This window comes from Pseudomonas sp. Irchel s3f7 (assembly GCF_900187615.1).
Classification (GTDB): domain Bacteria; phylum Pseudomonadota; class Gammaproteobacteria; order Pseudomonadales; family Pseudomonadaceae; genus Aquipseudomonas.
In genome coordinates, this window is record NZ_FYDO01000040.1 from 1 (window position 1) to 45,233 (window position 45,233).

At 58.2% G+C, this 45,233-nt stretch carries 46 protein-coding genes; 22 read left to right on the forward strand and 24 right to left on the reverse strand.

The window, feature by feature from the left end; translation table 11 throughout:
- Nucleotides 1-309 precede the first annotated feature (309 nt).
- The 4 genes from CKW19_RS25975 to CKW19_RS25990 form a co-directional block, all read right to left on the reverse strand.
- On the reverse strand, nt 310-1,200 hold the full coding sequence (locus CKW19_RS25975; RefSeq protein WP_095061072.1) for a pseudouridine synthase: 891 nt from the start codon (nt 1,198-1,200) through the stop codon (nt 310-312).
- 71 nt (nt 1,201-1,271) lie between these two features.
- Complete coding sequence (locus CKW19_RS25980; RefSeq protein ID WP_095061074.1) at nt 1,272-1,589, reverse strand: transcriptional regulator; 318 nt, start codon at nt 1,587-1,589, stop codon at nt 1,272-1,274.
- A gap of 171 nt (nt 1,590-1,760) precedes the next feature.
- Nucleotides 1,761-1,997 (reverse strand): glutaredoxin family protein, encoded by a 237-nt coding sequence (locus CKW19_RS25985; RefSeq protein WP_095061076.1) that lies wholly within the window; start codon nt 1,995-1,997, stop codon nt 1,761-1,763.
- 93 nt (nt 1,998-2,090) lie between these two features.
- Nucleotides 2,091-3,299, reverse strand: a complete 1,209-nt coding sequence (locus CKW19_RS25990) for an ammonium transporter (protein ID WP_095061078.1) — start codon at nt 3,297-3,299, stop codon at nt 2,091-2,093.
- Nucleotides 3,300-3,626: 327 nt separating this feature from the next.
- Here CKW19_RS25990 and CKW19_RS25995 point away from each other — a divergent pair, with 327 nt between their 5' ends.
- The 8 genes from CKW19_RS25995 (at nt 3,627) to CKW19_RS26030 (ending at nt 14,266) form a co-directional block, all read left to right on the forward strand.
- A complete protein-coding gene (locus CKW19_RS25995) occupies nt 3,627-3,941 on the forward strand; it encodes a YqjD family protein (RefSeq protein WP_095061080.1) in 315 nt (104 codons plus the stop codon).
- Between the two features lies 1 nt (nt 3,942).
- Complete coding sequence (locus CKW19_RS26000) at nt 3,943-4,326, forward strand: phage holin family protein (RefSeq protein WP_095061082.1); 384 nt, start codon at nt 3,943-3,945, stop codon at nt 4,324-4,326.
- Nucleotides 4,323-4,667 (forward strand): hypothetical protein, encoded by a 345-nt coding sequence (locus CKW19_RS26005; protein ID WP_095061084.1) that lies wholly within the window; start codon nt 4,323-4,325, stop codon nt 4,665-4,667. Before CKW19_RS26000 ends, CKW19_RS26005 begins: the two co-directional genes overlap by 4 nt.
- A gap of 184 nt (nt 4,668-4,851) precedes the next feature.
- On the forward strand, nt 4,852-6,180 hold the full coding sequence (locus CKW19_RS26010; protein WP_095061086.1) for a deoxyguanosinetriphosphate triphosphohydrolase: 1,329 nt from the start codon (nt 4,852-4,854) through the stop codon (nt 6,178-6,180).
- Nucleotides 6,181-6,359: 179 nt separating this feature from the next.
- On the forward strand, nt 6,360-6,752 hold the full coding sequence (locus CKW19_RS26015) for a response regulator (protein ID WP_095061088.1): 393 nt from the start codon (nt 6,360-6,362) through the stop codon (nt 6,750-6,752).
- A 243-nt stretch (nt 6,753-6,995) separates the two neighbouring features.
- Nucleotides 6,996-7,622 (forward strand): response regulator transcription factor, encoded by a 627-nt coding sequence (locus tag CKW19_RS26020; RefSeq protein ID WP_095061090.1) that lies wholly within the window; start codon nt 6,996-6,998, stop codon nt 7,620-7,622.
- 8 nt (nt 7,623-7,630) lie between these two features.
- On the forward strand, nt 7,631-11,272 hold the full coding sequence (locus tag CKW19_RS26025; protein WP_095061092.1) for a transporter substrate-binding domain-containing protein: 3,642 nt from the start codon (nt 7,631-7,633) through the stop codon (nt 11,270-11,272).
- A gap of 48 nt (nt 11,273-11,320) precedes the next feature.
- Complete coding sequence (locus CKW19_RS26030) at nt 11,321-14,266, forward strand: HD domain-containing phosphohydrolase (RefSeq protein WP_095061094.1); 2,946 nt, start codon at nt 11,321-11,323, stop codon at nt 14,264-14,266.
- Here the strand turns inward: CKW19_RS26030 and CKW19_RS26035 are convergent, their stop codons facing one another.
- The gene (locus tag CKW19_RS26035) at nt 14,267-14,749 is read right to left on the reverse strand and encodes a GAF domain-containing protein (RefSeq protein ID WP_095061096.1); all 483 of its coding nucleotides are present in this window, start codon (nt 14,747-14,749) and stop codon (nt 14,267-14,269) included.
- Nucleotides 14,746-15,636 (reverse strand): ATP-binding protein, encoded by an 891-nt coding sequence (locus CKW19_RS26040; RefSeq protein WP_095061098.1) that lies wholly within the window; start codon nt 15,634-15,636, stop codon nt 14,746-14,748. Before CKW19_RS26040 ends, CKW19_RS26035 begins: the two co-directional genes overlap by 4 nt.
- A 164-nt stretch (nt 15,637-15,800) precedes the next feature.
- Here CKW19_RS26040 and CKW19_RS26045 point away from each other — a divergent pair, with 164 nt between their 5' ends.
- Nucleotides 15,801-18,122 carry a response regulator gene (locus tag CKW19_RS26045; RefSeq protein ID WP_095061154.1) on the forward strand — a complete coding sequence of 774 codons (2,322 nt, stop codon included), beginning with the start codon at nt 15,801-15,803 and terminating at the stop codon, nt 18,120-18,122.
- Here CKW19_RS26045 and CKW19_RS26050 read toward each other — a convergent pair.
- From CKW19_RS26050 to msrB, 3 genes are all read right to left on the reverse strand, one after another.
- Nucleotides 18,106-18,567 carry a MarR family winged helix-turn-helix transcriptional regulator gene (locus tag CKW19_RS26050; protein ID WP_095061100.1) on the reverse strand — a complete coding sequence of 154 codons (462 nt, stop codon included), beginning with the start codon at nt 18,565-18,567 and terminating at the stop codon, nt 18,106-18,108. The two genes, CKW19_RS26045 and CKW19_RS26050, sit on opposite strands and share 17 nt — an antisense overlap.
- Nucleotides 18,564-19,049 (reverse strand): glutathione peroxidase, encoded by a 486-nt coding sequence (locus tag CKW19_RS26055; RefSeq protein WP_095061102.1) that lies wholly within the window; start codon nt 19,047-19,049, stop codon nt 18,564-18,566. The genes CKW19_RS26050 and CKW19_RS26055 overlap by 4 nt, the downstream gene beginning before the upstream one ends.
- A gap of 200 nt (nt 19,050-19,249) precedes the next feature.
- On the reverse strand, nt 19,250-19,645 hold the full coding sequence (gene msrB, locus CKW19_RS26060; protein ID WP_095061103.1) for a peptide-methionine (R)-S-oxide reductase MsrB: 396 nt from the start codon (nt 19,643-19,645) through the stop codon (nt 19,250-19,252).
- A 226-nt stretch (nt 19,646-19,871) separates the two neighbouring features.
- Between msrB and CKW19_RS26065 the strand changes: the two genes are divergently transcribed.
- Both CKW19_RS26065 and htpX read left to right on the forward strand, forming a co-directional pair.
- Complete coding sequence (locus CKW19_RS26065) at nt 19,872-21,083, forward strand: pyridoxal phosphate-dependent aminotransferase (protein ID WP_008030363.1); 1,212 nt, start codon at nt 19,872-19,874, stop codon at nt 21,081-21,083.
- Nucleotides 21,084-21,394: 311 nt separating this feature from the next.
- The gene (gene htpX / locus CKW19_RS26070; protein ID WP_095061105.1) at nt 21,395-22,285 is read left to right on the forward strand and encodes a protease HtpX; all 891 of its coding nucleotides are present in this window, start codon (nt 21,395-21,397) and stop codon (nt 22,283-22,285) included.
- Between the two features lie 182 nt (nt 22,286-22,467).
- Here htpX and CKW19_RS26075 read toward each other — a convergent pair whose 3' ends face one another.
- On the reverse strand, nt 22,468-23,124 hold the full coding sequence (locus tag CKW19_RS26075) for a thiopurine S-methyltransferase (protein WP_095061107.1): 657 nt from the start codon (nt 23,122-23,124) through the stop codon (nt 22,468-22,470).
- Nucleotides 23,125-23,226: 102 nt separating this feature from the next.
- Here CKW19_RS26075 and CKW19_RS26080 point away from each other — a divergent pair, with 102 nt between their 5' ends.
- Nucleotides 23,227-23,994 carry a class III extradiol ring-cleavage dioxygenase gene (locus CKW19_RS26080; protein ID WP_095061109.1) on the forward strand — a complete coding sequence of 256 codons (768 nt, stop codon included), beginning with the start codon at nt 23,227-23,229 and terminating at the stop codon, nt 23,992-23,994.
- A 77-nt stretch (nt 23,995-24,071) separates the two neighbouring features.
- On the opposite strand, the gene CKW19_RS26085 is transcribed toward CKW19_RS26080, so the two are convergent.
- Nucleotides 24,072-25,745 carry a DEAD/DEAH box helicase gene (locus tag CKW19_RS26085; RefSeq protein ID WP_095061111.1) on the reverse strand — a complete coding sequence of 558 codons (1,674 nt, stop codon included), beginning with the start codon at nt 25,743-25,745 and terminating at the stop codon, nt 24,072-24,074.
- 423 nt (nt 25,746-26,168) lie between these two features.
- Between CKW19_RS26085 and CKW19_RS26095 the strand changes: the two genes are divergently transcribed.
- Nucleotides 26,169-26,960: a crotonase/enoyl-CoA hydratase family protein gene (locus tag CKW19_RS26095; protein WP_095061113.1), complete on the forward strand. Its 792-nt coding sequence runs from the start codon at nt 26,169-26,171 to the stop codon at nt 26,958-26,960.
- Nucleotides 26,961-27,015: 55 nt separating this feature from the next.
- Here CKW19_RS26095 and CKW19_RS26100 read toward each other — a convergent pair whose 3' ends face one another.
- The gene (locus tag CKW19_RS26100; RefSeq protein WP_095061115.1) at nt 27,016-27,771 is read right to left on the reverse strand and encodes a spermidine synthase; all 756 of its coding nucleotides are present in this window, start codon (nt 27,769-27,771) and stop codon (nt 27,016-27,018) included.
- A gap of 148 nt (nt 27,772-27,919) precedes the next feature.
- Here CKW19_RS26100 and CKW19_RS26105 point away from each other — a divergent pair, with 148 nt between their 5' ends.
- On the forward strand, nt 27,920-29,266 hold the full coding sequence (locus tag CKW19_RS26105) for a class II 3-deoxy-7-phosphoheptulonate synthase (RefSeq protein WP_095061118.1): 1,347 nt from the start codon (nt 27,920-27,922) through the stop codon (nt 29,264-29,266).
- Nucleotides 29,267-29,353: 87 nt separating this feature from the next.
- Here the strand turns inward: CKW19_RS26105 and CKW19_RS26110 are convergent, their stop codons facing one another.
- A complete protein-coding gene (locus CKW19_RS26110) occupies nt 29,354-30,583 on the reverse strand; it encodes a winged helix-turn-helix domain-containing protein (RefSeq protein WP_095061120.1) in 1,230 nt (409 codons plus the stop codon).
- Nucleotides 30,584-30,647: 64 nt separating this feature from the next.
- Entirely contained in the window at nt 30,648-30,863 is a 216-nt protein-coding gene (locus CKW19_RS26115) for a DUF1127 domain-containing protein (RefSeq protein WP_095061122.1), read from the reverse strand.
- Nucleotides 30,864-30,958: 95 nt separating this feature from the next.
- Here CKW19_RS26115 and CKW19_RS26120 point away from each other — a divergent pair, with 95 nt between their 5' ends.
- Entirely contained in the window at nt 30,959-31,813 is an 855-nt protein-coding gene (locus tag CKW19_RS26120) for a LysR substrate-binding domain-containing protein (RefSeq protein ID WP_095061124.1), read from the forward strand.
- On the opposite strand, the gene CKW19_RS26125 is transcribed toward CKW19_RS26120, so the two are convergent.
- Nucleotides 31,803-32,537, reverse strand: coding sequence for a sulfite exporter TauE/SafE family protein (locus tag CKW19_RS26125; protein ID WP_256580386.1), 735 nt, complete (start codon nt 32,535-32,537; stop codon nt 31,803-31,805). The genes CKW19_RS26120 and CKW19_RS26125 overlap by 11 nt on opposite strands.
- A gap of 186 nt (nt 32,538-32,723) precedes the next feature.
- Here CKW19_RS26125 and CKW19_RS26130 point away from each other — a divergent pair, with 186 nt between their 5' ends.
- A complete protein-coding gene (locus CKW19_RS26130) occupies nt 32,724-33,185 on the forward strand; it encodes a MarR family winged helix-turn-helix transcriptional regulator (protein ID WP_095061128.1) in 462 nt (153 codons plus the stop codon).
- 294 nt (nt 33,186-33,479) lie between these two features.
- Nucleotides 33,480-33,899, forward strand: coding sequence for an organic hydroperoxide resistance protein (locus CKW19_RS26135; RefSeq protein ID WP_095061130.1), 420 nt, complete (start codon nt 33,480-33,482; stop codon nt 33,897-33,899).
- Between the two features lie 86 nt (nt 33,900-33,985).
- Here CKW19_RS26135 and CKW19_RS26140 read toward each other — a convergent pair whose 3' ends face one another.
- Together CKW19_RS26140 and earP are read right to left on the reverse strand one after the other, a co-directional pair.
- A complete protein-coding gene (locus CKW19_RS26140) occupies nt 33,986-34,555 on the reverse strand; it encodes an elongation factor P (protein ID WP_003404205.1) in 570 nt (189 codons plus the stop codon).
- A 48-nt stretch (nt 34,556-34,603) separates the two neighbouring features.
- Nucleotides 34,604-35,746, reverse strand: a complete 1,143-nt coding sequence (gene earP / locus CKW19_RS26145; RefSeq protein ID WP_095061132.1) for an elongation factor P maturation arginine rhamnosyltransferase EarP — start codon at nt 35,744-35,746, stop codon at nt 34,604-34,606.
- 124 nt (nt 35,747-35,870) lie between these two features.
- Between earP and CKW19_RS26150 the strand changes: the two genes are divergently transcribed.
- Nucleotides 35,871-36,278, forward strand: coding sequence for a hypothetical protein (locus CKW19_RS26150; protein WP_095061134.1), 408 nt, complete (start codon nt 35,871-35,873; stop codon nt 36,276-36,278).
- Nucleotides 36,279-36,280: 2 nt separating this feature from the next.
- Complete coding sequence (locus CKW19_RS26155) at nt 36,281-36,763, forward strand: GreA/GreB family elongation factor (RefSeq protein WP_095061136.1); 483 nt, start codon at nt 36,281-36,283, stop codon at nt 36,761-36,763.
- A gap of 6 nt (nt 36,764-36,769) precedes the next feature.
- Here CKW19_RS26155 and cysB read toward each other — a convergent pair whose 3' ends face one another.
- From cysB to CKW19_RS26180, 5 genes are all read right to left on the reverse strand, one after another.
- Nucleotides 36,770-37,744: an HTH-type transcriptional regulator CysB gene (gene cysB, locus CKW19_RS26160; RefSeq protein ID WP_053161674.1), complete on the reverse strand. Its 975-nt coding sequence runs from the start codon at nt 37,742-37,744 to the stop codon at nt 36,770-36,772.
- A gap of 113 nt (nt 37,745-37,857) precedes the next feature.
- Nucleotides 37,858-38,361 (reverse strand): universal stress protein, encoded by a 504-nt coding sequence (locus CKW19_RS26165; RefSeq protein ID WP_095061138.1) that lies wholly within the window; start codon nt 38,359-38,361, stop codon nt 37,858-37,860.
- Nucleotides 38,362-38,456: 95 nt separating this feature from the next.
- A complete protein-coding gene (locus CKW19_RS26170) occupies nt 38,457-39,362 on the reverse strand; it encodes a 5'-nucleotidase (RefSeq protein ID WP_095061140.1) in 906 nt (301 codons plus the stop codon).
- A gap of 25 nt (nt 39,363-39,387) precedes the next feature.
- Nucleotides 39,388-40,341 carry a putative 2-dehydropantoate 2-reductase gene (locus tag CKW19_RS26175; protein ID WP_095061142.1) on the reverse strand — a complete coding sequence of 318 codons (954 nt, stop codon included), beginning with the start codon at nt 40,339-40,341 and terminating at the stop codon, nt 39,388-39,390.
- Nucleotides 40,338-40,724 (reverse strand): co-chaperone YbbN, encoded by a 387-nt coding sequence (locus CKW19_RS26180; protein WP_095061144.1) that lies wholly within the window; start codon nt 40,722-40,724, stop codon nt 40,338-40,340. The genes CKW19_RS26175 and CKW19_RS26180 overlap by 4 nt, the downstream gene beginning before the upstream one ends.
- Here CKW19_RS26180 and CKW19_RS26185 point away from each other — a divergent pair.
- Nucleotides 40,723-41,166, forward strand: a complete 444-nt coding sequence (locus CKW19_RS26185) for a PilZ domain-containing protein (RefSeq protein ID WP_095061146.1) — start codon at nt 40,723-40,725, stop codon at nt 41,164-41,166. The two genes, CKW19_RS26180 and CKW19_RS26185, sit on opposite strands and share 2 nt — an antisense overlap.
- A 128-nt stretch (nt 41,167-41,294) precedes the next feature.
- Nucleotides 41,295-42,371, forward strand: a complete 1,077-nt coding sequence (locus CKW19_RS26190; protein WP_095061148.1) for a 3-deoxy-7-phosphoheptulonate synthase — start codon at nt 41,295-41,297, stop codon at nt 42,369-42,371.
- Between the two features lie 72 nt (nt 42,372-42,443).
- Here the strand turns inward: CKW19_RS26190 and CKW19_RS26195 are convergent, their stop codons facing one another.
- Nucleotides 42,444-42,731 (reverse strand): GNAT family N-acetyltransferase, encoded by a 288-nt coding sequence (locus CKW19_RS26195; protein ID WP_008057026.1) that lies wholly within the window; start codon nt 42,729-42,731, stop codon nt 42,444-42,446.
- Between the two features lie 639 nt (nt 42,732-43,370).
- On the opposite strand from CKW19_RS26195, the gene oprI reads away from it, so the two are divergent.
- Nucleotides 43,371-43,622, forward strand: coding sequence for an outer membrane lipoprotei OprI (oprI, locus tag CKW19_RS26200; protein ID WP_095061150.1), 252 nt, complete (start codon nt 43,371-43,373; stop codon nt 43,620-43,622).
- A gap of 124 nt (nt 43,623-43,746) precedes the next feature.
- Here the strand turns inward: oprI and CKW19_RS26205 are convergent, their stop codons facing one another.
- Nucleotides 43,747-44,721: a L,D-transpeptidase family protein gene (locus CKW19_RS26205; RefSeq protein WP_095061152.1), complete on the reverse strand. Its 975-nt coding sequence runs from the start codon at nt 44,719-44,721 to the stop codon at nt 43,747-43,749.
- Nucleotides 44,722-45,233: the final 512 nt, after the last annotated feature.

Sequence of the window (45,233 nt, forward strand, 5' to 3'; positions counted from 1 at the left end):
TCTTTGCGGGTCTGCTTACGCTTGCCTGCGTACTCGGCGTCAGCGAAGGTCATCTGTTTCATCGGAAAACTCGGCGGGTGGAGTCCTGGTATTTTGCCAAAATCAGGAAGTCTTCTTCAGAATTTCCTTAGATCAGAGAAGTTGAAAAGGTCGCCGAGGTCGAGCAGGTCTTGTTGAACAGACATAAAAAATCCGATACCAGAGGTCTGGTCTCGGATTTTCTAGGAAGCCCCGCGTGAGCTCAAATGCTTAAGTGAACAGCATTACGCTAGTCGCGGGCTTTTTCGTGTCTGGGGGAAATTGACCTGATCACCAATTCAGGATGATTTCACTCTCGAACGCTCTTTCCTGGCCTGTCACCGGATCGACGAACTTCAGCCCCTGCGCCAGCAGCTTCAGTGGATTGGCATAATCATCCTGCGCATCCTTGAGTACCACGGGGTAGAACGGGTCGTTGCAGATGCTGGCCCCCAAGGCCGTCATGTGCACCCGTAACTGGTGCTTCTTGCCAGTCACCGGATACAGGCCGTAGCGCCACAGATCACCGTGTTTCTCCCTGACTTCGACGGCTGTTTCGGTATTGCTGATCCCCGGCCCTTCCTGCATGCGGAAGAACGGCTCGCCATCGACGAGTCGGCTTTTATGAACCAATGGGAAAGCATGTTCCGGCAATGCTCCGGCGATCGCCTCATAGCGTTTCTCGATTTGCCGTGTCGGAAACAATGACTGATAAGCCGAACGAGTCTGCGGATTGGCGGAAAACAGCACCAGCCCTGCGGTATGCCGATCAATACGATGCAATGGCACCAGATGCGGATTATCCAGCCGACGGATCAGACGTCTGAGAAGTGTCTGCTCCACATATTCACCCGCCGGCGTCACCGGCAGAAAGTGTGGTTTGTCGGCCACGACCAGATGCTCGTCTGCGTACAGGATTGATTCGATGACCGGGATCGGTTTTTCGTCCGGGACTTCTCGAAAGTAGTGAATCCGCAAACCTTCCTTGTACGCCAGGTCGAGAGCGATCGGCAGGCCCTGCCCATCAAGGACGCGGCCACGAGCGATTCTGTCCAGCCATTGTTCGCGGCCGATGGCGCTGAAGTGCTCACACAGGCAATCGAGTACAGTCAGCCAGGAGCCCGGCGGCAGGTAAAGCGTGCTGGCCTGACTATGTGCCGCGGAAAAAGATGAAGTGGACATACGAACGCTCTAAACCTCAATGCAGAGCGGCATTATCCAACAGCGCCGAGGCCGAGCCTAGCGGAGAATCCTCATGCCGGAATCTGCTTCAGTGCCGCCGCCTCCGTGTACTCCTTGAGCCAGCGCAGCACATCGACCGCCTCCCAGCGAGCTGGGTCGTACAAGGCGTACAACAACCCCTGATAACCAACGACATCCAATTGCCGGTGATAGCCTGCGCGCTGGAACAACGCTTCGATTTCTGCAAAACAGGTGTTGAAATGGGTTTTATTGAAGGGCGTCTTGCCTTCGGTCACGAGGCCGTCCAGACGCAACTCCAGGACGGCCTCGTGCACGACCTCGGCGGACATCCGGTTCACGCTGCTCTTCAATTGTTCGACATTGACCACGATTCATCCCTCTCACACCCGGACCTGCCCGCTCAAACCTGAACATCAGGATCGGCAAGGCAGGCATTGCGAATAGCTGTATACGCATACAGTATCCGAACAATACCCGTTAAGCCAAGGGGAACCATCGCAAAGTTCGACAGGCGGGAGCACCGCTAACGCAGAAATCGCCTAACGCAGGAACGCCACCACCTGATCGGCACTGAATGGCCAGCCAAGCTCAGCGCCGTTATCCACTCGTCGAAGTACCGGAATTCGCAAGCTGTACGCTGCGAACCACGTTTCGTCTTCAGCGATATCCACCAGTTCCACCAGCAGTCCGCGTTCGACGAACTCCATCAGCATGGCTTCGGCCACTTCGCAGAGATGACACCCTAGGGTGCCGAACAACTGACATTCAGGAAGCATGAGTGATCAACCAGAAAATTGAGTGATCATTCTAGGCTCGCTCCGAAAAACCGTCGAGCCATAGAACCCTGATCACAAGCGCCACAGGGCCGCTCAATCCTGACTCACGGCACCGATCTTGTGGATCGACAGGTCCGCGCCGTAATACTCCTCTTCCTGGCTCAGGCGTAGTCCGGTCAACACCTTGATCACGCCATACACCGCGAACCCTCCGACCAGTGCCACCAGCACGCCCAGTGACGTGCCGATCAACTGGCTGATCATGCTCACTCCACCCAGCCCACCCAAGGCACTCTGGCCGAAAATGCCGCAGGCGATTCCGCCCCACGCGCCGCACAACCCGTGCAACGGCCACACGCCCAGTACGTCGTCAATGCGCCATTTGACTTGAGCGGCGGTAAAGCACCAGACGAACAGCGCGCCAGCGATTGCCCCCGTGACCAGCGCCCCCACAGGATGCATCAGATCGGAACCGGCACAGATCGCCACCAACCCCGCCAGCGGGCCGTTATGCAAAAAACCGGGGTCATTACGGCCGACGATCAGCGCGGCCATCGTGCCGCCGACCATGGCCATCAACGAATTCAGTGCCACCAGACCGCTGACCCCTTGCAGGGTTTGCGCGCTCATCACGTTGAAACCGAACCAGCCAACGATCAGGATCCACGAACCCAAGGCCAGAAACGGAATGCTCGATGGCGCGAACGCGACCAGGCGTCCATCCCGGTATCGGCCATTGCGCGGCCCGAGCAACAACACCGCCGCCAATGCCAGCCAACCGCCCATGGCATGAACCACGACTGAACCTGCGAAATCATGGAAACTGGCGCCAAACCGCTCAAGCAGCCAGACTTGCAGCCCAAGGTTGCCGTTCCAGACCATGCCTTCAAAGAACGGATAAATGAACGCCACGATCAACACCGTTGCGCATAACTGCGGCACAAACCGCGCACGCTCGGCAATGCCGCCGGAAATGATCGCCGGGATCGCCGCCGCAAAGGTCAGCAGGAAGAAAAATTTCACGAGCCCGTAGCCGTGATCGGCGTTGAGTTCGGCCGCCGGGTGCATGAAGTTCACCCCATAAGAAATCCAATAGCCTATAAAGAAATAGGCAAGGGTCGACACGGCGAAGTCGCTGAGGATTTTCGACAGCGCATTGACCTGGTTCTTTTGTCGGACCGTCCCGACTTCCAGGAAGGCAAAACCGGCGTGCATGGCCAGGACCATGACCGCGCCGATCAGAATAAACAGGGTATTGGAGCTATGGATCAGGCTGTCCACAGCGCTTTGCAGATTTTCCATGGGTTGGCAGACCTTATGGTAAGAAAAAGCACCAAAGCAGTTCGCGTGGGCTGTCCATGCACCAAGTTGCAGCTTCGAAGATCAGTTCGCCGCATCGGTTGAACCGATTTGGCGCACGAGTGGTGTCAAGGCAAAACACGTCCCGAACACTTGCACGACGTTTTGAATATTGGTGTTACGGTTCTACCGAAATCCTGCCCGGCATTAGCGCAGGGCTCAGAATGACGCACCATGACATAGCAAAAGTTGTACCAGTCATTTGTACTGAACCTTCGCCGAAGGCTCATACTCGAACGCTTCAGAACGCCACCTATATGGAGATCACCCATGGCCAGCACCAAGGCAAAGACTGCTCAAGAAATCCTGATGACCGACTTCCAGACGCTGGTCAGCGACACGGAACGGCTGCTGGAACATACCGCGACCCTGGCCGGTGATCAGGCTGATGAGTTGCGCGAGCAGATCCACGACAGTCTGTTGCGCGCCCGCGAAACCTTGAAACTGACCGAAGACTCCCTGCGCGAACGCGGCCAGGCTGCTGTCAGCGCGACTGAAGAGTATGTCCAGGCCAACCCATGGCAATCCGTCGGGATCGCGGCGGGTGTGGGTTTCCTGATTGGCCTGCTGGCCAGCCGCCGCTGATATGGCTATCGATGAAGCCGGCTCGTCTGCGACGGGCACAAGCTCGCGGCGCCTGGGTGCCGCATTCCTCGGATTGCTGCACAGCCATGTCGAACTGTTCGGCATTGAACTGCAGGAACAAAAGGCCCGTACCGTAAGCCTGTTACTGTTCGCAGGCCTGGCGCTGGTGTTTGCGTTGCTGTTTCTGGTAGGGCTGTCGGCTCTGGTGATGATCCTTTTCTGGGACACCTATCGTCTGCCAGCCATCATCGGGCTCTGCGTGTTCTACGCACTCGCGGCGATCTTTTGCGGGATACGCCTGAAATCGGCGATTTACGATGAGTCCTCACCCTTCCATGGCACGCTTGAAGAGCTGGCCAATGATCGGGAGCGCCTGCTGCCATGAGCCTGCCTGAATTGCCACGCAACAGCTCACGCGCGCAAATGCGCAAGGCACTGATTCGCCTGCGCATGGAAATGCATCGCCAGGAAATCCGTCACGAATCCCGGCAACTGCTGCAACCCCTGCAGCGTGTGCGCGGGATGACGCAGAACCTGCAGGAGGGTTTAGGTATCAAACACGCGCCGCTTTGGGGTGTGGCCGCTATCACCTTGCTGGGTTTTCTAACCGGCAAGGGCGCAAAAAACGGCGGTGGCATCGCTAGCCTCACCCGACTGGTCCGGCTCGGCACCACGCTGGCTCCGTTGATCAAACTGATCCTGCAGGGCTCGTCGCGAAAAAACTGATCAGTCGTTTTTTTGGCAATAACGGGATGCCTTTCTCTATCGAGGGAGGCAATCCTGCGCTCAGATCCAATGGCAAATACCTACTGCTCATCGATATCGATGCTGCCGGGCTTTCGTTCCGCTTGCAGGTCCCTGCGCGAAACGGGAAGCTAGGCCATCAGTCACGCAACGGAGAGACCCCGCCTTGGATTGGCATACCCTGCTTACCCGCGAACGCCTCGGAAAACCGCTGCACAGCCCTGAAGAACTCGGCCGCAGTCCTTTTCACAAAGATCACGATCGCATCATTTTCTCGGGCGCGTTCCGCCGCCTCGGACGCAAGACCCAGGTCCATCCGGTCACCAGCAACGACCATATTCATACGCGCCTGACCCATTCGCTGGAAGTCAGTTGTGTGGGGCGCTCTTTGGGCATGCGGGTTGGCGAAACCATTCGCAGCACCCTGCCCGACTGGTGCGAACCGAGCGATCTGGGCATGGTGGTGCAATCGGCCTGTCTGGCCCATGACATTGGCAATCCGCCGTTTGGCCACTCCGGTGAGGACGCGATCCGCCATTGGTTTCAACAAGCCGCCGGCCGTGGCTGGCTGGATGCAATGAGCGAAGCCGAACGCAACGATTTCCTGAACTTCGAAGGCAACGCACAAGGCTTTCGGGTACTGACGCAACTGGAGTATCACCAGTTCGACGGCGGCACACGCCTGACCTATGCGACGCTGGGCACCTACCTGAAGTATCCATGGACGGCGAAGCACGCAGATTCGTTGGGCTACAAGAAGCACAAATTCGGCTGCTATCAGAGCGAGCTGCCACTGCTGGAGCAGATCGCCCATAAACTCGGTCTGCCGCAACTGGAGGATCAACGCTGGGCACGCCACCCGTTGGTGTACCTGATGGAAGCCGCCGATGACATCTGCTACGCATTGATCGACCTGGAAGACGGTCTGGAAATGGAGTTGCTGGAGTACGCCGAGGTCGAGTCCCTGTTGCTCAACCTGGTCGGCGATGATCTGCCAGAAACCTATCGCCAGCTCGGCCCCAACGATTCACGGCGACGCAAACTGGCGATCCTGCGCGGCAAGGCCATTGAACACCTGACCAATGCGGCAGCCCGCGCCTTTGTGGAGCAACAAGAGGCGTTGTTGGCCGGTACGCTTGCAGGTGATCTGGTTGAGCACATGCATGGCCCCGCCAAGCGTTGTGTCCTGAATGCCAAGGACATGGCGCGCAAGAAAATTTTCCAGGACAAGCGCAAAACCCTCCATGAGATCGGCGCCTATACCACCCTGGAAATCCTGCTCAATGCCTTCTGCGGTGCGGCGCTGGAACAGCACAATGGTCGAACGCCGTCCTTCAAAAGCCGTCGTATCCTCGACTTGCTGGGCAACAATGCACCCGATCCCCACGGTCCATTGCATACGTCATTTCTGCGCATGATCGATTTCATCGCCGGCATGACCGACAGCTACGCCAGTGACATGGCACTGGAAATGACCGGTCGCTCCAGCCACTGATCGTGTATCGGTTGATCAGCCATTTCGCCACCCGATATGGCTGATCCCCCCTTCCAAACCCAAGTGCACTCAAGGCTCACGGAATCGCCCTACAGCACACGCTGAGCAAACTGATCGCCAGGTCTGTGTTTATCACGGAACAATCTATATCCCTCTGCTCGACAGATGAAGAGTGTTCCATGGCCAAAGACGATCTACGCATTCTCCTGGTGGAAGACCACCCCTTCCAGCTCAGAGCGACTCAATACTTGCTTGAAAGTTATGGCTTCACCCAACTAACCGCCACGGACAGCGCCAAAGGCGCCGTGGATGAAATGCTCGGAGCCGTGCAACCTTTCGACATTCTGTTATGTGATCAATGTTTACCTGACCTGACAGGTCTTGATCTGGTGCAGTTCGCCAGTCACCGTGGAATGATCAGACAGGCCATTCTTCTGAGCAGCCTGACCTCTATCGAACTGGACGGGCTGGAAAAAAAAGCGACTCAACACGGATTGCCATTATTGGGATACCTGACAAAACCGTTGAAACAAACAGAATTCAGAAACTTGTTGACCTTGGCATCTCTATAAAAAAGCATCAAAAAACCAGATAAACACGCTTTATAAAACTTACGAAAAAAGACATCAGGGACCACAACTAAACAGCTTGATCTTTCAAGATATCTTATAAAAAAACCAATCATCGCGTAGTCCGATTCTCTTTCATACGTAGGACTTATCCTATATTGCTGCTACAGCTCAGTCAGTTCATACGTGACCCAAACTATCTGAGCTAAGGTGCGCGCTTTATTTGAGCTCGCATGGGATTTGATTATGAACTCCGTTTTTATTGTCGACGACCACCCCGTCATCCGCCTTGCCGTTCGAATGTTACTGGAACACGAAGGTTTCAAAGTTGTCGGCGAAACTGACAACGGGGTCGATGCCATGCAGATGGTTCGCGAATGCATGCCTGACCTGGTGATTCTCGACATCAGCATTCCCAAGCTGGATGGCCTGGAAGTGCTTTCCCGTTTCAACGCCATGAGTACTCCAATTAAAACACTGGTACTGACAGCACAATGCCCAACACTTTTCGGTATCCGTTGCATGCAGTCAGGAGCCTCCGGATATGTGTGTAAACAAGAGGACCTGAGTGAGTTGGTCAGTGCGATAAAAGCGGTCCTGTCAGGTTACAACTACTTCCCAAGCGAAGCTCTGAATCCCGTTCGTGGCGATGATGAGCGTTGCGCAGAACTGGAACTTTTCAAATCAGTGAATGACCGGGAGCTGATGGTTCTGCAACTTTTTGCACAAGGGCGCACCAACAAGGAAATTGCCAAAGGTATGTTCCTGAGTAACAAGACCGTCAGCACCTATAAAAAACGACTCATGCAAAAACTCAAGGCCCAATCTCTGGTTGAACTCATCGAGATGGCAAAACGTAACGCACTTGTGTGAGAACCTGGATGCCCAGTCGTTTAAAGGATTATTTGATACGGGTGATAGCGGGTTTATGCCTCAGCGCTTCAGCGTCCGCGGCACAGACCAGTGAGAACTACACGTTGCTCAGTCGTTCAAAGGCCGGGCATGTGGAAGTTCGACTGGATGAATCACAACTGCAATGGCTCAAACAGAAGCGTGAACTGAGCCTCGGAACATCCGCCCCGGATTATCCACCCTTTGACCTGACCACCAGCCGTCACGACTACGAAGGGTATACCGCTGATTACGCCGGCATCCTGGGCAAGGTAACCGGATTGCCCATCAAGGTTCAGCGCTTCGAATCCCGAGGCGCGGCAATCGCGGCGCTCGAGAACGGCGAAGTGGATCTGCTCGGCACCGCCAATGGATTCGAAGCGGGCCATGCCGACATCGTCCTGTCCACGCCCTATGCCGTAGACCAACCCGTCCTGGTGACCCGCGAAGGCGAAACCCGGTCCCTGACCGAAGGTCTTGCGGGTCTGCGGTTGAGCATGGTGTACCACTACTTGCCGCTGTCGGAGGTCAAGGCCTTGTACCCCAAGGCAATTATCACGTCGTATCCTTCTTACCAGAATGCGATCAACGCCGTAGCCTTCGACCAGGCAGACGTTTTCCTGGGCGATACCATTTCAACCCATTACATGATCAACAAGGGCTACCTGAACAATATCCGCATGGCCAACTTCGGCAAACATGAAGCCCATGGGTTCAGCTTTGCCGTACGCAAGAATCAGCCGGAATTGCTCGGCATCATCAACACGCTGATCGCGGCCATCCCCGCCAGCGAACGGGAAAACATCGCCAAACGCTGGAGCGCGGGCAGTGACATTCTCCTGACGGACCAAAAACTGCAACTGACCGACCGTGAAGAGCGCTGGCTGACGCAACATCCAATCGTACGTGTAGTGGTCAATGAAGCCTTTGCTCCGCTGACGTTTTTTGACAGTGACGGCAAGTTTCGCGGCGTCACGGCGGACCTGCTCGAATTGATCCGGCTTCGCACCGGTTTGCGCTTTGATATCCGTCGCAGCCGAAGCGATGAAGAGATGATCGAACAAATCAAAGACAACCAGGCCGATGTGATCGCCGCCCTGCTCCCCAGCACCCAACGCCAAACCACGCTTAACTTTACCCGCCCGTTTCTTGAGAACTCCTACGTCCTGTTAACCCGTAAAGCCGCCGGCAGCCCGACCAACCTTTCGCAACTGGGTGACAAGCGTCTGGCCATTGCTCGTGGCAATCCGCTCATGAGTTACCTGCGCAAGGAGTTTCCCCGTATCAAACTGATCGAAACCCCGGACACGTTCAGTGCCGTGGAAATGCTGGCCGAGGGGCAGGCCGAAGGGGCGGTGAACTCGCTGATCATTGCCAACTATTTCATCTCGTCACAACTGTTCGAACACACATTGCAGATCAGTACCACCATCGGCACCGAACAGGCTGCGTTTTCCCTCGCCACCGCGACGGACGCCAAGGAGCTGAACGCCATCCTCGAAAAGGCCCTGTTGAGCATCGCACCCGAAGAGCTGGGCATCATCAACAGCCGCTGGCGGGGTTATTCAGCCTCCTCGCAAAGCACCTCGCGCAACTATCACCGGCTGTTCTATCAGATTGTAATCGGTGCGGGTGTGTTGTTGCTGATTTCAGTTGCCTGGAATGACTACATGCGGCGCCAGATCAAACAGCGCAAAGCCGCCGAGCGCGCACTGAGCGACCAGTTCGAGTTCATGCGGTCGCTGGTCAATGGCACCCCTCACCCCATTTACGTACGCGATCGCCAGGGACTGCTGCAAAGCTGCAACGACAGCTACCTGCAAGCGTTCAGCGCCAAACGCGAAGACGTCATTGGAAAAAGCGTCATGCACGGCAACATCAGCAATGTGTTCGAAGCCCGGGAGTTTCAGGCCGACTACCAGTGTGTCGTTGCCGAAGGACGACCGTTGATTGTCGATCGCGAGCTGCACATCGGTGGCCGGCGGTTGACGATTTATCACTGGATACTTCCCTACCGGGATTCGCGCGGTGAAGTGCAAGGCATCATCGGAGGCTGGATCGATATCAGTGAGCGGCGACAACTGTTCGATGACCTACGGTGTGCAAAAGAGCGTGCCGATGACGCGAACCGCGCCAAAAGCACGTTTCTGGCAACGATGAGCCATGAAATACGTACGCCGATGAATGCAATCATCGGCATGCTCGAATTGACCCTCAAGCGCATAGACCAGCAGCACCCGGATCGCCCGGCCATCGATGTCGCGTACAACTCGGCGAAGGATTTGCTGGATCTGATCGGCGACATTCTCGACATCGCCCGGATTGAATCCGGGCACCTGAGCCTGAGCCCGGAGCGTGTCAATCCCGGGGAACTCGTGGCGTCGGTGGTGCGGATTTTCGAAGGTCTGGCTCGACAGAAGAAGCTTGAGCTTTCACTGGCGTTCCATCCGACCAGTCCGGCAGTCGATGTTCTGCTCGACCCTTTGCGCTTCAAGCAAGTGCTGTCGAACCTGATCAGTAATGCCATCAAGTTTACGGAGCAGGGCCAGGTCAAAGTGATCGTCGAACTGCACGCCACTGCGAAGCCCGATCAGGTGCTGCTGCGTTTACATGTCCAAGACAGTGGCATCGGCATTACCGATCAGGATCAACAGCGCCTGTTCGAACCTTTCGCCCAGGCCGACAACGCCGCACAGTCTGCCAGGGGAGGTGCCGGGCTGGGCCTGGTGATCAGCCGAAATCTGTGCGAAATGATGGGCGGCACCCTGCAACTGAGCAGTCAGCCTGGCGTCGGAACCCAGGTCGAAGTATCGCTCCTGCTTGATTCACAGCCTATGCAGCATGTACCGCCAGTGGCCGAGGTAAAAATCAATGTCGCCAAAGCCCCGTTGAATGTATTGGTGGTCGATGATCACTCGGCCAATCGCTTGCTCATGTGCCAGCAGCTGGAGTTTCTCGGGCATCGGTACAGCGTCGCGATGGATGGCCGGGAAGGATTCGAGGTGTGGAACGGCGGGCCGTATGATCTGGTGATTGCCGATTGCAACATGCCTGTCATGAGCGGCTACGAGCTGGCCCGCGCCATTCGTCAGCATGAGCGCCAACACCGGCGTCCTCCCTGCACCATTCTTGGCTTCACCGCCAACGCCCAGCCCGAAGAAATACAACGCTGTAAACAAGCCGGAATGGATGACTGTCTGTTCAAGCCCCTCAGTCTGAATGCCTTGAGTCAATGGGTTGAGGGGGTTACACCGGGCATCGGCAAGCCGGCATTCAGTCTGCAGGGGTTACACCTGCTGACGGGAGGCAACCCGGCGCTGGACAGGCGCTTGCTGACCGAGCTGCTGGACAGCAATCGTCAGGACCTGCAAACACTGCGGTCACTCTCACCGCCCGGGGACACACAGGCATTGCTCGACATCGCCCACAAAATCAAAGGCGCAGCCCGCATCGTACAAGCCTCCCGCTTGATCGAAAGCTGCGAGGCGCTCGAAGCCGCCTGCCATGGGGCTTTCAATGATGAAGAAATAGCCAAATACAGAAAAACCCTTGAGCGCGCCATGGTAGAGCTGGAGCACGTATTACAGCAGCAAATCAGCCAAAACGACGAAAGCAGAATGACTGAGCCTTAACTATGCTTGATCGCTGAGCAGTGCGTTAACCCTCCTGGAGAGCCTGCAATGCCTAGCCCACTGCACCCGGACCCACGCAGGTTTTCGCTGCACGTCCATATCAGCGTGATGTTCACCTTCCTGCTGTTGCTGACCGGGGTGGTGCTGGGCATCTTCAATTATCGGCAAACCACACAAATCATCCTTTCCAGCAGTGAAAAACTCTTCAATCGCATCGAGCAGGATGTCCGGCTGGACCTGCACGCCACTTATCAACCGATTCGTCAACTGCTGAGCCTGCTGGCGACCAACCCGGCGAGTCAGGCGCCTGACCTGGAACAACGCCTGGCGCTGCTCAAGCCGTTCAGCCAGTCCCTCAAGGACAATCCCGATCTGGCCTCGCTGTACCTGGGTTATGGCAATGGTGATTTCTTCATGGTTCGCCCGCTGCGCAACCAGCCTCTGAAAAACCTGCTCAAGGCCCCCACGACAGCGGACTATCAGGTGTGGAGCATCGAGCATGACAACAACGGTCAGCCCCGTTCGCAATCGTTATTCTTCGATCAACATCTGACCTTGCTCAGCCGCCAGGACAACCCAGGCGACACTTACGATCCACGCAGCCGCGCCTGGTTTACCAACGCCAGCAGTGCCGAGAATCAAATTACCACCGAGCCTTATATCTTTTTCTCCACCCATGACATCGGCACGACGCTGGCCCGCCGCAGCGGCGATAACGCGGTCATAGGCGCTGACCTGACCCTGGCCGAACTCAGCGCAACCCTGGCCAAGCATGTCGTGACCCCCAACACTGAAATCGTGCTGTTCGATGCCGAGGGCAATGCCATCGCCTACCCCGACAGCCGCAAGCTGATCATCGCCGATCAGACCGCCCGTCTCGCCAAGGCTGCCGACCTGAGCCCCAGTCTTGGCGCCCTGCTCAAAAGCCCTCCCCAAGGCAATCGCCTGAACGCCGATGGCCGGCAATGGATCGTGGCCCGCAGCAGCATGCAGGAAGGCGGGCCCAATGGACTGCAATTGGCACTGCTGGTGCCCGAGGACGAGTTGCTCGTCGACGCCTACCGCATGCGCTGGCAAGGCACCCTGATTACGCTCGCAACGTTATTGTTGTGTTTGCCTTTGGGATGGCTGACATCAAGAGTTCTGGTCAAACCCCTACGGGCATTGGTGCAGGAAGCCGATGCGATTCGCAGTTTCGACTTCAATTTTCCGGCTTCCCGTCGCTCTCCGGTGCTCGAAGTGGACCAGCTCAGCGTGTCGATGGCGCGTATGAAAGACACGTTGGCCAGTTTCTTCCAGATCACTGACAGCCTGAGCGCTGAAACCCGTTTTGCACCGTTGCTGCAGCGGGTGCTGTTCGAAACCGTGAAAATCGGCCAGGCCCAGGCCGGGCTGATTTACCTGCGCGAAGGTGACGGGGATCGCATGGAACCCCAAGGGTTGGTACTCAATAACAGCGCCGAGGACTGGTCGTCTTTCGACATCGGAGGGCACTCGCTACAGGACTCACAAAGCCCTCAATGGATGCACCAGTTGGCAACGGTCGACAATATCGTCAGCAGTCTCGGGTTCGAACAGGCGGGGGATTTGCAGAAGGTGATGCTCGCACTGGAATGTCCGCGGGTTCACCTGATCGGTATCCGTCTGCACAATCGGCATAACGAAACCGTGGGTCTGCTGGTCTTTCTTTTGCCCGACAGCGGCAGCCAGAATGACCTGGAAAAACTCAAACCGGACCGCATCGCGTTTCTCCAGGCGGTGTCCGGCGCGGCCGCCGTCAGTATTGAAAGCCAGCGCCTGCAAGCCCGGCAGAAGCAGCTGCTGGATGCTTTCATTCAATTACTGGCCGGCGCGATCGACGCCAAAAGCCCCTACACGGGCGGTCATTGCCAGCGCGTGCCGGAACTGACGCTGATGCTCGCCCAAGCGGCAGCCGCCAGCCAGGCGCCGGCCTTCAAAAGCTATCAACCCACCGAAGATGATTGGGAAGCGCTGCACATCGCCGCCTGGCTGCACGATTGCGGCAAGGTCACCACGCCGGAATACGTTGTCGACAAGGCCACGAAACTGGAAACCCTGAACGACCGCATCCACGAAGTCCGCACCCGTTTCGAGGTGCTCAAACGCGATGTCTGGATCAAGTATTGGCAAGCCATTGCCCAGGGAAACGATGAACAGCAGCTAGCGCAGCAGCGCGATGCCGACCTGGCCGGACTGGATGATGATTTCACCTTCGTCGCCCGCTGCAATCTCGGTGGCGAGGCCATGGCCGAAGCGGACTTGCAGCGCTTGCGCACGTTGGCCCAACGGACCTGGCGTCGAACCCTGGATGACCGGCTAGGTGTGTCCTGGGAAGAAAACCGGCGCCAGGCCCGAACACCCGCGCCCTCCCTGCCCGTCGATGAACCGTTGCTGGCGGACAAACCTGAACACCTGTTCGAGCGCGCTGACAGCGAACGAATCCCGGACGATAACCCCTGGGGGTTCAAACTCGATGTACCGACCTACAAATACAATCGGGGCGAGCTGTATAACCTGAGCATTGTCCGGGGCACGCTGACGAGCGAGGAGCGTTACATCATCAATCACCACATGGTGCAGACGATTCTGATGCTCAACCACCTGCCCTTCCCCGGTCACCTGCGCACCGTCGCGGAACTGGCTGGCGGTCACCATGAAAAAATGGACGGCACCGGTTATCCAAAACGCCTGAAGCGCGAAGACATGAGCCTGCCGGCACGGATGATGGCGATTGCCGATATTTTCGAGGCGCTGACCGCCGCCGATCGTCCCTACAAGAAAGCCAAGACCTTGAGCGAAGCGCTGGGGATCATGGCCTTCATGTGCCGTGATGCTCACATCGATCCCGAACTGTTCGGGCTGTTCATCGACGCACACATCTATTTGCAGTACGCCCAGCGCTTTCTCGATCCCCAGCAAATCGATACCGTGGACACGGCAGGCTTGCTGGCCAAGGCTGGTTTGACCGGTTGATCAGCAGTCGGTGAGGCGCAGGAAAATCGCTGCCAAGTGTTCGATGCCTGCCTGATCCTGCGCAGTGAAGCGCGCCAGTTTCGGGCTATCGAGGTCAAGCACGCCGATCAATCGGCCGTCCTTGACCAGCGGCACAACCAGCTCACTGTTCGATGCACTGTCGCAGGCGATGTGCCCGGGAAACGCGTGCACGTCTTCCACCAGCTGGGTTTGCAAGGTCGCCGCTGCCGCCCCGCACACACCACGGCCGAACGGAATTCGCACGCAGGCGATCTGCCCCTGGAATGGACCAAGCACCAGTTCTTCGTTGCGATTGAGATAGAAGCCGGCCCAGTTCAGGTCATCGAGCTGATTGAACAGAAACGCCGAGAACTGCGCGGCATTGGCGATGAAGTCCCGCTCGTCCGCCAGCAATGACTCCAGTTGCGCATGCAACATGCCGTAACCCTCAAGGCCCTGGCCGCTCTTTTGTAAATCGATCATGCCTTGTGCTCCAACAACTTCAGCCCGACCCAATAACGGGCAAATTGATACGCGCAACGTCCATTGCGGTTGCCGCGGCCAGTGGCCCAACGCACGGCCAGGATGTCCAGTTCTTCGGTGCGCTGCCACGCCAGGCCCGACTTGTCGGCCAACTGACCGATCCAGTGCTCGACGACGTTGAGAAAGTGGTCCTGGGTAAACGGGTAGAACGACAACCACAATCCAAACCGGTCCGACAGCGCGATCTTGTCTTCCACCGCCTCGCTGGGATGCAGTTCACCGTCGACGCGTTTCCAGTTTTCGTTATCGCTTTCCTTTTCCGGCACCAGGTGGCGACGGTTGGACGTGGCGTACAACAGCACGTTATCCGGTGCCTGTTCCAGCGAGCCATCGAGTACACTTTTCAGCACCCGGTAGTCACCCTCGCCTGACTCGAACGACAGGTCATCGCAAAACAGCACGAAACGCTGGGGCAATTTGGCGATCTGTTCGACCACACGAGGCAGATCCGCCAGGTGATCGCGCTCGATCTCGATCAAACGCAGACCGGCGTTGGCGTGCTCGGCCAGCAAGGCACGCACCAGCGATGATTTACCGGTACCACGCGAGCCCCACAGCAATGCGTGGTTGGCGGGCATGCCATCCAGGAATTGTTGGGTATTTCGGCCCAGCTGTTCGACTTGCCAATCGACGCCGATCAGGTCGGACAGACGCATGTCGAGACTGACTTCCAACGGTAACAAAAAGCCGCTGCGCCCCTCTCGTTGCCAGCGCGCGGCCAGACATTGAGTCCAGTCAATGGCTGACCGGGGGGCCGGCAACAACGGTTCGATACGGGCCAGAACGGCATCGGCACGTTCAAGAAAAGCATTCAATCGGGAATCCACGACTTCTCCTCGGGCACGTTCACAGTAATGATGGCAATAGAACGACGAAAAACAGCGTCCGGTGAGCGACTTACCCGGTTGTATCAGGCACGCAAGAACATCGGTCGCCAGGCATGATCGACTATGCTGAGCAGCGAAAAGAAAAGGAAGTGGCCCATCCGCCCATGGATATCAAATTCACCCACCGGCTCTCGTACAAACAAGCACGGCTTACCGTGCTGGTCGGTTTCATTCTGGGCACGCTGCTCAGCCTTGTACAAATAGGCATCGATTATGCCAGCGAAGACGCCTCCATCAATCGTGAAATCCTCTCTTTGCTGGAAATCAGCCACAACCCGGCCTCGCGCATCGCCTATAACATCGACGCCGAACTCGCCAAGGAACTCACTCAGGGTCTGTTGCGCTCACCGGCAATCATTGGCGCCAAGCTGACCGATAACAACGGAACCGTGCTGGCCAACATCAAGCGCCCGGCCATGGAGAGCAGCTATCGGGTGATCAGCGACTACCTGTTCGGTGCCAACCGACGCTTCGAGGATCGCCTTTATCTGGGTCAATACCCGAATGAATCCCTCGGCAGTTTGCGGCTCGATGTCGACACCTATCCCTTCGGCAACCGGTTCCTGCGTCGGGCAGAAGTCACGCTGCTCAATGGCTTTGCGCGCAGCCTGATCCTGACGGGCATCCTGCTGGCGCTCTTCTATGTGATGTTGACCAAACCGCTGGTACGGGTGATTCGCGAACTCAGCAGCCGTGATCCGCGCAGCCCGGAACCCACGACGCTGGAGTGTCCTGCGGGGCATGCCAAAGATGAAATCGGGGTGCTGGTCAAGGTTGCCAACCGGCAATTCAATAATATCGCCACCGAAATCCAGCAGCGACGCAACGCCGAAAACCGTCTGACCGATTACCTCGGCCAACTGGAAAACATCGTCTCGGCCCGCACCACCGAGCTCAAGGCCATCAATGCCCGGCTCAGCCAGTCCAATCAGGAACTGGAAATCGCCCGCAGCACGGCACTGGATATGGCCGAAGCGCGCTCGGTGTTCCTGGCCAACATGAGCCACGAAATCCGCACGCCCCTCAACGGGTTGCTGGGCATGATTGCCCTGTCCCTCGACGGACCGCTCACTGCCGAACAACAGCAACAACTGTCCATCGCCCATGACTCGGGCAAAGTCCTGGTGGAACTGCTCAACGATATTCTTGATTTGTCGAAATTCGATGCCGGCCAGCTCGAACTCGAAAACATCCCGTTTGATCTCGGCTCACTGATCGAAGACACCGCCAACCTGTTGTCACAGAACGCCGCGCCAAGCGTCGAGCTGACCTGCCTGATCGATCCGCATTTCCCGGCGCTGGTGCTCGGCGATCCGACCCGCGTTCGGCAGATCGTCAGTAACCTTCTTTCCAATGCCCTCAAATTCACCCGCTTCGGTCGAGTCGACGTGCGCCTGTCGGCATTCGAAGGCGGAGTCAGAATCGAAGTCTGCGACACCGGCATCGGTATCCCTCAGGACGCCCAGTTCAAGATTTTCCAGCCGTTCACCCAGGCCGGTGCCGGCATCACTCGGCAATTCGGCGGCACGGGATTGGGCTTGGCGTTGACCTACAACCTCTGCGAAGCCATGCAGGGACGCCTGACGATCAGCTCCGAGGCGGGTTTTGGCAGCCAGTTTTGCGCGATTCTGCCGTTACCCAGTCACACTCGCTCGATTGAGCCCGCACCACTCCAAGGCAAGGTCATTGCGATCACTGCCGCCAGCAGTGGCCTGGCAGAGCTGCTGAGTACCGTGTTGCCGGCCTGGGGACTCGAATTTCAGCGGCGCTCCATCGATGACCCGCTGATCGGCGTCGAACTCGACATCCTGATCACCGACTGCCCCGAATGCCTGTTCAACCTGCGCCCGACCGTTACCGCTCCGATTCTGCTGGTGACCGCCTACGGTAACTTCATGCCCAGCGAAGAGGTCAGCGCACTCGCTCCACTGCAGCAACAGGCACGGCCCCTGGCACGCACTGCGCTGTACCAGTCCTTGCAACGAATCCTGCAACCGGAACACTCCACACTCAACAAGGCTCGTCCCGACACACTGAACCTCCTGCGGCGCGGGCGCGTGCTGCTCGTGGAGGACAATCCGGTCAATCAGCTGGTGGCCAAGGGCATGCTCGGCAAACTCGGCTGTGAGGTGGTGACCGCCACCCACGGGGCCGAGGCGCTGGATCATCTGGAGCGGCGGGATTTCGATCTGGTCCTGATGGACTGCAACATGCCGGTGATGGACGGCTATGAAGCCAGTCGGCATATCCGCCGCAGCGGACGTTGGCCACATCTGCCTATTGTTGCGCTGACGGCCAACGCCATGTCCGAAGAACGCGAACGTTGCCGTGCGGCAGGCATGAGCGACTATCTGGCCAAACCCTTCAGGCGCGAGGAGCTGGCCGCCCTGCTGGATTTATGGATCCCCACTATGACAGCGCCTTGATTTGCCCCAGCAGTTGGTCCAGACCATTGCGCAAGTCATTCAAGCGGTCCAGATCCACCCCGCTGTCGCATAACAGCCGAGCCTTGAGCGGTCCGACCTGTTCGCGCAAGGCCTGCCCGGCTGGAGACAGGCTCAGATGCACCTCACGCTCGTCCCGCGCCGAACGCTGGCGCTGGACCAATTGCAGTTGCTCGAGGCGCTTGAGCAACGGCGTCAGCGTGCCGGAATCCAGGGCCAGTCGCTCGCCCAACGCCTTGACGGTGGGCTGCTGCGGCGCGGCTTCCTGCCACTCCCACAACACCAGCATCGCCAGGTATTGCGGGTACGTCAGGCCCAATTGATCGAGCATCGGCTTGTAGGCACGAATCACCGCCCGGGACGCGGCGTACAGCTTGAAGCAGAGCTGGCTGTCGAGTTTCAGGGAATCGACGGACAAGGTATTCATTTGAGCAGGGCTTCGATCTCGCGGGTCAGGTCCTGCGGTTTGGTTGCCGGAGCGAAGCGCTTGACCAGTTTCCCGTCCTTGCCGATCAGAAACTTGGTGAAGTTCCACTTGATCCCTTGGGAACCCAACAGACCCGGCGCACGTTTTTTCAACTGCACAAACAGCGGATGGGCATCAGAGCCGTTGACATCGATCTTTTTGAACAGCGGAAAACTGACACCGAAGTTCAGCTCGCAGAACTCGGAAATCGCCCCTTCGTTGCCCGGTTCCTGCTTGCCGAACTGGTTGCAGGGAAAACCGAGTACCACCAGACCTTGATCCTTGTAGGTCTGCCACAGCTCTTCCAGACCTTTGTACTGCGGGGTAAAGCCGCATTTACTGGCGGTATTGACCACCAACACAGCTTTGCCGGCGAAATCCGCCAGGGTCTTTTGCTCACCTTTGATGGTGGTGCAAGGAATGCTCAGCAGATTGTCGCTCATGGTTCAGGTTTCCGATTGGAAGGACGAAGCACAAAAATAGCGAGCAATTGAATTGTGTGCAATTTAAATAATTGATCTGTCCCAGGCTTTTTTACTGTAGGAGCTGGCTTGCCCGCGAAGAGGCCCTCAAATACTGCATCGCATTTAAGGGCGCCATCGCTGGCAAGCCAGCTCCTACAGGGGAATAGCGAGGCGTCGCATTACGAGCGCGGTACCAGGTCCAGGCACACCGAGTTGATGCAATAACGCAGTCCGGTCGGCGGAGGACCGTCCGGGAACACATGCCCCAGGTGGGCATCGCATTTGGCGCAAACCACTTCGGTGCGGATCATGCCGTGGCTGACATCGCGGATCTCGGTCATCGCATTGTCGCCGATCGGCGCGTAGAAGCTCGGCCAGCCGCAGCCGGAATCAAATTTGGTTTGGGAGTCGAACAGTGGCTCGTTGCAGCAAATGCAGTGGTACACACCGTCTGTCTTGGTGGCGTTGTATTTGCCGGAGAATGGTCGTTCGGTGCCTTTTAGACGGCACACGTTGTATTGCTCTGGATCGAGCATTGCTTTCCATTCTTCCTGGGTTTTTTCCAACTTTTCCATCATCACACCTCTGCAGCTGAAAAAGCCCGATCTGTACCTTTTCCACTGATCGGGCGGCACGTATGATTGCGCCTCGTCAAAGCCCAGTCTGGCAGCCAGACCACGCGCATTCAAACGGTTTTATGGGTGCTGCATCTCAAGGCGTCAGGCCTGTGTGAATACGCAGGATTCCCAGTACGGCTGTTCACTCGCCGCCTGGATCGTTCATTTTCGGGAACACATCGCCATGCAGGTCAGCAAATCGAACAAGCTCGCCAACGTCTGCTACGACATTCGCGGCCCAGTGCTCAAGCACGCCAAACGCCTGGAAGAGGAAGGCCATCGCATCCTCAAGCTGAACATCGGCAACCCGGCGCCTTTTGGTTTCGAAGCGCCGGATGAAATCCTCCAGGACGTGATCCGCAATTTGCCGACGGCACAAGGCTACAGCGACTCCAAGGGCCTGTTCAGCGCGCGCAAGGCCGTGATGCAGTACTACCAGCAAAAGCAGGTGGAAGGCGTCGGCATTGAAGACATCTATCTGGGTAACGGCGTTTCCGAACTGATCGTGATGTCGATGCAGGCCCTGCTCAACAACGGCGACGAAGTGCTGGTCCCGGCGCCTGACTATCCGCTGTGGACTGCTGCGGTGAGCCTGTCCGGCGGTAATCCGGTGCATTATCTGTGCGACGAGCAAGCCAACTGGTGGCCGGACCTGGCGGACATCAAGGCCAAGATCACCCCGAACACCAAGGCGCTGGTAATCATCAACCCGAACAACCCGACCGGTGCCGTGTACTCGAAGGAAGTGTTGCTGGGCATGCTGGAGCTGGCCCGCCAGCACAATCTGGTGGTGTTCTCCGACGAGATCTACGACAAGATTCTCTACGACGATGCCGTGCACATCTGCACCGCCTCCCTGGCGCCGGACTTGCTGTGCCTGACCTTCAACGGTCTGTCCAAGTCTTACCGCGTGGCCGGCTTCCGCTCCGGCTGGATCGCCATTTCCGGCCCGAAACACCACGCCCAGAGCTACATCGAAGGCATCGACATGCTGGCCAACATGCGCCTGTGTGCCAACGTACCGAGCCAGCACGCGATCCAGACCGCACTCGGTGGCTATCAGAGCATCAATGACCTGGTGCTGCCGCAGGGCCGCCTGCTGGAGCAACGCAACCGCACCTGGGAGTTGCTCAACGACATTCCGGGCGTGAGCTGCGTCAAGCCGATGGGCGCGCTGTATGCATTCCCGCGCATCGACCCGAAAGTCTGCCCGATCCACAACGACGAGAAATTCGTTCTGGACCTGCTGCTTTCCGAGAAGCTGCTGGTGGTGCAAGGCACTGCGTTCAACTGGCCATGGCCGGACCACTTCCGTGTCGTGACCCTGCCACGGGTGGACGACCTGGACATGGCCATCGGGCGTATCGGCAACTTCCTCAAGTCCTATCGCCAGTAAGCGGTCTGTTCACCGTGTGACACACGTCGCACGGTGATTCATTCAGCAACACTTGCTGACGCGCTGTCATTCACTGCTGCAGCTACCCTCAACCGATAACGTCGTACCTTCCTGTGTCTAACGACTCCGGGGTTCGTGACGTCAATTGACTTACAAACACTTCCGTCTTTCACCTCGGAAATGTCCTGCAAACAGCTAAGCTGTTGTCGTAGGACACAGTTTGAAATAGTCACCCGGTTGAATACCCCGGTGCAGCACCTTATATACCCCGCAGTACGCTACATCTTTAGCTCAAGGAGATTTCTACAACCATGATGCGCATCCTGCTGTTTTTGGCCACTAACCTGGCGGTCGTGCTGATTGCCAGCATCACCCTGAGCCTTTTCGGCTTCAACGGGTTCATGGCGGCCAATGGGGTTGATCTCAACCTCAATCAGCTGCTGATTTTCTGTGCGGTCTTTGGTTTCGCAGGTTCGCTGTTCTCGCTGTTCATCTCCAAGTGGATGGCGAAAATGAGCACCAGCACCCAGATCATCACCCAGCCACGCACTCGTCATGAGCAATGGCTGCTGCAAACCGTCGAGCAACTGTCCCGCGAAGCCGGGATCAAGATGCCCGAAGTCGGTATCTTCCCGGCCTACGAGGCGAACGCCTTCGCCACTGGCTGGAACAAGAACGACGCGTTGGTCGCGGTCAGCCAGGGTTTGCTCGAGCGATTCTCGCCGGACGAAGTGAAAGCCGTTCTGGCTCACGAAATCGGCCACGTTGCCAATGGCGACATGGTCACCCTGGCGCTGATCCAGGGCGTGGTGAACACCTTCGTGATGTTCTTCGCACGGATCATCGGCAACTTCGTCGACAAAGTGATCTTCAAGAACGAAGAAGGCCAGGGCATTGCCTACTACGTGGCGACCATCTTCGCCGAACTGGTTCTGGGCATCCTCGCCAGCTCCATCGTCATGTGGTTCTCGCGCAAGCGTGAGTTCCGCGCCGACGAGGCCGGTGCAAACCTGGCCGGTACTGCCGCGATGATCGGCGCTCTGCAACGCCTGCGTGCGGAACAGGGGCTGCCGGTGCACATGCCGGACACCCTGAATGCCTTTGGCATCAACGGTGGCATCAAGCAAGGCTTTGCCCGCATGTTCATGAGCCACCCGCCGCTGGAAGAGCGTATCGACGCTCTGGCACGTCGTCGGGGCTAACAGTCGTTGTACAAATAGAAAAGGCCCGCAGTGATGCGGGCCTTTTTTTGTTTGCTGGTCATTGGGGTGTTTGTGAGGGCCTCATCGCGAGCAAGCTTGCTCCTACATGGGATCCGTGAAAACCGCAGAACCCTTGTGGGAGCAAGCTTGCTCGCGATGAAGCCAGCAAAAACAATACATCTCTACCGACTGGAAACCCGATACACCCGCTCCTCAAGCCGCGTGACACCCGCCTCCAGAAACTTCCCGCTCTCGCTCAACACATCCTGATCTTCCAGAATCTTCAGCGCCCACAAGTCCCCGAACAACCGCTGCACCTCATCATCGAGTACGGCGAACGGCGGGCCGGGCATTTGCGTCTGGTCATAGTCCAGGGTAATCACCAGGCCATGGGACTCCTTCGGCAGTATCCGCTTCAAATGAACGGCATAGCGCTCTCGCATTTCTGTCGGCATCGCGATCAATGCGGCGCGGTCATACAGCGCCGTGCAATCGGCAACATCGCCGGCCGTCAGCTCGAAGAAATCACCGCACCACAGCTCGATGGAGCCTGCCCGATAAACCTTGAACGGACCCTGCTCGCTGACGGCCGGATCAAAGCCATGTTCGCTGAAAAATTCCTCAATGGCCTTTTCCGACAGTTCGACCCCCAGGACCTCATGACCTTGGTGGGCGAGCCACAGCAAATCCAGGCTCTTCCCACATAACGGCACCAACACGCGTGCGCCTTCTTCAAGGCTTAACGCTGGCCAGAACCGCTTCAGATGAGGGTTCACCTGCGGCAGATGAAAGCCGATCTGGTTCGATGCCCACTTCTTGTGCCAAAACTCCGGCTGCATAAATAACCCCGAAAATTCGATCAAAACACCCTAAAACTTATATTAGATTTAGATCAATGACTGATTGAAGATGGTGACATCTTAACTCTCAGGAGCGCTTTCATGTTCCCCAGCCTTTACATATCCCATGGCTCCCCCATGCTGGCCCTCGAACCAGGCGCCAGCGGACCGGCCCTCGCGCGTCTTGCCGCCGAGATGCCGAAACCCAAGGCCATCGTGATTGTTTCTGCGCACTGGGAAAGCCATGAGCTGCTGGTCAGCGCAAATCCGCAGCCTGAAACCTGGCATGACTTCGGCGGTTTCCCAAAAGCCTTGTTCGACGTGCAGTACCCGGCACAGGGGGACCCGTCGTTGGCCGCAGAGGTTGTGGAGCTGTTGAAGTCCAATGACCTTGCCGCACGCCTCGACAGCCAGCGACCGTTCGACCATGGCGTCTGGGTCCCCTTGTCGTTGATGTATCCGCAGGCGGATATCCCGATTGTTCAGGTTTCCCTGCCCACCCGTGGCGGCCCTGCCCTGCAAACCCGCGTCGGGCATGCCTTGGCCAGTCTTCGCGAACATGGCGTGCTTTTGATCGGCTCGGGCAGCATTACCCACAATCTGCGGGAGCTGGACTGGCACGCCGGCCCGGAAAGCGTCGAGCCCTGGGCACAATCCTTCCGCGACTGGATGATCGAAAAACTGGCGGCGGACGATGAAGCCGTGTTGCATGACTATCGTGCGCAAGCGCCAAACGCCGTGCGCAACCATCCGAGTGATGAGCATTTGTTGCCGCTGTACTTTGCTCGCGCCGCCGGTGGCGATTTCAGCATTGCGCATCAAGGGTTCACCCTGGGAGCGCTGGGCATGGACATCTATCGCTTCGGCTAGTGATCTTTTTCCAGGCAAAAAAAATCCCCGAACCAGTCGGGGATTTTTTATGTTCGATCAATCAGCCCGAGAGCGGATCAATCTTCGCGGTAGCGACGCAGCTTCAACTGCTTACCGGCAACGCGAGTGTCCTTCAGCTTGGTCAGCAACTTCTCCAGACCATCTTCCGGCAGCTCGACGAGGCTGAAGCTGTCACGCACCTGGATGCGACCGATCGCTTCACGTGCCAGACCACCTTCGTTGAGGATGGCGCCCAGCAGGTTCTTGGCAGCGATACCGTCACGCGCACCCAGCGCGGTACGGCAACGTGCACGACCTTCACCCAGTGGCATCGGAGCGCGACGCTCGCGGTCACCACGCTCAGGACGATCACCGGAACGCTCTGGACGATCGCCACGCGGTGCGTTGTTCGGCACCAGTGGACGCTCTTTCTCGATAGCGGCCAGGTTCAGCGCTTGACCGTTGGTAGCCTTGCGCAGCAGGGCTGCGGCCAGGGCACGTGGGCTGCAACCGATGTCGGCGGTCAGGCGATCAAGCAGATCACCGTGGGTCGATTCGGCTTCAGCCACCAGCGGCGACAGGCTGTTGGTCAGTTTCTTGATGCGCGCATCCAGAACGGCTTGAGCGTCCGGCAGGCGAACTTCAGCAACCTTCTGACCGGTTACACGCTCGATCACTTGCAGCATGCGGCGCTCACGTGGAGTCACCAGCAGCAGTGCACGACCTTCGCGACCGGCACGGCCGGTACGACCGATACGGTGAACGTAGGACTCTGGGTCGTACGGCATGTCAACGTTGAACACGTGAGTGATGCGCGGAACGTCCAGACCACGAGCGGCAACGTCGGTCGCCACAACGATGTCCAGACGGCCATCCTTGAGGGAGTCGATCACGCGCTCACGCTGGTTCTGGGCGATGTCACCGTTCAGCGCAGCGGCTTTGTAGCCTTTGGCTTCCAGGGCGCTGGCCAGATCCAGGGTCGCTTGCTTGGTGCGCACGAACATGATCAGGGCGTCGAAATCTTCCACTTCCAGCAAGCTGAGAACGGCCGAAGTCTTCTGGTCAGCGTGAACCAACAGGTGAGCCTGTTCGATCGCGGTAACGGTCTGGGTCTTGGTCTGGATTTTCACGTGTTGCGGATCGCGCAGGTGGCGTTCGGCAATGGCACGGATCGACTGCGGCAAGGTGGCCGAGAACAATACGGTCTGACGGGTTGCAGGCAGCGCCTTGAAGATGACTTCCAGGTCGTCCATGAAGCCCAGCTTGAGCATTTCGTCGGCTTCGTCGAGAACCAGGTGGTTCACGGTCGCCAGTACTTTTTCGTCGCGACGCAGGTGGTCGCACAGACGGCCCGGAGTGGCGACAACGATCTGTGCGCCATTACGGATTGCTTTCAATTGTGGGCCCATCGGCGCGCCGCCGTAGACAGCCACAACAGTTACGCCCGGCATTTGCTTGGCATAAGTTTCGAAAGCGGTTGCAACTTGTAGCGCCAACTCACGAGTTGGGGCCAGGATCAGGGCTTGCGGCTCGCGCTTTGCAGGATCGATGCGATGCAGGATCGGCAGGGCGAACGCAGCGGTTTTACCCGTACCGGTTTGCGCCTGACCAATCATGTCGTGACCGGCCATGATGATCGGGATCGATTGCTGCTGAATAGCCGAAGGCTCTTCGTAGCCGGTCGCGATGACGGCTGCAAGAATATTCGGATTAAGATTAAAAGCGGCGAAGCCGCCGGTTTCCTGGGTCATGGGTCTGCCTCTAAGTGCATCCGCAAAGACCCATGCTCCAAAGCTGCGCGTGCCGTGTTGAGACTCAAGAGTCGCCCTGGCAGCTTTGTCGGCGGGGATTTGCGAAAACGAATGAATGAAAAGAATCGTCAAGGAAGAGTCCGCGGGGCGGACGTGCAGCCGAAGCTGGCTTCGGGGAATTGCGCTACCTAAACGCGGCCCGGTTAAAGGCCGGCGCGCACTATACCGGAATTAGCCCGAAAAGGGAGCTTTTTTTATCAGAAATGCGCCGAATACACCTTTGTGTCACCGGCTTTGCGGATTATCGCTCGACCGTCTACTTTTCAAAGGGCCCGGCCTTGCGGGTGATGGCGCTAAAACGGTTCACCCCATGCCGTGCAGACCGCCGGTCTGACACGCCTTTCCCGCCCCGAGGACCGCTCCATGAATCAGCCTTGCTCCAGTCGAGTCAGCCGTGAACGGCGCGGTCATGTATTCCTGATCGGCCTGGACAGGGTGACCAAGCGCAACGCCTTTGATCTCGACCTGCTCAATGAACTGAGCCTGGCCTACGGCGAGTTTGAAGCCGACACTGAAGCGCGGGTGGCCGTGGTGTTCGGCCATGGGGAGCACTTTACTGCCGGGCTCGATCTGGTGGATGCCAGTGTGACACTGGCCGAAGGCTGGCAGGTACCGCCCGGCGGTTGTGATCCGTGGGGCGTGTTCGCGGGTCCGCGGGTCAATAAACCGGTGATTGTTGCAGCACAAGGCTACTGCCTGACCATCGGCATCGAATTGATGCTGGCGGCCGACATCAACCTGTGCGCCAGCAACACCCGGTTCGCACAGATGGAAGTGCAGCGCGGCATTTTCCCGTTCGGCGGCGCCACCCTGCGACTGCATCAAGTCGCTGGCTGGGGCAATGCGATGCGTTGGCTGCTGACCGGCGATGAGTTCGATGCCCACGATGCGCTGCACCTGGGCTTGGTGCAGGAAGTCATGGCCAGTGAAGATCTGCTGCCCCGGGCGATTGAACTGGCCGAGCGCATTGCCCGGCAGGCACCGCTTGGCGTTCAGGCCACGCTGATGTCGGCACGGCAGGCGCGCTATGAAGGTGAAACCGCTGCGGCGCAGGGGTTGCCGCCGCTGGTGAAGAAATTGATGGCCAGCGAGGATGCCCGGGAGGGTGTGCGATCAATGGTTGAGCGGCGGCCCGGAGTCTTCAAAGGTCACTGACACACCCTTTGTGGCGAGGGGGCAAGCCCCCTCGCCACAGCAATTTTTCTAACTTTCAAGTGGCCGGGCGAATGCTCTTGATCAACGACTGCAACGAATACCCCAACCGCGGCGCCAGCGCTTCGGCACGAGCCGTCAGGCCTTGCATGTCCAACTCCTGATCCAGTTCGGACGGTACGATCAGAATTACATTGCCCTCCTTCACCGGCAGCTCCCAATAGTGGCGGTGATACAACCCGCGCAGCAATGCGGCGCCCAACGGTTTGCCATCGTCGGTGGCCCACTGGTTGATCACCAGCCAGCCACCGGGATTCAGGCGTTTCTGGCAGTTTTCCAGAAAGCTCCAGGCCAAATGCCCGACACCAGGACCGACGTCGGTGTAGAGGTCGACAAAAATCAGGTCCGCCGGCTCTGCGGTATCGAGCAATTCCAGCGCATCGCCCACCCGGATATACAGGCGCGGATCGTCATCCAGCCCCAAGTACTCGATAGCCAAACGCGGGACGTCGGGGCGCAACTCGATGGCCTCGACATCTTCCAGCGGCAGGAACTTGAGGCAGGCCTGGGTCAGCGTACCCGCACCAAGACCGAGGAACAGCGCGCTTTCCGGTTGCTCATGGCACAGCGCACCAATCAGCATCGCCCGGGTGTAGTCGTATTCGAGCCAGCTCGGATCGGCCGTAAACACACAGCTTTGCTCGATGGCATCACCGAATTCGAGAAAACGGTAATCAGCCACCTCCAGCACGCGAATCACACCAAACTCGTCCTGCACCTCGGCGAGCAAATGCTCGACGCGCTCCTCAGTCATTTCGTCTCCTGATCGTCACCGGACCCGGTAACGCGATGCGCCGCAACATGAAGCGGCAAAGGCGCGATTGTCCGCGAAGCGACGGGAACAGGTCACGCACTAATTGCTGATAACATGGACGTCCGAGCGTAAAACACTAGAGATGATGATGAGCCAACCCTGGAGTCCTGACAGCTGGCGCGCCCTGCCGATCCAGCAACAACCTCAATATCCCGACGCTGCGCATTTGCAGCAGGTCGAGCAAACGCTGGCCAGCTATCCGCCGCTGGTGTTTGCCGGTGAAGCCCGGGAATTGCGTCGTCAGTTTGCCGAGGTGACTCAGGGTCGCGCGTTCCTGTTGCAGGGCGGTGATTGCGCCGAGAGTTTCGCCGAATTCTCCGCGGCGAAGATCCGCGACACCTTCAAGGTGTTGCTGCAAATGGCGATTGTCATGACGTTTGCGGCCGGTTGTCCGGTGGTCAAGGTTGGGCGAATGGCGGGGCAGTTCGCCAAGCCGCGTTCGGCCAACGACGAAACCATCGATGGCGTGACCCTGCCCGCCTACCGTGGCGATATCGTCAACGGCATCGGTTTCGACGAGAAAAGCCGCGTGCCGGACCCGGAGCGCCTGCTTCAGTCGTATCATCAATCCACCGCCACCCTGAACCTGTTGCGCGCCTTCGCCCAGGGCGGGTTTGCCGACCTGCATCAGGTGCACAAGTGGAACCTGGACTTCATTGCCAACTCGGCCCTGGCGGAAAAGTACAGCCATCTGGCCGACCGCATCGATGAAACCCTGGCATTCATGCGCGCTTGTGGCATGGACACTTCGCCACAACTGCGCGAAACCAGTTTCTTTACCGCCCACGAAGCGCTGCTGCTGAACTACGAAGAAGCCTTCGTGCGTCGCGACAGCCTGACCAACGATTATTACGACTGCTCGGCGCACATGCTGTGGATCGGCGACCGCACCCGTCAGCTCGACGGCGCCCACGTCGAATTCCTGCGCGGGGTGAACAATCCGATCGGGGTCAAAGTCGGCCCGAGCATGAACCCGGACGACCTGATTCGTCTGATCGACGTGCTCAACCCGGACAACGACCCGGGCCGCCTGAACCTGATTGCGCGGATGGGCGCGAACAAGGTCGGCGATCACTTGCCACAGCTGATCCGTGCGGTACAGCGCGAAGGCAAGCAAGTGCTGTGGAGTTCGGACCCGATGCACGGCAACACCATCAAGGCCAGCAGCGGCTACAAGACCCGCGATTTCGCGCAGATCCTGGGTGAAGTGAAGCAGTTCTTCCAGGTCCACGAAGCGGAAGGCACCTATGCCGGCGGTATCCACATCGAGATGACCGGGCAAAACGTCACCGAGTGCATTGGCGGTGCGCGACCGATTACCGAAGATGGGTTGTCGGATCGCTACCACACCCATTGCGACCCGCGGATGAATGCCGATCAGTCGCTGGAACTGGCGTTTTTGATTGCCGAAACCTTGAAGCAGGTTCGACGCTAAATCGCGTCGCACTTATCGCCGGCAAGCCAGCTCCTACAGGAATGTGCAACCCCTTGTAGGAGCTGGCTTGCCAGCGATGGCGTCAACTCAGTCACCATCAACCTGTGCCAATGCAACCCGTAACCTGTCCGCACTCGCCCGCGGGCAATTCAACTGAACCTGCGCCAACCCCAGCCAATCCGCCATCTGCCGCAGATTGACCGCCAGCGCCAGCATCCCCTCGTCATCCAGCCCCGACGTTTCCTCATGCACCGCGTGCACCGCCAATCGCCCCGCCGCCCTCTCCGCACGCAGATCAACCCGTGCAGCAATCCGTTCGTTGTGCAAAAACGGCAAGACGTAATAGCCGTAGACCCGCTTGTCCTGCGGCGTGTAAATCTCCAGCCGATAGCGAAAGTCGAACAGACGCTCCGTCCGGCTGCGCTCCCAGATCAGCGAATCGAAAGGTGACAGCAATGCACTGGCCTCGACCTTGCGCGGCACCTTGGGCTCGGGCAGGCAATAGGCCGGTTGCTTCCAGCCCTGAACTTCACAGGTGAGCAACTCGCCCGCCTCGACCAACTCCGCCAGACGCGGACGACTGTCCGCGGGATTGAGTCGAAAGTAGTCGCGCAGGTCCTTTTCCGTGCCGACGCCCAACGCGGTCGCTGCATGCAGCAACAGTCCACGCTGCGCTTCGGCTTCATTCAGAGGCGGTTGCGCAAGGATCGCCGAAGGAATCACCCGCTCCGGCAAATCATAAAGTCGTTCGAATCCGCGACGCCCGGCCACAGTTACCTCGCCAGCGGCGAACAACCATTCCAGTGCATGCTTTTCCGCGCTCCAGTCCCACCATGGTCCGGCCCGCTCCTGACGGGTCGACAGGCTGCCAGCCCCCAGCGCGCCCTGCTCCTCGACCGAAGCCAGCACCCGACGAATCGTGTCTTGCTGTTCATGACCAAAGCGCGCCAATTGCTGATAAATGTCTTCGCCACGGCTCGCGCGCTGCATGCGCCAGCGCATCAACGGGTACATCGACAGAGGCAGCAACGAAGCTTCATGCCCCCAATACTCGAACAACGTACGACGGCGACCCTGACTCCAGGCAGCCTGATCGAGCAAATCGGATGAGTAATTGCCGAGGCGGGAAAACAGCGGAAGGTAGTGCGAACGCACCAACGCATTGACTGAATCGATCTGCAAGATGCCCAGCCGTTCGATCAGGCGATTGAGCGCAACAGCCTTGATCGTCGCTGGCGACTGGCGCCCGTTGAACCCTTGGGCGGCCAGCGCCAGACGCCGAGCCTGTTTGAGGGTAAAGGACAATGTTGCGGGCATGGGCATCTCCTTGTCTGCTCGCAACCTACCTCACCGGTAAGGGGTTTGTGTAGCGTGGCTCCCATCATTTATGCATCGGGTCATTCCAGAACGGCTTGATCGACTCGCTCTCCACATCCGCACGACTCATGCCGATGTCCTTGAGTGCCCCGTCGCTCAGGCTCGCCAGCAATTCGCGCTCGCGATGCAGTTCGTACCAGCGGCTGACCTTGTGCAGTAGATCGGAGATCAGGTGAACCGAATGGTGTTCCGTGCCTTGAAACTCATGTTGACCTTTCATCTTGTTGCCCTCCGTTTGGATGGCTCCAGTCTCGCGCCGGGTCTAAGATCAATCCAACGAATGTTTCTGATGTCACATATCTCGGAGATTGATGAATGTCGGCCTACCCGAGTATCGATACCGACGTATTGCGCACCTTCGTCGCGATTGCCGACCAGGGTGGTTTTACCCGTGCCGGTGAACTGGTCAATCGCACCCAGTCGGCGGTGAGCATGCAGATGAAGCGGCTGGAAGAGGATGTGCTGCAACGCCAGTTGTTCCAGCGTGACGGGCGGCAAGTGCGCCTGACCGCCGAAGGTCAGGTGCTGCTCGGTTATGCGCGGCGCATCCTCAAGCTGCACAGCGAGGTGTTCAATACGCTGCGCGAGCCGGACATGGTCGGCATGGTGCGCATCGGTACGCCGGACGATTATGTGATGCGTTTCCTGCCGGGGATTTTGCGGCAGTTTGCCCAGTCCTATCCGCTGATCCAGATCGAAGTGCACTGCGAATCCTCGAAACAACTGCTGATGCGGCAGGACCTCGACCTGTCCATCGTTACCCGCGAGCCGGGCAATGAAATCGGTCAGTTGTTGCGCAAGGAGCGTTTTGTCTGGGCCGAGGCGCAGTGCTACAGCGCCCACGAACAGACGCCGTTGCCTCTGGCGATGTTCAACAGCGATTGTTTCTGCCGCTTGTGGGCCTGCAATGCACTCGATGCCCAGGGTCGCGATTACCGCGTGGCGTACAACAGCGACAGCCTGTCGGCGATCATGGCAGTAGTCAGTGCTGGCCTCGCAGTCACAGCGCAACTGGAAAGCCTGATCACCCCGGACATGCGCATTCTCGGTAAAGCCGAGGATCTGCCGATATTGCCAGAAGCCAGCATCATGCTGGTGCGCAACCTGCACCACCCGTCACCGATTACCGAGTGCCTGGCCGAGCACATCATCGAAGGCTTCAAACTTTAAACGCGAGCATCACCGCGCAAAACACCAGGAAGCCACAGAACAGCCCGCGCAGCAGTCGCTCCGGCAGCGCGTGGGCGATTTTCACGCCCCAACTGATGCTCATCAGGCCTCCAATCGCCAAGGGCACGCCAATCAGCCAGTCGACCTGGTGGTGCACGGCGTACGTCACCAGCGTGACGCCCGTGCTGGGCAGCGCCAATGCCAGCGACAGCCCCTGCGCCACCACCTGACTGGTGCCGAACACACTGGTCAGTACCGGCGTCGCCACCACCGCCCCGCCCACACCAAACAATCCGCCCATCACACCGGATGCAGCGCCCAGCACACCCAGCCATGGCCACGAATAGTTCATCTGCGAAGCGCCGGGCGCACTGGCGGTGAACATTCGCAGCAGGTTGTAGACCGATAGCGCCACCAGGAACGCAACGAAACCGATCCGCATGGTTTGCGCATCGATGCCCACCGCCCAGATCGACCCCAGCCAGGCAAAGCAGAATCCCATGCTCGCCAACGGCAAAGCGTGGCGCAGTTCAATGCGGTTGCGCTGGTGATAGCGCCACAACGCGAGCATCACGTTCGGCACCACCATCACCAGCGCTGTGCCTTGGGCGATCTGCTGATCGAGGCCGAACAGTACGCCCAGCAGCGGTATGGCGATCAACCCGCCGCCAATGCCGAACAATCCACCCAGCGTGCCCAGGGCTGCGCCAAAAACCAGATACATCAAAAACTCAATCACAGGCGATTTTCCCTTTGCATCACGCCGTTCATCCTACGCAGTTGATTCTGCTGCGCAAACATCAAGTAACACCTCGGCTTTGCGGGACTCGCATCAACGCTGGGCCAGAATTATCTGGCGCATTAAAGATTTGGCCGCTAGATTCCAAGGATCACTGAACAAGGCTTTGACATGACCACCGAGCGCATCACACCGGATAACTGCGACCACCTGTTGCTGGACAACCAGGTCTGCTTCGCCCTGCATTCCACGTCGCTGATGATGACCAAGGTCTATAAACCGCTGCTGCAAGCACTGGGCCTGACCTATCCGCAGTACTTGGCAATGATGGTGCTGTGGGAACGGGACGGTTTGACCGTGAGCGAAATCAGCTCGCGCCTGCTGACCGATCCAGGCTCACTCACGCCACTGCTCAAACGCCTGGAAGCTGAAGGCTTGCTCAGCCGCACACGCAGCCGGGAAGATGAACGGGTGGTGATTGTTGAACTCACGGAAAAAGGTCGTGCGTTGCGGGACAAGGCTCGTGATATTCCCCAATGCATCCTCGGCGCCAGTGGCCTGACCCTGGAGCGATTGCAGCAGCTGCAAGCCGAGCTGCAAGAGCTGCGCAGCCACCTGCAAGACAGCCTGTAATCTTCCAGCCAACAAAAATCCCCTGTAGGAGCGAGCTTGCTCGCGATAGCGGTATTTCAGTCAATATCATTGCTGAATGAGCGGACGCTGTCGCGAGCAAGCTCACTCCTACATTTGTAGAGTCACGTCTCCCCCGAACAATCTCATCTACTCCCCCAGCCGTTCGTCCGTCTCTCTCTAAATCTTTGAATATTTATCTTGCGCACAAAACATTAGCAAGATACATTTATTTCGCACTTACTTAGCGCGCAAACATTTAGCGCAAACAACCCAAACCAAAACGAGGCTTCCACCATGCAAACTCTCTACACCGCCATCGCAACTTCCACCGGTGGCCGCGACGGTCGTGCGGTTTCCAGCGACAACATCCTCGACGTCAAACTCGCCACGCCGAAAGAGCTCGGTGGTGCCGGTGGCGCTGCCACCAACCCTGAGCAACTGTTCGCTGCCGGTTACTCCGCCTGCTTCATCGGCGCGTTGAAGTTTGTCGCCAGCCAGACCAAACGCACTATCCCCAACGACGCTTCGATTACCGCCCATGTCGGCATCGGTCAGATCCCTGGCGGTTTCGGCCTGGACATTGACCTGCACATCAGCCTGCCGGGCCTTGAACAAGCCGATGCACAAGCACTGGTCGATGCGGCTCATCAGGTTTGCCCGTACTCCAACGCCACCCGGGGCAACGTCGATGTGCGCCTGCACGTCACCGTCTGATCCCGCAGGTTTTATCGCTGGTGCTGAAATTCAGGCACAAAAAAGCCCGACTCAAAGGTCGGGCTTTTTCATTCCTGAAGCGGTGCTTATTTAGCACGGCCTTTGTAGGAACCGCCTTCGCGGGTATCGATCTCGATCATGTCGCCGATTTCGATGAAGTCAGCAACCGACAGCTCGGTACCGTTCTTCAGTTTGGCAGGCTTCATTACCTTGCCGGAAGTGTCGCCGCGAGCGGAACCTTCGGTGTAGTCAACCTGACGCACGATGGTGGTCGGCAGTTCTACGGAAACCAGACGGTCTTCGAAGAAGACGGCTTCGCAAACGTCGGTCATGCCTTCTTCAACGAATGGCAGAACGCTTTCGATGTCTTCGGCGTTCAGCTCATACATGGTGTAGTCGGAGGTGTCCATGAACGTGTAGGTGTCGCCGCTGATGAAGGACAGGGTCGCTTCTTTGCGGTCGAGGATCACGTCGTCCAGTTTGTCGTCGGCGCTGTAAACGATCTCGGTCTTGTAACCGGTCAGCAGGTTTTTCAGCTTGGTCTTCATGATCGCGCTGTTACGACCCGACTTGGTGAATTCAGCTTTCTGAACCAGCCAAGGATCGTTTTCGAGACGGATCACGGTACCGGGTTTCAGTTCTTTACCAGTTTTCATTGCGAATATCCGAATTTGGATGGGATTTACAAAAATCTAGGCCGCATATCATATCCAATTTCCATAAAACTGTACCAGCGCCGTGGCAAGATCGGCCTGCAAGGCCTGTTCCAGACACCACGTCTCGGCGTGTTTTTCCAGCTCTGGCCAGTGTTTACGTGTGGATTGCCAGTGGTCGGTCATTTTCTCACCGGCGTTCCACGCCCGCCAGAGACCGCTGATCGCCTCCCGTGCCGGCGCCGACAAGCCCTTCGTGTACAGTTCAAGAAAGGCTTCGAGCTTATCCAGGTGAATGTCTTCCTCCTGCTGATAGATATGCCACAGCAGCGGGCGCCCTGCCCATTGGGCGCGGACAAAGGAATCTTCGCCGCGCACGGCATTGAAATCGCAACTCCAGAGCAACCGGTCATATTGGTCCTGCCGGACGAAGCGCAGCACCTGCACGGTCACGGCATCACGCACATGCAGGTCACCCGCCGCCAGCTCATCGACTCCGAGCCAGCGCGCGACATCGCCGAGTATTCGTCCCTCGGGCACCAACAGATGTGTGTGCGTCGAATCGGCGGCCATTGAATCGAGCCAACTGGCCAGCCCGGTATTTTCGTAAGCAAACAATGAGATCAACTGCGCGCCAGGTGCGCGATCGATCCCCAATCCCTGCAGGAATTCTCGCTGGGCTTCGGGGCTTTGCTGAAACTGCCGACGTTGCTCAAGCAAATCGCGCTCACGCAACAACCCACCCGTCCCCTTCTGGAAGCCCGGGAAGAAAAAGAATTTCTGCACGTGCCTGAACTTCACCGATGGCAAACCATGGCAGCCAATCACCCAATCCTCGGCGCTCAGGTAATCGAGGTTCATCCACAACGGCGGTTTTTCCCGCTCGGCCATGGCTTCCATGTAAGCACTGGGCAACTGACAAGCGAAGGCGGCGATCACCACGTCTGCGGCTTCGGTCGGCTGCCACGCGGCCGGCCACTGACGGACCTCGACATGTTCCTGCCACTGCTGCACGGCGTGGATGTCGATCGCCGGGCACAGACGCTCGAACGCACGCAGATCATCGACCCATAAACGCACCGCCAAACCGTGTTCGGCCACCAGTTGACGGGCCAGCCGCCAGGTCACGCCGATGTCGCCAAAGTTGTCGACCACGGTACAAAAAATATCCCAGCGGGTTTTCATTTCAGGCATTCCAGGTTCCCGTTGGCAAAGGTGCCGATTGTCCGCATAAATTACCCCGCGCAGAAGAGCCGACGGCGATTAATCTTCATGCGACAATCGCCATTCGCCCGCGACTATTCGCCAGGAGGCCGCCATGCCCTATCGTCCCACTCCGCGCCGATCCTTCCCGATTCGACTCAGTGCTTTGTACCTGACCGGCAGTATCGCGCTCGGCATGTGGCTGGGGTTCATTGCCATTGCGCTGACCTGTTGGCTCGCTTCGCGTCTGTTCAGCGAGCAATTGGCACCGGTCGCAGCCGCAGTGGAGCATTTGGCCAACCCACCGGCAGCCACGCAACCGGGCCCGGACATCGCGCCCCAGAGCCCTCTGTTCGAGCAATACGAAGAGAACCTGCGCAAGAACGAACAAGCGCAACGGCTCGATCAGGCACGCAGCAGCAGTCGCAACCTGGCCAATCCGACCTGTCAGTTCTGGCTGCAACAGGATCGAACCATCCCCAGCGAAAAAAGCCGCGCCAACGTCCTGCAATTCTGCGATTGATCATGAATAAACACACGGTTCACCAACTGATTCTCGACAAGCTGCGCATCGATCTCGACATCGCCGAACGTGCCGCGCAAACCGCTTACGAAACCGCGACCCACGAAGAAAACATCGCCGAGAACAAGTACGACACACTGGGGCTGGAGGCGTCCTATCTGGCTGCCGGACAGGCCAAGCGTGTGGAGGAAATTCGCCACTCGCTGACGCTTTGCCAGAACCTGAACTTGCGTGCGTATGACGAGCAGCGCGGTATCGAGGTCGGCGCCCTGCTCGGTCTGGAAGACGAAAAAGGTCGCGAGCAATGGCTGTTTCTGGCGCCGGATGCGGCGGGCCTGAAAGTTGATCTGGTGGGACAGTTGATTACCGTCATCACCCCGCGCTCGCCGTTGGGCAAAAGCCTGTTGGGCAAATTCGAGGGCGATGAGGTGGAGATTCTGGTGGCGGGCGCTCGGCAACAGTTTGCTGTCACCGAGGTCGTCTGACCGGCATTAGTGAACGGGCAGTTCAACACCGTCGAACAGTTCTTCGAGTTCCTGCTTGTTGTGGCAAGCAATGGCTTTGGCCATGACTTCGCGCGTCAGGTGTGGGGCGAACTTCTCGATGAAGTCGCACATGAACCCACGCAGGAAAGTGCCGCGACGGAAACCGATCTTGGTCACGCTGGATTCGAACAGTTCGCTGGCATCGAGCACCACCAGGTCGCTGTCGAGTTTGGTATCGACGGCCATTTTCGCCACGATGCCTACGCCCAGACCGAGGCGAACATAAGTTTTGATGACGTCAGCGTCGGCGGCGGTGAACACCACTTTCGGCGTCAGGCCACGGTGACTGAAGGCTTCGTCGAGTTTTGAACGACCGGTAAAACCGAACACGTAAGTCACGATCGGGTATTCAGCCAACGCTTCGAGGGTCAACTTCGACAGTTTGGTCAGCGGATGCCCTTGTGGCACGACCACGCAACGGTTCCAGCGATAGCACGGCATCATCACCAGATCACCGAACAGCTCAAGCGCTTCGGTGGCGATGGCGAAATCCACGGTGCCGTCAGCGGCCATTTCGGCGATCTGCATCGGCGAACCCTGGTGCATGTGCAAAGCCACATCCGGGTATTGCTTGATGAAATTGCTGATCACCGGCGGCAATGCATAACGCGCCTGGGTGTGGGTGGTGGCGATCGACAGGGTGCCTTTCTTCTCGTTGGAGAATTCCTGGGCGATCTGCTTGATGCTTTCAACCTTGCGCAGAATCTCGCCAGCGGTGGTGATGATGCGCTCGCCGGCAGGGGTGACGCGGGTCAGGTGTTTGCCGCTGCGGGCGAAGACCTCAACGCCCAGCTCGTCTTCCAACAGGCGGATCTGTTTACTGATGCCGGGTTGAGAGGTGTACAGGCTTTGGGCCGTAGCGGAAACGTTGAGGTCGTGGTGCGCCACTTCCCAGATGTAGCGCAATTGTTGGAGCTTCATATGAATCCCTCAAAGCAGGTAGACGCCACGGGCATCAGCGACGATATATAACTATATTAATGGCTCGAAGAATAAATCTAGAACTTTTTTATCAAATTGCCATTATTCGTGTTCTAGCGATCCTCCTGGCGACGACGTTGCACCAGTGGCACCAGATAAACGGGCACTTTGGCCAGTTGCAGCACGCGCGCAGCGGTCCGCCCCAAGGGTGTTTCCGCTCCCGCACCATGGCTGTGACTGCCTAAGATCAACAAATCCACAGAGAGTTTCTGCGCCTGGTCCAGAATCACCTGCGACGGATCGCCCTGCAGCACCCGCACTGCCTGGATCCGCTCCAGGTCATGTTCGTTCTCCTCGCCCAACTCTTCGCGAAAACTGTCCAGCACCCGCTGTTCAATATTGGCAATCACCGTGTTCAGCCCCTGGCTGTGAAACTCGTTCAGCGCTTGCTCGTCGAGGTAACTTTGCAGCACCGATTCGGCAAACAGCCCCATGGGTTCAACGGCGTGCACCACGTACAAGTCGGCATTGAAGGTTCGGGCCAACTCCAGGGCATGCTGCATCACCACGGGGGCGTACAGACCGAGGTCAGTGGCATACAGCATCGAACGAATCATATGACCTCCTCGAATGCCAACATGGCGGAGATTTGATTCAGCTTAGCAGTGCCTTGCCGACCGCGGCGCCCGGCGTAACGCGTTGAACGGCAGGCTTAAACCTTTTGCTCGTTGCTTATACCGTGGGGCACGTGGCCGGTGGCGACGACTTCACGGGCCAACTCGCAATGCCCGGCCTGATCGTCGAAAAATACGTCGGCGGCGAAGGCTTCGAGAAACGCCGATTTGGTCAGGCCACCGAGGAACAGCGACTCGTCCAGGCGAATGTCCCACTCGCGCAAGGTGCGAATCACCCGCTCATGGGCCGGTGCCGAGCGCGCCGTCACCAGCGCAGTGCGGATCGGGCAGGCGTCATCCGGGAACTCGCGCTGCAACAGATTGAGGGCGGCGAGGAAGCCTTTGAACGGCCCGCCGCGCAACGGCTCGCGGGCGGATTCACGCTCACTGGCCTGGAACGCCTCCAGACCTCCAGACTGGTAGATACGCTCCGACTCATCGGAAAACAGCACCGCGTCACCGTCGAAAGCGATGCGCAATTCGTCACTGGCCGCACGACTGGCACCGCCCGACAAAATGGTCGCCGCCGCGAAACCTTCGTCCAGCGCACTGCGCACGTCTTCGGCATGGGTCGAGAGAAACAGATCGCAGCCAAAGGCCTTGAGATACGGATACGGACTGCGACCACCGACAAATGCCGCGCGGGAAATCGCCAGCCCGTAGTGATCGATCGAGTTGAACACCCGCAATCCGGTGTCGGCGCTGTTGCGCGACACCAGGATCACTTCGACCCGGGCGCGGCCCAGGTGAGTGTTGAGGTTCAGAAGTTTTTGCACCAACGGGAAGGCATCGCCGGGTTCGAGGATTTCGTCCTCGTGCTCGATCTGATACTGCCGGTAGGCTTCAACACCACTCGACAGGTAAACCTTGTGGCTTTCGCTCAGGTCGAACAGCGCCCGCGAAGAAATCGCCAGCACCAGCTTGTCGTCGATAGTCTTTGCCATGCCCTTCCCCCTCAGGTCGATCGACTCAAGTATTTCGTCGATCAATAAAACTCAAGCTGCGATACAAGGCTTCGATACGAGGCATCTCACATCCGGCCGCCTTGGCTGCCGCCAGTGGCCGGGCATAAATCGCCTCCAGCTCAAGCGGTCGCTTGTGCAGGAAATCGTGGTACATGCTCGGCCAGTAGTCGGGCATTTTTTCGGTCACCATGAACAGATGTTCGGCATAACCCGCCGGCACGTCGTGACCACAAGCGGTTGCGCCCCGAACCACTTCGGCCATCAGCGCCTTGATCAGTTCGCGACTGTCGCTGTCGGCCATCAGCGGCGTGGTGCTGGCCCCGAGCAACACCGAGAGCCCGTTGTACGGAATATTCCAGACCAGTTTTTGCCAGCGCGCCTGATGCAGGTTCGCCATGGCCTGGGAATCGATGCCGGCGGCGAGGAACAGCCCGACACCTTCCTCGACAATGACCCTGCGCGCCGATTCATCAGCGGGACCGCTGTGGTAGCCAACATGCACCGCGCCGAGCGCCTGATGGATGATCACACCCGGCCCCTCGCGATGGACGCAGATATAGCAAAGCCCGCCGAGCACATGCAGCGAATCCGGGAGCAACTCGCGCAGGCTGTCTTCAACATCCAGGCCATTTTGCAGCAGCAGCACCTTGGCACCCGGTGCGGCGGCCTGGAGGATGGCCGGTGCCAGATCGGCATTGCTGGTGGTTTTCGCGCCGACCAGCAACCAGTCGCAGGGCGGCATGTCTTCGGCGCACGAATACGCTTGCACCGGGTTCAACGTCAGCGCGCCATAGGGCGCGCTATCGACTCGCAGACCGCGCTCGGTCACTGCGGAAAATTCGCTTCGCAGCAAGAAATGTACATCGAAGCCGGCACGCGCCAGCATCACTCCATAGAAACCGCCGATTGCGCCGGTCCCGATAATGCCGATTCTCGGCTTGGCCACTGCCCCGCTCATGGCAACTCCTCTGCTGTACGACTCAGCGCCTGCGCCACGGCAGCATTAAGCTCCGAGCGGGTCAGACGCGATGTCAATGGTCCATGGAATTCACCGTCGCGCACGACAAACAGCGCCGGCAAATGAAAAACCGAATATCGCTCGACCACCCCGCCGTTGGTCCCGGCATCGATCCAGCACAGTCGATCGACGGCCAGATCAAGTCCAGGCAACTGCTCACGGGCAAACCGGCAACTGGCACAGCCAACGCTGGTGAAAATAACCAGCGACACACCACTCATCGCCAGCAGCCGTTGGTCGGCGTCGAAATCGGTGAGGTCCAATTCGACCACTATACTGGGTGGAACAATGTCAGATGGCCGACACATGGAGTCTGTGTTCATGGGACGTTTTATTCCTCACCCTGACGATGTGCCCGTCGAATTAACGTTGCTCAAACCCGAGTGTATTTCGCGGCAACAACTGCACACTACCAGTCTGGGGGGCATGGCTTGCAATTACCATCGGGCCTGGCGCTATGGTACGGCGGTTGAAGTGCGCATGCCGACCCTGAACCCCGACATGCGTTTTCTGGGCTACGTCGCCTGGTGCCTGCGGCGCAAACGCGGGTATCTGGTGGGCATTGCCTTCGTCGACGAGCAGACACTGTTCAGCGCCCGGATGGGCGAGCAGGTCTGCCAGATCGATCGCTACTGCCGCCTGCATGACGCCCACGACGATTTGCAGGATATTCAGGCCCTGGCCCTGGAATGGGTCCAGGAGCATGCCAACGAGTTCTCTCATGAGTCGGTGCGCAAGGCGTTTGCGCAGCCTGTGCTGGATTAAAGCGGTGTCTGCCCATTGTCGAGGCACGGTGTAACGCGCTAAGGTTCGGGTCCCCGACGCGCTTAATTTGCTGTGCTCCGCCGCGCGGGTTCGCTGGCGGCCGGCACCCGTGACCTGACGAGTAAACGATGGCTGATTTACCGATCAACGACCTTAACGTCGCCTCCAACGAGACGCTGATCACTCCCGATCAGCTCAAGCGCGATATTCCCCTGAGCGATGCTGCCCTGCGCACCGTCACCAAGGGCCGCGAAGTCATTCGCAACATTCTGGATGGCACCGACCATCGCCTGTTCGTCGTCATCGGGCCTTGCTCGATCCACGACATCAAGGCTGCCCACGAATACGCCGACCGCTTGAAAGCCCTCGCGGCCGAAGTGTCCGATACCCTGTATCTGGTCATGCGCGTGTATTTCGAGAAGCCGCGTACCACCGTCGGCTGGAAAGGCTTGATCAACGACCCGTACCTGGACGACTCGTTCAAGATTCAGGACGGTCTGCACATCGGTCGCCAGTTGCTGCTGGACCTGGCTGAAAAAGGCCTGCCGACCGCCACCGAAGCCCTCGACCCGATCTCCCCGCAATACTTGCAGGACCTGATCAGTTGGTCGGCCATCGGCGCGCGCACCACCGAATCCCAGACCCACCGTGAAATGGCTTCCGGCCTGTCCTCGGCAGTCGGCTTCAAGAACGGCACCGACGGTGGCCTGACAGTGGCGATCAACGCCCTGCAATCGGTTTCCAGCCCGCACCGCTTCCTGGGCATCAACCAGGAAGGTGGCGTGTCCATCGTGACCACCAAGGGCAATGCCTACGGCCACGTGGTACTGCGCGGTGGCAACGGCAAGCCGAACTACGACTCGGTCAGCGTCGCACTCTGCGAACAAGCGCTGAACAAAGCGAAGATCAAGCCGAACATCATGGTCGACTGCAGCCACGCCAACTCCAACAAGGACCCGGCCCTGCAACCGCTGGTGATGGAGAACGTCGCCAACCAGATCCTCGAAGGCAACCAGTCGATCATCGGCCTGATGGTCGAGAGCCACCTGAACTGGGGCTGCCAGGCGATCCCGAAAGACCTCGCCGACCTGCAATACGGCGTGTCGATCACCGACGCCTGCATTGACTGGACCGCGACTGAAAACACCTTGCGCAGCATGCACGCCAAGCTCAAGGATGTGTTGCCCAAACGCGATCGCAGCTGATCGCTGTTTGCAGCAGACAAAAAAACGCCGGGCTGAACCCGGCGTTTTTTTATGCGTTCGTTTTGTTGACGGTCACTGACTCAGCTTGGCCGCGTGGCGCTGGTGACGCTCCATGTAGCGCTCGACATAGGAGCACGAAGGGATGACGGTGTAGCCCATCTCCTCGGCGTACTCCAGCGCCTTCTCGGTCAACGCGGCTGCAATACCGCGTCCGCGCAATGCGTTGGGCACGAAGGTGCGATAGATGTCCAGGGTCTGTTTCCCCAGATCCATATAGGTCAGATACGCACGATGACCGTCCACATTGGTCTCGAACTGATGACCAGCCTGGTCATGGTGGATGGACAACGCCTCGCTCATCACTACTCCTCGCGGGTCTGAAATTCTGACCCCTACCTTACCGATGTTTTTCCGGCGAAGGAACATCTACGCCACCCCGTGCCTGAATGGACACCGAGAAGAACTGCACCGATCTCGCGCTACCGAGCACGTACAAATAGTAGGCACCATTGCCCGAAATGCTCAAGGTACGCTCGTCATTACGCGGATTGCCAGGGTGCGGCTCCGGGTCACGCAGGAAAGGCCCGCCCCAGGATTTCCAAGGTCGAAGGCCTGAACATTGCCGGATGTTGAGACTTAAGACGAGCGCCGGTTGTTAAAGTCACCTGAACATGGAGAAAGATATGAGAAGCGCCGCACAGATCCCGCGCGAAAGTGTAGACGAATCCATATAGGCAGACTTTAGCCAAGACTGAAAAAAAGAGCGTGGGAATGAGGAACTTTTACCCGGCAGCTCGCTCAGGGTCGGGGCTTGTAGCTGAGTGTTTTTTAAACAACGCAGTTAAAAGTTGCTCGAAAAAGAATCAACGCCTACAATTTTTTAGGCTTCTTGCTTCACGTCAGTTTTACTTAGTACAAGTAATGGGTAGTATGTACGCCGGCTCTTTCCTCACTCTGAGGAGACAGCTACTTAATAGAAAGTCCTTGAAGGGGAACACGATGAACAACGTTCTGAAATTCTCTGCTCTGGCTCTGGCCGCAGTTCTGGCTACCGGTTGCAGCAGCACATCGAAAGAAACCGAAGCACGTCTGACCGCTACTGAAGACGCAGCTGCTCGCTCCCAGGCTCGTGCAGACGAAGCTTACCGTAAAGCTGATGAAGCTCTGGCTGCTGCTCAAAAAGCACAACAGACTGCTGACGAAGCTAACGAGCGTGCTCTGCGCATGCTGGAAAAAGCTAGCCGTAAGTAATAATCCCTCGGGATTGTTATCAAGCCGACCCATTTTTTGGGTCGGCTTTTTTATTGCCCGCCGTTTACCGCAGGCAATAAAAAACCCGCTGACGCGGTCTGCGTCAGCGGGTTTCTTTCAAGCCTTACTGCAGCGGATCGAGGGGTGCGCTCGACATCATCGGAGCAGCCGTGTTGTTCGGCACGCCGATTTCCACCGGCAGGCCGTCTTCGGCAGCCACAACATCACGCACCACATCCCAGTTCATGCGCAGGTTGTTGGTGATGTCTTCACGCTTGAGCATCGCGTTGATGACAGCGGTGTGCTTGTCGACCACCGACGGGTTGCCCTTGTCGTCCAGCGGCGTGTGCGCTTCCAGATAAACCTTGCCACCGCTCACGCCGAACTTGTACGAGTCGTTGATGATCCGCACCGACGTACCGACCGGCACCATGCCCGCCATTTGCAGCACATTGTTGTTGAACATGCGGAAGCAGCCATGACTGGTACGCATGCCGATGCCGAACTTCTTGTTGGAACCGTGAATCAGGTAGCCCGGGGTCCCCAGAGTGAACTTGAACGGTCCCAGCGGGTTGTCTGGACCTGCCGGCACTACGTTCGGCAGCGGGTCACCGTCGGCAGCGTGCTCGGCCTTGATTGACGCCGGAGGCGTCCAGGTCGGGTTCGGCGTCTTGGCGGTGATGCTGGTGTGAGCAATCGGCGACCCCCAGCCTTCACGACCGATACCCAGCGGGAACGTGTACACCACGTTCTTGCCTTTCGGGAAGTAGTAGAGGCGGTATTCGGCGAGGTTGATCACGATGCCTTCACGGGGGCCCGGCGGCAGGATGAAACGCGTCGGCAGAATGATTTCGGTGCCAGCACCGGGCAGCCATGGGTCGACACCCGGGTTGGCCGCGACCATTTCCGTGTAGCCCAGGTCGTAGGTGGTACCAAGGTCAGCGAAGGTATCTTCGTATTTGGCCTTGACCACTTGCACCTGGCCGACGATGTCTTCACCAGGCGGTGGTAGAGGCAGCTCCAAGGCTGCGACAGGACCGGCCACAAACAGGGCGGCAAGGGTCAGGCAGCGGGTGACGGCAGGAAAGCGCGGCAACATCCGGAAAATCCTTCGCATTGATCAACAGAGGGTATAAGAGCGCGATTGTACACCGCTGTCTGTTTTTCGGGGAGATCGCCCGATTTCAGGTGATGGTTCCGCCCTTACGAGGGGGCGAGTGCGTCCGAGCCTACCGACCGGCCAGGTTCCGATGCGTGCGTATTTCCCTGTAGGAGCTGTCGAGTGCAACGAGGCTGCGATCTTTTGACCCTGCTTTTTACAGGCAAGATCAAAAGATCGCAGCCTTCGGCAGCTCCTACGGAGTGATACATCCGCGAATTCAGGTCGGCTGTCAGGCCGCCATCGCTGGCAAGCCAGCTCCTACAATGGATCAGCGCACACCCACGCTCTTCACCACTCACCAGGCCGAGCGTTAGCTCGCCTTCCGCTTTTGATCCACCCGCCCCCTCGGGAGAGTGATACATCCGCGAATTCAGGTCGGCTGTCAGGCCGCCATCGCTGGCAAGCCAGCTCCTACAATGGATCAGCGTACACTCATGCTCTTCACCACT

What these genes read in the sequence shown, in the direction of transcription:
- CKW19_RS25975 (WP_095061072.1), bottom strand. Translation starts at nt 1,200, where the DNA reads ATGTCCACTTCATCTTTTTCCGCGGCACATAGTCAGGCCAGCACGCTT.
- CKW19_RS25985 (WP_095061076.1), bottom strand. Translation starts at nt 1,997, where the DNA reads ATGCTTCCTGAATGTCAGTTGTTCGGCACCCTAGGGTGTCATCTCTGC.
- CKW19_RS25990 (WP_095061078.1), bottom strand. Translation starts at nt 3,299, where the DNA reads ATGGAAAATCTGCAAAGCGCTGTGGACAGCCTGATCCATAGCTCCAAT.
- CKW19_RS25995 (WP_095061080.1), top strand. Translation starts at nt 3,627, where the DNA reads ATGGCCAGCACCAAGGCAAAGACTGCTCAAGAAATCCTGATGACCGAC.
- CKW19_RS26000 (WP_095061082.1), top strand. Translation starts at nt 3,943, where the DNA reads ATGGCTATCGATGAAGCCGGCTCGTCTGCGACGGGCACAAGCTCGCGG.
- CKW19_RS26005 (WP_095061084.1), top strand. Translation starts at nt 4,323, where the DNA reads ATGAGCCTGCCTGAATTGCCACGCAACAGCTCACGCGCGCAAATGCGC.
- CKW19_RS26015 (WP_095061088.1), top strand. Translation starts at nt 6,360, where the DNA reads ATGGCCAAAGACGATCTACGCATTCTCCTGGTGGAAGACCACCCCTTC.
- CKW19_RS26020 (WP_095061090.1), top strand. Translation starts at nt 6,996, where the DNA reads ATGAACTCCGTTTTTATTGTCGACGACCACCCCGTCATCCGCCTTGCC.
- CKW19_RS26025 (WP_095061092.1), top strand. Translation starts at nt 7,631, where the DNA reads ATGCCCAGTCGTTTAAAGGATTATTTGATACGGGTGATAGCGGGTTTA.
- CKW19_RS26030 (WP_095061094.1), top strand. Translation starts at nt 11,321, where the DNA reads ATGCCTAGCCCACTGCACCCGGACCCACGCAGGTTTTCGCTGCACGTC.
- CKW19_RS26035 (WP_095061096.1), bottom strand. Translation starts at nt 14,749, where the DNA reads ATGATCGATTTACAAAAGAGCGGCCAGGGCCTTGAGGGTTACGGCATG.
- CKW19_RS26045 (WP_095061154.1), top strand. Translation starts at nt 15,801, where the DNA reads ATGGATATCAAATTCACCCACCGGCTCTCGTACAAACAAGCACGGCTT.
- CKW19_RS26050 (WP_095061100.1), bottom strand. Translation starts at nt 18,567, where the DNA reads ATGAATACCTTGTCCGTCGATTCCCTGAAACTCGACAGCCAGCTCTGC.
- CKW19_RS26055 (WP_095061102.1), bottom strand. Translation starts at nt 19,049, where the DNA reads ATGAGCGACAATCTGCTGAGCATTCCTTGCACCACCATCAAAGGTGAG.
- msrB (WP_095061103.1), bottom strand. Translation starts at nt 19,645, where the DNA reads ATGGAAAAGTTGGAAAAAACCCAGGAAGAATGGAAAGCAATGCTCGAT.
- CKW19_RS26065 (WP_008030363.1), top strand. Translation starts at nt 19,872, where the DNA reads ATGCAGGTCAGCAAATCGAACAAGCTCGCCAACGTCTGCTACGACATT.
- htpX (WP_095061105.1), top strand. Translation starts at nt 21,395, where the DNA reads ATGATGCGCATCCTGCTGTTTTTGGCCACTAACCTGGCGGTCGTGCTG.
- CKW19_RS26075 (WP_095061107.1), bottom strand. Translation starts at nt 23,124, where the DNA reads ATGCAGCCGGAGTTTTGGCACAAGAAGTGGGCATCGAACCAGATCGGC.
- CKW19_RS26080 (WP_095061109.1), top strand. Translation starts at nt 23,227, where the DNA reads ATGTTCCCCAGCCTTTACATATCCCATGGCTCCCCCATGCTGGCCCTC.
- CKW19_RS26085 (WP_095061111.1), bottom strand. Translation starts at nt 25,745, where the DNA reads ATGACCCAGGAAACCGGCGGCTTCGCCGCTTTTAATCTTAATCCGAAT.
- CKW19_RS26095 (WP_095061113.1), top strand. Translation starts at nt 26,169, where the DNA reads ATGAATCAGCCTTGCTCCAGTCGAGTCAGCCGTGAACGGCGCGGTCAT.
- CKW19_RS26100 (WP_095061115.1), bottom strand. Translation starts at nt 27,771, where the DNA reads ATGACTGAGGAGCGCGTCGAGCATTTGCTCGCCGAGGTGCAGGACGAG.
- CKW19_RS26105 (WP_095061118.1), top strand. Translation starts at nt 27,920, where the DNA reads ATGAGCCAACCCTGGAGTCCTGACAGCTGGCGCGCCCTGCCGATCCAG.
- CKW19_RS26110 (WP_095061120.1), bottom strand. Translation starts at nt 30,583, where the DNA reads ATGCCCGCAACATTGTCCTTTACCCTCAAACAGGCTCGGCGTCTGGCG.
- CKW19_RS26115 (WP_095061122.1), bottom strand. Translation starts at nt 30,863, where the DNA reads ATGAAAGGTCAACATGAGTTTCAAGGCACGGAACACCATTCGGTTCAC.
- CKW19_RS26120 (WP_095061124.1), top strand. Translation starts at nt 30,959, where the DNA reads ATGTCGGCCTACCCGAGTATCGATACCGACGTATTGCGCACCTTCGTC.
- CKW19_RS26125 (WP_256580386.1), bottom strand. Translation starts at nt 32,537, where the DNA reads ATGTATCTGGTTTTTGGCGCAGCCCTGGGCACGCTGGGTGGATTGTTC.
- CKW19_RS26130 (WP_095061128.1), top strand. Translation starts at nt 32,724, where the DNA reads ATGACCACCGAGCGCATCACACCGGATAACTGCGACCACCTGTTGCTG.
- CKW19_RS26135 (WP_095061130.1), top strand. Translation starts at nt 33,480, where the DNA reads ATGCAAACTCTCTACACCGCCATCGCAACTTCCACCGGTGGCCGCGAC.
- CKW19_RS26140 (WP_003404205.1), bottom strand. Translation starts at nt 34,555, where the DNA reads ATGAAAACTGGTAAAGAACTGAAACCCGGTACCGTGATCCGTCTCGAA.
- earP (WP_095061132.1), bottom strand. Translation starts at nt 35,746, where the DNA reads ATGCCTGAAATGAAAACCCGCTGGGATATTTTTTGTACCGTGGTCGAC.
- CKW19_RS26150 (WP_095061134.1), top strand. Translation starts at nt 35,871, where the DNA reads ATGCCCTATCGTCCCACTCCGCGCCGATCCTTCCCGATTCGACTCAGT.
- CKW19_RS26155 (WP_095061136.1), top strand. Translation starts at nt 36,281, where the DNA reads ATGAATAAACACACGGTTCACCAACTGATTCTCGACAAGCTGCGCATC.
- cysB (WP_053161674.1), bottom strand. Translation starts at nt 37,744, where the DNA reads ATGAAGCTCCAACAATTGCGCTACATCTGGGAAGTGGCGCACCACGAC.
- CKW19_RS26165 (WP_095061138.1), bottom strand. Translation starts at nt 38,361, where the DNA reads ATGATTCGTTCGATGCTGTATGCCACTGACCTCGGTCTGTACGCCCCC.
- CKW19_RS26170 (WP_095061140.1), bottom strand. Translation starts at nt 39,362, where the DNA reads ATGGCAAAGACTATCGACGACAAGCTGGTGCTGGCGATTTCTTCGCGG.
- CKW19_RS26175 (WP_095061142.1), bottom strand. Translation starts at nt 40,341, where the DNA reads ATGAGCGGGGCAGTGGCCAAGCCGAGAATCGGCATTATCGGGACCGGC.
- CKW19_RS26185 (WP_095061146.1), top strand. Translation starts at nt 40,723, where the DNA reads ATGGGACGTTTTATTCCTCACCCTGACGATGTGCCCGTCGAATTAACG.
- CKW19_RS26180 (WP_095061144.1), bottom strand. Translation starts at nt 40,724, where the DNA reads ATGAACACAGACTCCATGTGTCGGCCATCTGACATTGTTCCACCCAGT.
- CKW19_RS26190 (WP_095061148.1), top strand. Translation starts at nt 41,295, where the DNA reads ATGGCTGATTTACCGATCAACGACCTTAACGTCGCCTCCAACGAGACG.
- CKW19_RS26195 (WP_008057026.1), bottom strand. Translation starts at nt 42,731, where the DNA reads ATGAGCGAGGCGTTGTCCATCCACCATGACCAGGCTGGTCATCAGTTC.
- oprI (WP_095061150.1), top strand. Translation starts at nt 43,371, where the DNA reads ATGAACAACGTTCTGAAATTCTCTGCTCTGGCTCTGGCCGCAGTTCTG.
- CKW19_RS26205 (WP_095061152.1), bottom strand. Translation starts at nt 44,721, where the DNA reads ATGTTGCCGCGCTTTCCTGCCGTCACCCGCTGCCTGACCCTTGCCGCC.